We start from the raw sequence: 44,073 nt of genomic DNA on the forward strand, positions 1-44,073 counted from the left end.
TTGGCATTGGCATTAGAACCGGTGGCAACAGCACCTTGTCCACCTGCTGACGCTGCATTACCTGTGGCTAAGGAATCATTCCCCGATGCGTTCGCACCTCTACCAATGGCGGTAGAATTGTCACCACCAGCGTTCGCACCATCACCGTAAGCCGAAGCAGAAATACCAGTGGCTTGGGCGGTGTTACCTGTGGCGGTGGCAGAATTTTGGCTAGCATTTGCACCTGTACCGACAGCGATCGCATTTGTGGCATTATCACTTATTGTTGCACCTTCACCTATGGCAGTTGAACCTGTCGCCCCTGTTCCAACTGTTGAGTTTGTACCGACAGCGATCGCATTGTCTGCACTAGCAGTAGCAGTATTACCAGCAGCAATGGAATTAGTGCCTGATGCTGTGGCTACTTGTTCAAATTGACCAGTACCAGCATTAAAAGTACCACCCCCCAAAGCTAGAGAGCCATTACCTGTTGCACTTGCTCCTGCACCCACGGCTGTGGCACTGTCAGCAGTAGCTCTAGATGTATCACCCACTGCTGTCGCTGAAGTTCCTGAAGCGTTAGCAAATGTTCCATAGGCTGATGCACCAATCGCAGAGGCTTGAGAGAAGCTACCTGATGCTATCGCCTGATCTCCCGTAGCTTGGGCTTGAGTACCTGTAGCCACTGCGCTAGTCCCACTAGCTTGGGCTTGAGTACCTGTAGCCACTGCGCTAGTCCCACTAGCTTGGGCTTGAGTACCTGTAGCGGTAGCAAAACTACTGGTAGCATTTGCACCTGTACCCACAGCGATCGCATTTGTGGCATTATCACCAATCGTTGCACCTTGACCTATGGCAGTTGAACCGGTTGCCCCTGTACCAACGTTCGCTCCATTACCTGTAGCGATTGAGTTACTACTTCCCACATTAGCACTCGTACCTGTAGCGATCGCATTTTCGGCATTATCACCAATCGTTGCACCTTGACCTATGGCAGTTGAACCGGTTGCCCCTGTACCAACGTTAGCTCCATTACCTGTAGCGATTGAGTTACTACTTCCCACAGTAGCATTCGTACCTGTAGCGATCGCATCTGTCGCCCCTGTACCAACTGTAGCTCCATTACCTGTAGCAATGCCGCTATTAGCACCAACACTAGCACTCGTACCAGAAGCGATCGCATTTGTGACATTATTATCTACAGTCGCACCTTCACCTATGGCGGTAGAACCTATTGCCCCTGTTCCAACTGTAGCTTGATTACCTATAGCTGTAGCATTATTCGCTAAAGCTCCCGCCGTATTACTCCCAGTGCCTATAGAAATTGCATTACTCGCACCTGCTCCAGTGGTAGCATTAGCACCAACTGCCACGGAATTATCACCTTGTGCTGTTGCGCTATCTCCGAAGGCTGCTGAGGAACTACCTGACGCATTACTATTAGTTCCTACAGCTGTACCTGAAGCACCGGCTGTGGATTCGTTACCAACTGCTGTGGCATTCACGCCGTCATTGACAGTGGCAGATCGTCCAATAGCGATCGCACCAGCAGATGATGAATTATCGGAATTTACGGTAGCAGATTGTCCAATAGCTATTGCCCCCTGTGCGGAAGTTGCAGTCCCTGATGTTTCTGCGTCAGTACCTATAGCTATGCTGTTGTTACTTGCTGCACTTGCTCCTGCACCAATAGCCGTAGCGTTTAATCCCTGTGTTCTATTTACGAAGGTACCACCCAAATCGGTTGGTTCAATTTGGACTTTTTGTGCCTGAGCAACAGGAATCCCTGTAGATATCAATCCCGTAGGCAACAGCAAACTTGTAAATAGTAGAAATATTAATTTCCGATAACCTCTATTGATAGGTTTTAGATTTATAGCACACCAGTAAATAGCATGAAGACGCATGAAATTACCTTCTTTTTTTGTGTAGTAAACTTTTGGGGATGCAAATACCAATTTGCGTTGTTGTTAAGCACTAGATTTATTTAGTCAAAATCATCCTAAACAAAATCTGCGCCTCTGGTATAGCTCAATCTAAATTCGCAATCATTTAGATTGATTTACTTGGGAGTCCCTTTGAAATTATTTCAATTTGCAAACCCTCATTTTTTCTTGGCTGATTTCTGAAAAATTGTCAATATTATCTATTAAACCTCATGATTATTCAACATACAATTTCAGATTTTTAGTATTAGATGCACACTTAAGTATTAAATATATACAATTGTTTATGTCTGCATTAAAATTGCTCGATAGGCTCACCCGTTAGATTTTGATTACCCCCCGGAAACGATAAATTATTTTCATTCATAAACCGCTCATTAATCAAGCTGGTAAACATTTCTATGTGTGCTTGCCATTGCACTAAAACACTTTGTAACCTACCTAATCTTTCTGTTATTGGAACTTGTTGTAAACCATAGTCAAAGTTGCCAAAATACCTGATAGCGGGCATCTTAGCCTCTTGATTCTCTTGTGGTAGCTCTATCTGACTAATTTGCATATTGAGATTTCCTTGTTCTAAAGTATAGGAAATATTCACATCTACTTTTGGCGGTTGAATACCAAACTCCAGCCAATTCCCACCAGCAAACAAATTTTTAGCTAGATAAGTTTGAGCCAGTTGGGGTTGTTCCCGAAAACTGACAACTCCCGTTAAATTTATCCCCAGCCCTTCATATTCTACATAGGGTAATACCTGGGTATAAAGCTGGGCAATCTGAGCAGCTACTATGTTGTCAATTGATTTACCAATGATATTTTCTAAAAAAATAGTTCTGCTGTTATCAGATGCGATTTGCAGCCCATTCTCAAAAATCAGTTGAGAGCCTTGTTGAGTATATACCGGATTGCTATCTAGTCGCCAATCCTGGGGAACAATGCCACTATATTTCAGAAAATCCCAATTCAATAAAGTTGGATTTTGGTTTTTCACCAAAAACACAACCGATAACTCATACAAAGATAACTCGTGTCCAGAAAAATTTTGATACATCTTATTTCACAACCCCTGAGCAACAAACTGAGTATACTACACCATCAGAGGATGCTTGACAAGTATTATTATTAACATCACAGTCTTTCAAGTATCACCCCCCAAGCACCCCTTCCCTACCTCTCCCTCACTCTCTCCTACGTCGTTATGTAACATAGTTCACTTTTTCTACCCATCCGCAGAATATTCAGGAATTTTTTATATTTTCATAACTTAAATTAAATTTTGAGCAATTTATACATTATTCCTACTTATGTACGTGTATTTTTTAAGACGATAATTAAAGTAAGTGCGTAAGTAGTTTAACTGTTAAATTGACTGAGTAATCTTCTAAAAGCCTAAAAATGTATTTTTGCCTCTGTAAATATACATAATTCTCTAATTTTATTGGTCAGAAACCAAGTATTTTTTCTGAAAAAAATATGTTGATTTAGTATTGTTAAAATATTTGAGAAACTTAGTTTTTTTAACCAAATTCTTTGAAATTATATTGACAAAAACCTGAACAGGAATACATCATGGTACGTAACAAGTAAAAATAAAAACTCGTGACAAAAAAACTTGCCGCCAGAATTGCAGCAAGAAAGAATCAGCTAGTTTTCTGTAGGTAACTAGCGTGTTTCTCATTTGCCTATACATAGTCAACAAAAATAAATAGTGGTACTCAGGTAAAGACAATAATTATGGATATTCAGCAACCTATTTCCAATACTATTGATGGAACTCCATCCGCTTCCCAAAACCCATTATTGAGCAGCGAAACAAATATATTTAATCCTCAAAACGAACAGCAGCTATATAATCCAGCATCAGCGAGTGATTTGACCACACCAACACTCAATTATCCTGTTGGTACTTGGTCGTATTTGACTGGTGAAGGGAATGGGATTTTTTGGGGGACAGATCAAGCAGATAGCCTGTATTTACAGGTTGGTATAGGTAATAGTTTAGAATTTAGTAGCAACGGCACAGACTTTTATCAAAGTGGGTTAGTAGTTGGTCAAGATAGTCATATTTCAATTAATTTAGGGTTTGGTAATGACAGCCTATATATTGATAATTCTTTAACAAATGCCCTCAATAGTACAGGTGCAAAACTTACCTTTGATGGTGGAGAAGGTAACGATAGCGTATTTGGCCCCAATCTAGACACAACATGGAATATAACCAGCAAAAATGCTGGTAACGTTGGTAGTATTGAGTTTGAAAACGTTGAAAATCTCAAAGCTGCCGCTAATAATTATGCCACCTTTGTCTTTACCCCAGAAGGTAGTTTAGATGGAATTGCCGATGGCGGAGATGGAAATTTAGGTACTTTAGTTATTGACGGTGGAACTTATAACAACGCTCAATTTATCGCCTATAGTCCCCATTCCGGGATTATTCATCTAGACGACAAGACAATTGAATATGCTGGTTTAGCACCAATTTTTGATACCAGTGTAACAGCAGATAGAGTATTCACTGCTACTGAGGGAGATGATCAAATCCTTGTCAGCAAAGTAGCTACAGGACAAACGAGGATTTTTAGTAGCAATAACACCTTTGAAAATATTACCTTCTGGAATCCCAGTAATTCCTTAACAATTAAGGGGTTAGCAGGTAATGACATCATTACTATAGACTCACTCGATGCCAATTTTACTAAATCCTTAGTAATTGAAGGTAATGACGGCAATGACCAGGTGAATTTTGAGAAAGATTTAACCCTGAATGGGGGTAATTTAACAGTAGATGCAGAAAGTATTTTTGTCAAAACTGGAGTCACAATTGACACTACACAGCCAGGCGGTATTGACGGGACTATAAATTTCACTGCGTCCGATACAGAAAGCGGTTCTGATGCTCAGGGACAAGTTCAGATTAACCTGACAGGAGCAACTATTAAAGCTGGTGACATTAATATGTCAGCCTCCTCTGAAGTAACAGAAAATGTAGAGGAATTTACTGAAATGGAGGTTAATTTAACTTCTAACGCAACTATTTCTGTGATTGACTCCAGGATTGAAAGTAGCGGTAATGTCACCTTATCTAGTAGTTCCGTAGTCACAGGAGAAATAATAGCCAAAGCAATACCACTGATTACTTTACTTGATGCTGCAACTGCCACTTCCAATATTAACAGTTCAGCGATCGCACACATTTCTGGGAAAAGCTCCCTAGATGTTAAGGGAGATTTAGCTATCACCGCTACTAACGAAATTGACGTAACTACCAGAGCCAGAGCCACTTTTGCAACACTAGGGGGAGGTATTGCCTTAGCTAGAATTACAAATACTACCCAAGCTTATATTGACTTATCCGACAATCAATCAATTTCGGCAGCCAACATTACATTATTAGCAGACTCTAAAAATACCCTGGAGACTACAGGCAAATCTGCTGCGAGTGGAGTGGTTCAGAACGAGAAACCCATCTCCGAATTAACAGAAGGACAGACTGCCCCCTTCTTGGGACTAGGATGGTTTGATAGAGCAGGAGCATTAGCATTTACTAAACTCAATAGCCAAACCCAAGCTTATATATCTGCTACATCTGCTGATAATGTTAACAACCCCAGTAGCATTAATACTACAGGGAAATTAACTATTAATGCTAATACCAATAATAATATTAAAAGTGAAGCAGACAGTACCTTCACAAAAACCTTTATACCCGTTATTCAGGCTTCTGATTCTATATCTGTCAACTTAATTAATATCAAAAATGATGCTCACATCGCTGGCCAGACATCTATTGATGCTGGTGGCATAGATATTACAGCAATTACAGATGGCACTATCAAGAGTATCGCATTTGGCAGTTCTTCAGCCGACTCCAATTTTGCAATTAACACTATTCAGACTTCGACCATTGCTGCCATCACTAACGCTGCTACCATTCAAGTTGGTGATGATAATACTCTCGCCATGAGAGCCGAAGACAAAACTACAATCGAGTCTTTTGCTCTAGGGGTTGCTGCCTTGGAATTCAAGACAGAAAAGGGTACCACTTTCGCCGTAGGACTAGCTAACGCCAAGAATCAAATTGATAACACAACAGAGGCTTACATTGGGGGTTCTACAGTTAGTTCATCCAGTGATCAAGATGTCAATATTACTATAGAAGCTTTATCTGCCAATACTATCACCGCCCAGTCAGTTGCTGTAGCATTTACATTCACTCCAGATGGATTCGCTCTCAGTGCTGGTGGCGCACTCTCCAATAACTTTATTCGCACCAAGACTAACGCATATATCAAAGACTCCACCCTCACTGACAACATTGGGGATGTGACGATTACAGCCAATAATAATGCTAATATCAATGCAACAGTTGTAGCAACGGCAGCTTCAGGAGGAAATGGTCAGGCAGTAGCGATTGGTGCTGCTGTTGCTAATAACTACATTGGCTATAACACTGATGAAGATAACACTCGTAACCCAGCCGAAGTTCAAGCTTACATTCAAAACTCCAGGATCACTAGCGATGCTAACTTGACCTTAAATGCCGAATCTAGTGGCAGCATCACAGCCGGGGTGGGTGCAGGTTCGGCCGCAGTTGCCCTCCCTTCTGTACCTGATCTAAGAAAATCACCGCCTAACCCTGGGTCTGCATTGGCTATTAGTGGTTCAGGAGTCTTCACAGAGAACAAGATAGCAACTTTAGTTAAAGCTTTTGTTGATAGTGATGGCACAACAAGTATTCAGACTAAATCTGCCACTATCTCGGCTCAAGACTCTTCCATAATCAAAGCTGATGCAGGTGCAGCATCTCTAGCCGCATCATTTGGAGCAACAACAGGCGTTTCCTTGGCTATCGGTGTTGCCCTAGCTAGTAACTTGATTTCTAATGAAGTCGAAGCTTATATTAGCAATATAAACAGCAATACAGATAGTAATCCAGATAAGTCCTTCAAGACAACCACAGGCAACATTTCACTGTCTGCTACTAGCAATGGCACAATTGAAGCCATATCAGTCGCCGCTTCTTTGGCAGCTGGTTTTGGTACAACAGGTATAGCCTTGAGTGGTGCAGGTGGGGAGTCTAAAAATACAATTCTCACCAAGACTAACGCCTATATCAGTAATAGTGTAGTTGACAGTGCCAATGGAGTTAGTTTAACGGCAACAAACTCCGCTAACATTGATGCCACAATTGCCGCAGTCTCAGCATCTGCTGGTGGTGGTGGAACTGCTGGTGTAGGAGTTGCCATTGGTGCAGCTGTGGCTAATAACTTCATTGGCTATGACGGGGATACTCGTAACCCTGCCCAAGTGCAAGCTTATTTGCAAAATTCCAGCGTCACGGCTACAGGTGACTTAACATTGAGCGCAGTTGCCAATAACAATATTAACGCTGGTGTGGGTGCAGGTGCGATGGCGGTGGCAGCAGGGGGTGCTGGGGGAGGTTCTGGTAGTGGTTCAGGAGTGAACACTGTTAATAAGATAGCGACTTTAGTGAAAGCTTTTGTTGATGGCTATGGTACAACAGGTATTCAGACTAAATCTGCCATTATCTCGGCTCAAGACTCCTCCACAATCAAAGCTGATGCAGGTGCAGCATCTCTAGCAGCATCATTCGCAGGTGCAACAGGCGGCTCTTTAGCTATCGGTGTTGCCTTAGCTAGTAACTTGATTTCTAACGAAGTCGAAGCCTATATTAGCAATGCAAACAGCAATACAGATGGCAATACAGATAGCAATACAGATAAGTCCTTCAAGACAACCACAGGGGACATCTCTCTATCTGCTACTACTGATGCAACTATTGAAGCCGTATCAGTCGCCGCTTCTCTAGCAGCAGGTTTTGGTGGCGCAGCAGGTATAGCCTTGAGTGGTGCAGGTGCGGAGTCTAAAAATACAATTCTGGGCAAGACTAACGCCTATATCAGCAATAGTGTAGTTGATAGTGCCAGTGGAGTTAGTTTAACGGCAGAAAACTCCGCTAACATTGATGCCACAATTGCCGCAGTCTCAGCATCTGCTGGTGGTGGTGGGGCTGCTGGTGTAGGAGTTGCCATTGGTGCAGCTGTGGCTAATAACTTCATTGGCTATGACGGGTATACTCGTAACCCTGCCCAAGTGCAAGCTTATTTGCAAAATTCCAGCGTCACGGCTACAGGTGACTTAACATTGAGCGCAGTTGCCAATAACAATATTAACGCTGGTGTGGGTGCAGGTGCGATGGCGGTGGCAGCAGGGGGTGCTGGGGGAGGTTCTGGTAGTGGTTCAGGAGTGAACACAGTCAATAAAGTAGGGACTTTAGTTAAAGCCTTTATTGATGGCGATCGCACAACAGGTATTCAGACTAAATCTGCCATTATCTCGGCTCAAGACTCCTCCACAATCAAAGCTGATGCAGGTGCAGCATCTCTAGCAGCATCATTCGCAGGTGCGGTTGGTGTTTCCTTGTCTATCGGTGTTGCCCTAGCTGATAACTTGATTTCTAACGAAGTCGAAGCCTATATCAACAATGCAGATAACTCCTTCAAGACAACCACAGGCAATATTTCACTATCTGCTACTACTGATGCAACTATTGAAGCCGTATCAGTCGCCGCTTCTTTAGCAGCAGGATTTGGTGTCGCAGCAGGTATAGCCTTGAGTGGTGCAGGTGCGGAGTCTAAAAATACAATTCTGGGCAAGACTAACGCCTATATCAGTAATAGTGTAGTTGATAGTGCCAGTGGAGTTAGTTTAACGGCAGCAAACTCCGCTAACATTGATGCCAAGATTGCCGCCACCTCAGCATCTGCTGGTGGTGGGGCTGCTGGTGTAGGAGTTGCCATCGGTGCAGCGATCGCTAATAACTTCATTGGCTATGATGGGGATACTCGTAACCCTGCCCAAGTGCAAGCTTATTTGCAAAATTCCAGCGTTACGGCTAAAGATGACTTAACCTTGAGCGCAGTTGCCAATAGCAATATTAACGCTGGCGTGGGTGCAGGTGCGATGGCTATCGCTGCTGGTGTTGGGGGAGGTTCTGGTAGTGGTTCAGGAGTGAACACAGTCAATAAAGTAGGGACTTTAGTCAAAGCCTTTATTGATGGCGATCGCACCACGGGTATTAGTGCTGCTAACATCAGTTTAACGGCTCATGATACCTCAACAATTACGGCTGATGCTGCCTCTGTTGCCGTAGCCGCTACATTTGCCCTTGGTGGTGCTGCAACAGTGGGAGTATCTCTGGCTAAAAACGAGATTGCCAATGATGTTCAAGCCTTTATTCGGAATATTACCCATAGCTTCACAACTACCACTGGTAATATTCAGTTAACCGCCACAGAAACAGCGTCAATTACAACTTCCTCAGTAGCCGCATCAGTAGCAGGAGGAATTGTCGGACTAAGCGGGGCTGGTGCTGAAGCATTGAACAATATTAATAATTCTACTCGGAGTTATATATCTGCTTCTAAACCAATTACCGCCCAAGGTAACGTCACCTTAACATCATGGGATAGCTCAAATATTCAAGCATTAGCCGGTCAAGTATCAGGCGGTACAACAGCAGCAGTTGGTGAATCTATTGCCATCAATAACATCGCCAACCAAATCATAGCAGAAATTAACAGTTCCACTGTCACCGCCACCACTGGTGATGTCACCCTCAATGCTAGTTCCAAAAATGCTAATTCCCAAGAAGCAAACATCAAGAGTTTCAGCGTCAGTGGCTCACTTGCTCCTGGTTTTAGTGGCGCAGGTGCGGTAACAGTTAACAATATTGCCAATGTGATTCAGGCGAATATTGTCAATGACTCAAATGTGCAAGCTAGTGGCAATATCAATTTAACTGCTCAAGAAGATGCCAAGATAGAATCTTTCGCTGGTGCTGTATCTGCGAGTATAGTAGCCTCTGATGGTGCTTCATCCGCTACAAACAACATCAGCAGTCAAATCATTGCTGAGGTGAATAAATCGACACTCACAACATCAACAGGTGCAGTCAATCTCAATGCAATTGCCACAGGCATAATTGATTCTACAGCCGCCGGTGGTAGTGGTGCTGGGCTGTTTGCTTACGGTGGGGCTATAACTGAAAATAACCTCAGTAATACGGTGAGAGCTAATGTAGCTAATGATGCGAAAATTAACGCTCAGGGTGATGTCAACTTATCAGCCAAGAATACTGCAACCATTCAAGCCTCGGCGGGACAAGTTGCCACTGCGGGTGGTGCTGCCTTTGGTGCATCTGTAGCTGTGAACAACTCTGCTAACACGACACAGGCATATATCAGTGATAGTAATGTGACTTCTATTGCAGGATACGTGAGTGTTATAGCGGAGAATACAGGCACAATCAAGAGTGAGTCAGCAGGGGCGGCTGTTGCTGACGGTGCGGCACTTACAGGGTCAGTATCAGTTAACAATATCACTAATACCACAGAGAGCTATGTTAAAAATACAACCATTTCCGGTTTCAATGGTGTAGAAATTGCAGCCAAAGACGAGTCAACAATTAAGTCTTTAGCCGGACAAATTAGTGTTGGTATTAGTGGGGCTGGGGTTGGTGCGGCGGCAGCTTACAACAATATCGGCAATGTTGTGAAAGCCTATGTTACAGCCGATGATGGCAAAGTCACAAATATTCATACATCAGGTAATGCGATCGTCAGTGCATTAGACAAAGGCACAATTGAAACCATCGCTGTTGGTGGTTCTGGTGGTGCAGTGGTAGGGGCTGCTGGTTCTGTAGCAGTCAATCAGATGAGTAACAACGTCTATGCGTTTGTCCATAAAAGCAACATCAAAGCTCAAGGCAGTGTCGGTATATTAGCAGATGCCACCCACTCAATCATCACTGAAGGCGGAACGTTGAGTGGCGGTTTACTGGGCATGGGTGGCACAATGGCAGTCAATGATTTTAAAAATACCACCTCTGCCTATGTGAATAATTCCGCTATTGATGGCGTTGGTAAACAAAGTATCACAATTCCTCAAACGGATGGCACTGGTACAACACAATCCTTATTTGGTGTTGCGGTACTCGCCACAAGTCAAGATAATCTCGACGTAACTATTGGTACTACTAGCATTGGTGGTTTTGCCTTTGTGGGTAGTATAGCCGTCAATTCCTTCGAGAATCAGACTCAAGCCTATGTTAAAGATGTTGCTATCAATGCCACAATTGGCTCTACGATTCCTGAACAAAGCGTTTACATCAAGGCTTTCAATGACAGTACGGTAAATGTTAATGCTGGTACTGCCGGGGTTGGTGGGAATGCAGTAGGTGTTGGTATTGATATCACTACCATGAAAAATGCTACCACTGCATACATCGACTCTAGTGATCTGATCTTTTCTCAAGGATCGATTGTCAATGCCAACAAAGACTTAATTGTAGAAGCTAAAACACAACAATCCTTAACCTCTGATGTTGTTGCTTGGGGTGGAGGGTTAGGTTTTAGCGTTCAGGGAGCAGTTTCCATCATTAACGTCAGCAGTGATATGTCTGGTGATGCTATCACAGCTATTAGCGATACTCTCAGCATAGTAGCCGAGCAACTAAAAGAGTTGGACAACATGGGTAAAGATAGTAATGGCGAATCAAACATTACTACCAATAAAAATATCTCTAATAGCAGGGCGTTTAGCTCCACCGATGGCAGTACGATTGATCTGAAGAATCATGGCTTCACAGATGGAGAAGCAGTTGTTTATGAGTTAGTAGGCGATGGTACAGATACATCTGGCTTAAACAACCAGCAAACATACTATGTCAAAGTGATTGATGAAAATAGTTTCCAACTGTCTGCAACCAAAGACGGTGCAGCAATTACTTTGAGTCAAGCTGGAGATGAACAACAGCAATTTCTCAAACCTGAATCTACTCTCCCCAGCCTGACGGGAACTACAGCGTTTATTGCGGGAACTGCAAGTGCTAGAAGTAACTTAATTGTGAATGCTCATGAAACCACCAAACTGAATGCTTCAGTCACAGGCGCATCTGTTGGTGCTATAGGTGCGGGTGCAGCGATCGCAATTGCAGATATTACCCATAATGCTAAGGCTTATGTAGACGCAATTTCGAGAGTCAATGCTGCCAACACAACTATTCAATCCACTGGGTTTGTAGACTCGACAAAATTAACCGCTCAAGCTGGTGCTGCTGGCGGTGCGGCTTTAGGTGCGGCGGTTGCTTATCTCACTTCTGACAATAACTCGACGGCTTACATTGGTGAAAACACTACAGTAAATAGGAATGGACAAGCTCAGGTAGTTAATGTCATTGCTGATTCCATTTCGCGGTTAGAAACAGATGCTCAGGGAGCTAGTGTCGGTGCTGCTGCGGTTGGGGTTGTATTGACAAAAGCTGAAGAAACTGGAGCAACTTCAGCATATCTCGATCAGGGTGTGCAAGTTCAGCAGACAAACAACCTCAATATCACTGCAAACGTCGATCAATTAGTGAAAGCAACTGGTTTAGCAGCTGGTGGAGGTATTATTTCCGGTAATGGTGTTGACGTTCAGGTGAATGTTAATCCTCAAATCAATGTATACATTGGTGAGAATAATCTGATTAACGTTGCTCAAGATGTCAATGTGATCTCGAATGTGATTTTAGATGGTGATGCGGCTGCGGAAGGAGATAATTATGGCGGCTTAGCAGTTGGTTTAGCCTTCTCTGAAGTTAATTCTCAACCCACAATTAATACTTATGTGGGAGCAAATACTATCATTGAGGCTGGGAATGTTACCGTTGAAAGCCGTGCCGGTGTTCCCATTACGATCGCTGACACAAACATTGATCCTAGTCTGGCAGTCGATAACACCGCCGATACCATTACCTTCAGCAACGAGCATAATTTGCAAACCGGTAATCAGGTGATTTACTCGAATGGTGGTGGTGATGACATTGGTGGTATTAGCAATGACAGAACTTACAATGTCATTGCGGTTGACAGTACAACTGTAAAACTCGGTAGTGAGTTTCAGGGAACAGCCGTAGATGAGCAAGCAAACACCATTAGATTTAATCAAAATCACAATCTAAGAAATGGCGACAAGGTAATCTATGAAGCTGCAAATGGTACAGCTATCGGTGGTTTAGTCTCAGGCAATCCTTACTACGTCAAAGTTCTGGATAATAAAACAGTTCAACTAGCCGAAACTCAGTTCGTAGTTAGTTTTACTTATAGTTCAGATAATGCCAATAATCAAATTACACAGGAAGGACACGGATTTAATACAGGCGATCGCGTTGTTTACCAAACATCAAGACAAGCTTTAATTGGTCTAGAATCGAATAAAGCTTACTATGTCATCAAAGTTGACGCTAATAATTTCCGCCTAGCCAGCACTTTAACCAATGCTCAAGCGGGTACAGCCCTTGACATCGGTAGCAATGATCATCAACACCAGCTTTTCCTAGCACCATCCCAAGCTGTGAATTTAGCAGGTATCAATACTGCGATTACAATTAATAATCATGGCTTCCAAAACGGCGATCTGGTGATTTATCAGCGTCGTACTGCTGAATTTAGAATTGTCGAGGAACTCCCAGCAAATATTCCTCCTGCCAGCAATAACTTTAATAAAAATACTGATTTAATCAGCAACGATACCTTTACCTCTGCCAATCACGGATTCCAGACTGGCGATCAAGTCATTTACACTACATCTGGAACAGCATTAGGCAATCTGACCAACAATACCACCTATTACGTCATCAGAGTAGACAGCGATCGCTTCCAACTCAGCACAACTGAAAATGGTGCTGCCGTTGATATCACCACAGCACCCAAAAATAGTATCCACCAAATCACTGCTGTAGGACTTCAAGGTTTACAAGAAGGCATTAGCTACTATGTTGTTAACTCCTCTCAAAATAGCTTCCAATTAGCAGCGACAAAAGACGGGGCAGCATTAACCCTAGACAAGTCAGGCTTAACCGGAACTGGTAGCGTTCATTTGTTTAACAAACAAAGCCTAGTAGACTTAACAGCAAGTAACACTGATCAGCATAACCTGCATCTAGATTTAAATAATTCAACTGCAACAGGTACGAACCATCAACTCATAACCACCGCTTCGATAACCATACCCAGCCAAGGAGATGGCAAATTTTCCGCCTATGCTGAAGGTGCTGTTGGAGCATTGGTTGGAGGGAATGGTACTCAAGCCACTTTGAACATTTCCCCAACGGTGACAACATATATTGCTAGTGGTGCATCAATCACAACCACCGGAAATGTCACCATCAAATCCCTATCCGTTGCAGAAGTTACCAGTTCAACTGATTCAGATGTACTTGGGGCAGTAGCCGTTGGTGATTCCAGAATTGATGCAAATGTCACCAACACTAACAAGACTGACATTCATGCTTCTGCTCAGATTAATGCCCAAGGCAACGTCAGCATTACCTCTCAATCAGACCATACTTTTAATGTTTCTGGTTATGGTGCAGCCGGTTCACTAATTACCTTTGCTGATGCCGAAGCCCATGCCACACTCACCCATAACACTCAAACCAGTATTAATGATAGTGCCAGCATCATTGCGGGGAATGAGCTTTTAGTTGCATCCTCCAGTAACACCAATGGCAATGTCAAAGCAAAAGCCGATGGAGTTGGTTTGTACGGTGATGCGGATGCAGAGACAACATTCCGAGTCAATGGCACAAATCAAACCAATATCAACAGCAATGCTGCCTTAGAAGCCAGAAAACTCACGGTTGCCGCCACAGTTGACAACCTGAAAGTCCACGCCCGTGGGGAAGCAACAGGAGGCGGATTTATTGGTAATATTGATGCCCATGCCACAGTTGATTTAGCCGACACCAAAGCCGTTGTCAATCTTAATGCTAATAGCAGTCTCATCGGTGATTTTGTTAACCTCTCAGCCACCTATCAGAACGTCAACAGCAATTCCACAACCTCAGCAACCTGTTTTGCCTTCGGTGGAGATACAGATAGTGCAGTTACCAATAACATCCCCTTAGCCGCCACAGTTTGGACAGATAGCGCATCCCAGATACAAGCTTACAAACTGGATGTAGAATCAGATTTTGCTAACTTAAATTACAAGAGTCATGCCTATAGTGAAAGGTATTTCTTAGATATTGGTTCTGATTCCACAGACAACAACTTTGAGCCAACCCCAACGATTGATTTCAATTCCCAAGTTACCTTGGTGGCAAGGGAAGCTAACCCAATTTTGATTGTTGATCAAGCAGGACAAATTCACCAACAGAGTGATAATGTTACTGCCACAATTACTGATACAGATGTCATTGTTGATGATATTAATAATAGTAATATTGGCGCAGTTAACTTTATTATTCCTGACCGTAGTTCGGAAATGGCAAGCAATGGAAAATTTGTTGACAGAGGTGTATATACAATTTCCGATCCTGCTTACAGTACGGTGCAAATTGATAATTATTCTGCCAAGAATTTGATTATCAATCATATTAATGTTGTCAAATCTGGGGTAGTTCCGCAGATTAATTACAATGTCAATGTCGATGATACAAACATCGCCCCGACTATTCCCACTTTGCAACTACCTTTAGATATTAATCCGACGGTAGTAACTATTAATAACTGGGGTACTTCTAACCTAATTCTTCAAGGTGTGATTGATAATCCCCATGATCGCACTATTCTTTACAGTGGCGGCAATATTTTCAGTCAAGGAGCGACACAAGAAATTATTAGCCGTGACCTGAAAATGAAAGCTGTAAATGGTAGCATTGGCACGAGTGAGCAACGTGTAGCGGCTCAATTGATTCAAGGTTATAATCCAGTTACCGCAGATGTTCCAGCTAGCAATATTTATCTCCATGTCCAAGCTAGTCACTCCAATTATTTAGACTTAACTGCTAAGAGTTACGATAGTAACCCGGTGACAGTAGATGTCAAACAAATGACTGCTAGCAAAGGTGAAGTAAATATCAAGATTGGTCAAACCACAAATCAAAACGACACAGCAATTTCTGCTCTTTATAAGTTTACTGATACCTTGGACAATAACCAAAGCATTAAGACTGGTAGCAATATTGTCATTGACGCAGACACAACCACCACCAATATTGATACGAAGAATATTTTCTTCGGTACATCCAACCTGCTGAATATAACCACAGGTGGCTGGATTAAAGCCAATAATACAGCAAGTGCAAAAGTTAATATACAACAGGCTGTGAGTCATCAAGATACAGTAACCATCTCTGGGGTAGATATGTTTATTGTCAATGATGCACTTGTCAAAGCTACTGATGTGAATTTAACTGCAATCAGTTTGAGCATATTAGATAATGCTCAGGTGCAAGCCTCGAATAATGTCAATTTCTTGGTAGGAAATAACTTCCAAATTAATGAGTTTGCAACTATCACAGCTACTAACAATGTGATAATTAGAGGCGATTACAACAACCCAAGTTTAATAGGAACTACATTTACAGTTGATGGTTTGATTTCTGCTCAATCACTAGGGATTTATGGTGGTAGAAATAAAAATACTTTCAACATCAAACAATTAGCTGCAACGACTACTATCAACACAGGTGGGGGAGATGATACTGTGAATATTGGTAGTAGTCACACTGGTTACACAGGTTTGAACAAAATTCAAGGCAGCTTGAGTATTTATGGAGATACAACGGCGAATAACTCTATTCTCAATATAGATAATTCCCAAGATACATCTAGTCGTTCAGGAGTGTTAACAGATACAAATCTCACTGGCTTAGGTATGGCTCACGGCATTTACTATAATGGCTTTAAGTTCCTCAATATTAAGCTAGGTAAAGGAACGAATAACTTCACCATCTTGAATACAAATGCAACCACTAATATAGATGGTAGTGCGAGTGCCAATAATAACTTCCGCATCGGCCCTAATTTAGATACGAATGGGAATGTTCTCAACGAAACGGTAAATGGTAATATAATTTCTGGAAGCAATATTTTAGGGACTAAAAATCCCACCACAATCACCACAGGAAACGGAAACAATAGTTTCCAAATCAACCGTAACCAAGGAACCCTAAAAGTTCAAGGAAGAGGTAATAATAATTTTGTAGTCAGCACACCAATTAATTCTTCAAGATTATTACCTAATGGTGTAGTTGACCTGACTCAGACATCTGGTAACGTTACTATTAAGAAATCTGCTTTACAAGAAACTGTTGTCAACAATGGTTCATCAATTAACGTCGTGAATAGCCGCTTAATACTGCTACCTCCCAATAGTAACCCGATTATTAACCCAGGCTCTACAGGCACAACTAATGTTAACCCATTCGATTTATCCATTTTGGGTAGGAGAAGCACAGCTTATTCTCCTGTTAATATCAGTCCAATTATCTCACTTTCTTCTTTAGCTACTCGCAGTTCCTCTAGTTCTGGTACTAATACTTCGGCTAGTAGTGGTTCTTTACTACTAGGATTATCTGTCCGTTAGTAATTGAGTGAAAAGGCTTGATTTTCCCAAGCAAGCGAGTAGCTCAGTCGGTCAACATAATTAAAGATAAAATGATGATGCGATAGATACCCGACTTCTTTGAGAAGTCGGGTATCTGGGTATGACGTTTTTTTAAGTTGAGAGTTAATTGTCTTTAATTTGGAATTTTGAATTTTGAATTTTGAATTGTAGCTTACCCCTTTGGGGAAGCGAGCTACGCGTAGCGTCTCCTAAAGAAGCGACTGGACAATGGTAAAATTTGTATTCATAGCCGTCTACTGCTGGTAAAGATTGAGTTTCGGCTGTACATTCTTTAACGGCTTTGTCTACAGGCGCATGAAAATTTACCAGCCACAAATCAAACGGTTTTGGTAAGGCTTGTATAGTATTTGCTAGGGTAGTAGTTGCAGTCTGAACATCTTTGTCTTGATGTGCCAGCAAAAATAAAGAAGCGGGAGAGTCAATATTTTGTGTTCTCAATTCCCTAGCTATTCCCATCATCTCACCTATCTGTACGTGGGTGATTTGTGTCGTGGCAATGAGAACAGGAACTTGAGAGGTTTGTTGAATTAATTTCACGAACAGGTCAGGACGGTAGTATTTTTGATAACCTAAATTGCAGATGACTGTAATTGCACTCACAAATCCCATCAACCAAATTAGCATCACGGCTTTTTTACCTTGATGACTGTGCCAAGTTACAGCTAGACTAGCTCCCAGTAAAACAATTACAGCCGGAAAGTAAACGAAGTTATAACGCGCACCTCTGGTTAAGTCTATACCCAAAAAATAGGTAAAGACAAAAAATAAAGCGATCGCACCCACAACTAACCCAGCCAACACCCGCGTCACAAACTGAGTATCTGGTTGTTGTAGTTGCACCTTCAACCCACGCACTAAAATCGGTGCAGCCCATATCATAAATATCAGCATCACCAAGCCAGAAGCAATCACAATCACTAACTGATGTGCTTCCACGGGTAGCAAATACAGCATTGTCACCCAAGCTGCAAACGCCTGAAAAATCGGACTTAACCAAGCCAAACCCTCACGGGGTTGCTGTATCCAGTCTGTTAAGTCTTCACCATAGCTATTTTGTAAGAAAATTGGTATCCAAACTATAGCAGCGACAAATGTACCGAACACTACAGCATAAATCCGTCGCCACGGAGGAGATAAAAAAACTTTAGGGTTAGTTTGGATTTGTTGCCAAGCTAGCACTATCAACACTAAGGCTTCTGTGGCTAGGGTAAGAACAAAAAAGTAATGGGTAGCAATGCCCAAGGCGTTAATAATTACCCAGGTTAATGCTATGAAAATAGGTAGTTGGGTGTGCTGTTGGATGTGGCGAGTGGCAATGATGAAGCAAACGAAATTAGCAATTACCCACAAAATTGCTAAGGTGTAGTGACGGGCTTCCTGTGCCAAAAATATGGCGTAGGGTGACACAGCCATCATCGCCGCCGCTAAATGTCCGACTAAGCGCGAGCGAAATGTCATCCATCCTAAGACATAAATAGCGGGGATAGATGCAGCCCCGAAAATTGCCGCCAGCGATCGCGCCCCCCACAGAGAAACTAAACCCTGTTGTGCAGGAAATAACCGCATCCACCAGTGAGCCAAAGCAAAGTAAATTGGAGGATGGTTGGTTTCATGACTGAGATTTTGCCAGACAGCCGGAATATTTGCCGTGGCTTGGGGTTGTAGTGGTTGTAATAAAATATCAGGTGCGATCGCTTGATCTAAAGGTACTCCTAAAAAACTATTCCCCAAGCTAAACACCAAGGTAGAAAATTCATCAGTCCAAGGAGGCTTGGCAGTTAAATTAGTTAAACGCAAGCCTAAACCGATGAGTAACCACATCAGCAACAATAAAGGATGAAACCAGCGAGATGAGATGGTAGAGTGCCAATTATACAAACGCATTTATTCCTTGCAACAAGCCACGCACCAGAACAAGTTAATTTGTATATCTTAGACTGCCATTGACTATTTAAGTTCGGTGGTTATTTTACGTCTGTGACGCGCCAGCTAAGTTTTAAGTTTACCCAGAAATTCCAAACAGTAGCGACTGCGATCGCAATCAGGTTAGCAATATAACGGTTAGGCAGCAGGAAATTAAACACCAAATTCAACACCAACACATTCAACATTAACCCAGCCAAGCAAATCACATTGAACTTCAAAAATCGCTTCAGGCGTTGATGCCATTGTCGCTGTCTCATAGAGACATCCGCAAATGTCCACGCATCATTCCACAAGAAATTATTAAAAATAGCAATTTCCCCAGCCAAGATTTTACTGCGAGTCAGAGGCCAAGCCAAGGTAGACGGGTCACTAAGTAAATACAGCACTGCCATATCCACAAATACCCCACTCAGCCCCACCAAGCCAAACCGCAAAAATCGACCAATAGGAAAACCTGCACCTTGATTAAATCGCCCCATACCACCAGTAGACAACCGCAATCTGATTAAATGGTGAATATATTCTACATATTGCTTCCAAGTAACTTTACTTTCTCCCTCTTGACGTTCACAGAATACATAACCCACTTCGCTAATACTATCAACATTGCCCCGTCCAATCACCTCTAGGAGAATTTTGTAACCTACAGGATTAAGTGTTGCACCCACAATACTATTGCGTCGCACCATAAAATAACCACTCATAGGATCAGAAACTCTTCCCAACACTCCCGGTAAAATAATCAATCCTAATACCTGCGCGCCACGAGATAAGAACCGCCTCACCGCACTCCAACTACTCACACCACCGCCATCTACATGACGACTGGCTACTGCTAAATCTGCCCCCTGTGCAATTTGAGCCAGCAATTGCGTCAATACTTCTGGTGGATGTTGCAAATCTCCATCAATTACCCCTAAGACACTCCCCCTCGCCACCTGCCAACCCCGAATGACTGCGGAAGACAGTCCCCGTTCTTGTTGTCGTCGCATCACCCGCAATTGTGGATATTCCTGAGTCAGCAAGTGCGCTACTTGCCAAGTCAAATCAGGACTATCATCATCCACAACAATTAACTCATAGTCTTCTGGGATAACTTCATCCAGGGTTTGACTTAATATCCTGACAACATGTTCAATATTGTCCCGTTCTTTATAAGTGGGAATTACCAAAGAAAAATAGACATTATTGGTGGACGGTAAATCCGCAATCTGTAGCGGCCCAGTGGGAACTGTTAACAGTGTATCAGATGAGTTGACGTTCATAAAAGAAATTGTGATTGGCGAAATGAAGTATACGAGTATGCAGAAGCTAGTGATAACTTGGTAAAGAATTCTACTAATAGGCAGATATTAGTTGGTTTCCATCTCATATATAGTCATCGCAATTATTCAAATTTTACCCTCAATTTTAACTGCTATATATCTAGTTATTTTGTGCATCTAGTTGAACCAATCTCGCGAATTAACCTGATTTATATATTAAGTCTGGAATTAAGTTTATTAGGAGATATTTAGTGAATTTTTTGTCAATCATTATCATGGTTTAAAAAAAATCTTTATTCATCGTTTTTTCAAATTGAGGTAATTATTACATGAAAAAAATAATGTTTTTTTCCGGACAAGATACTTTGAGCAACGTCAAGATTTTAATTATCATCATTCTAGTATTAAGCTTTACCTTTAGGTTTATTAATCTTGATCAAAAATCATATTGGGATGATGAAGCTTTTACAGCATTACGTATTTCTGGTTATACAGAATATGAAGTGGTTGAAAAAGTATCCAGTGTTGAGAGAGTTAGTGTCACAGATTTATCTCAATATCAAAGTCTTAATGCAGAAAAAAATTTAATTGATACCATTAGCTCTTTAGCGTTAGAAGAAGCTCAACATCCACCACTATATTATGTAATGGCTAGATTTTGGATGCAGTGGTTTGGTAACTCAATGGTATCAATTCGTGCTTTAGCTGCTGTAATTAGCTTACTAGCTTTACCTAGTATCTATTGGTTGTGTGTAGAGTTATTTGGTAGTTCTGGGATAGCATGGCTAGCTGTACAATTGTTAGCAATCTCACCCTTCCAGGTGCTATATGCTCAAGAAGCGAGAGAGTATAGTTTATGGATAGTGACAATTTTGCTATCTAGTGCCTCACTGCTCAAAGCAATTCGCACTAATACAAAAATATCATGGGGAATCTATGCAGCTACTTTAGCCCTGAGTCTTTACACCTTTCCTTCCTCTGTCATTGTTGCCGTAGCACATGGGGTTTATATCATCGCCATAGAAGGTTTTCGATTAACTCAGAAACTAATTACCTATATTTTGGCATCACTCGCTGGGTTACTAGCTTTTTCTCCTTGGTTATTGGTGATTATTACAAATTTATATCATCTTAAAAAGATAGTTGCGGGGCAAGGTGGTATGCCTATTTTGTCTTTGATGAAAACCTGGGCATTTAACCTCAGCCGGATGTTTATCGATACCAATCACGAAAGGGCTGTCATCAATTTTGGTTTTGAAAATAACTTGACTTATTTAATTCAGGTAAGTTTGGTAGGACTAATAGTAGTATTGGTAGGATATTCTATCTATTATCTGTGTCGTCACTCATCTAAAAAAGCATGGTTATTTATTTTATCATTAATTTTAGTGACTTCACTACCCATCATGTTAAAAGATTTAATCTATGGGTCAACAAAATCAATTATTCCCCGCTATTTAATTCCTGGCTATTTGGGAATTCAAATATCTGTAGCTTACCTGCTAGCAAATAAAATTAGCTCAACTGCTTCTCAACAAAAATTTGGAAAAATTATGATGTGTGCGCTATTTTCCGGCGCAATCTTTTCCTGTGTGATGATAACGCAAGCCAATGACTGGTGGACTAAGAGTCATAGTGATACAAATCTCCAAGCTGCTAAATTAATTAATCAGGTTGAACGACCGCTTTTGATCAGTGATGGTAGCATGGGGAGAATATTAGGTTTGAGCCATCAGCTAAACTCACAAGTTCAGTTACAACTAAAACCTTACTGTCACACCTGTCGTGTGCTTCCCCCGTCTGTTGTCAAGCAAGATATTTTCAAAATTCCTGATGAATTCGATGTATTTTTATTTGCTCCTTCTGTTGAGTTAAAAAAGGCTATGGAGCAAAATAGCAATTATCAACTTCAGCCTTTAAGTATAGACCTGTGGCGCATAAATAAAGCAAGTAATCAATACTAAAGGTTTCTAGATGCAGGATTAAGTCATATTTTGCACCATTATCAAGCAGCTTAACATGGGAATTGTCAACAACATACAACTCAGAATTTTGGCAAATCTCAAGTAATACCGACCCAACAAAAATTATTAAGCTGTGTTAGTTAAATCTGTTGTTATAATTGAATAAATGATTATGGGATAGATACCCGACTTCTTTGAGAAGTCGGGTGTCTGAGCATGACCTTTTTTAACCTGAGCTAATTAACACAAATTTTGTTGTTAAATGTTTTAAGGTACTGTGAACCATAAAACTATTGATGCTATTCTTGATCGCGCTGTCTTAGGGTGCGATTTATCCCCCAGTGAGGGAGTGCAGCTACTAACCCAAACTGAACCAGAAGCGATCGCCTCCATCCTCGCCACAGCTGACAAACTGCGTCAGCAGCAAGCCGGGGAGACAGTGACTTATATAATTAACCGCAATATTAATTTTACTAACATTTGTGAGCAGCATTGTAGTTTTTGTGCATTCCGGCGAGATGATGGTGACGCTGGTGCTTACTGGTTAGACTGGGCGCAAATTCTGGAAAAAACCCAAGATGCTGTACAGCGTGGGGCGACAGAAATCTGTATGCAGGGAGGATTAAACCCGCAAGCGCAAATTAACGGCAAATCTTTGTCTTACTACCTGAAGTTAGTAGAAACCATCAAGCAGGAGTTTCCGCAAATTCATCTCCACGCCTTTTCTCCCCAAGAGGTGCAATTTATTGCTAGGGTGGACGGCTTGAGCTATGCTGATGTGATTCAGGCTTTAGGTGATGCTGGTGTGGGTTCTATGCCAGGAACAGCAGCAGAAGTATTAGATGATCAAGTGCGGCGTGTGTTGTGTCCAGAAAAGATTAACACGGCTACCTGGTTAGAAATTGTCAGTACAGCCCATAAACTGGGTTTACCTACCACCAGCACCATGCTATCGGGACATATTGAAACCCCAGTGCAACAAATTGAGCATTTAGAAAAATTGCGATCGCTGCAACAAACTGCGATTAATCAAGGATACCCAGCCCGGATTACAGAATTTATTCTCTTACCTTTTGTCGGGCAGGAAGCACCAAAATCTTTACGCCGTCGTGTCGGACGAGATCAACCAGTATTGGCAGATGCTTTACTATTAGGAGCAGTAGCCCGGATTTATTTGGGTAATTGGATTTCTAACCATCAACCGAGTTGGGTAAAACTGGGACTAGCTGGGGCAACAGCAGCCTTGCAATCCGGTTGCAACGATATTGGCGGCACATTAATGGAAGAACATATTACCACAATGGCCGGTGCTATTGGTGGTACTTGTATGGATGTTAACACCTTGGAAAATGCGATCGCTGCCATAGGCAGACCATTTCAACAACGAGACACTCTCTATGGGAAGGTGTAGGAGGCAGGAGGTGAGCCACTGCGGTGGACGGCTAATATTGACTTGTAGAGACGTTGCATGCAACGTCTCTAAAAATATCCAGTCCCTTCCAGTCCCCAATCCCCAATCCCCACTCAACACTCTCTTGCTCCTTAAGCTACCAATCCAAGATAGGATGGACGTTGATTTACATAGATTTTACATATTGCTTATGAATCGCTATTGGTCGCGTCTGCTTGCCCTAATTTTGGTTGTGGTGATTGGCTTAGTGGGCTGTGGTAGTCGAGATAGTTTGACAGGGGATTACCGTCAAGATACTTTGGCTGTAGTCAGTATCTTGAGAAAAGCCATAGAATTACCCCAAGATTCACCAGACAGAGCCGTAATTCAAGCAGAAGCCCGGCAAAAAATTAATGACTTTTCTGCTCGTTACCAACGGGCTAACTCTGTATCTGGACTTAGCTCCTTTACCACCATGCGAACCGCGCTTAACTCCCTAGCCGGACACTATAGTTCTTACCCCAATCGCCCCGTACCCGAAAAACTCAAGAATCGCTTAGAACTAGAGTTTGATCAGGTAGAAGCCGCACTCAGACGAGGTGGTTAAACAGTTAATTCACCCTCCCCTGACTGTAAAAATATCAAGTCGGGGGTGTGCTTTTGAGCATCAGGTGGCAAAGCTAACAAATATCCCCTTAGTGGGATGTTATGTCTGAAGCAAGTCTAATAAAACTTTAATAACTTTACTGACATAAGTCGGTTGAAGGAGTTCTGTACAAGCAGACTTCAAAACCTCTGTTTTTGGAATACAAACAATTGATACACATTCCACAATTAAGGGGAATGGGTGTAAATTGTTGCGTTATTCTATTTTTTATTGATATGTCTAACCTGCCTTTGAACCGTTGCAGAGTGAAATTATTTTATCAAAGCCTATTCGCCGCTATCTTCAGCAGCAGTATATTGCTTCCTTACCTGAGCAGTCAACCAGCCCAGGCACAGGTAACGCAGTATTGCCAATTATCACCATCAGCCGTCAAAACAAAAGAAAATTTACGTTTATCTGCGCTAAAGGGCAATAAAAATGCTCAAACACGTTATCAAAAATTAATCAAACAACACGCTCAAGAAGTACAGCAGTGTCGTAAACGCACCTGGCCAAATATCCAAGCTGTTTGGATACGTCTATATCCCTGTGATATGAAACCAGGGGCGTTAGAGCAGATTATGGATCGGATTGTCAACGATGGTTATAACCAAGTTTATGTAGAAGCATTCTATGATGGGCGTGTATTATTACCCGCAGCAGCTAACCCCACAGTCTGGCCTTCAGTAATTCGCAATCCCGGCGCGGAAAAGGTTGATTTATTGGCTAAAGCAATTCAAACAGGCAGGGAAAGAGGGTTAAAAGTTTATGCTTGGCTATATACCGCTAATTTTGGCTATAGCTATGCCCTGCGACCAGACAGAGAAGGTGCGATCGCCCGTAACGGTCAGGGTCAAACTAGCTTATATGTTGTCAATGAAGGCAGACAAGTATTTATCGATCCCTACAACGAACAAGCTAAACGCGACTACCACCGCATGGTACAGGAAATCTTACGCCGTCGCCCCGATGGGGTATTATTTGACTATGTTCGTTATCCCCGTCAAGCTGGTAGTGATTCCATCGCTACCAAAGTCACAGATTTATGGTTATTTACTCAAGCTACTCAACAAGCTTTATTTCGCCGCGCTCAAAATAACCAAGGACTAGAATTAATTCGCCGTTTTTTAACGAAAGGATACGTCACCGCCGGAGATATCACAGAAGTTGATCAACTCTATCCTCAAGACAATGAACCTTTATGGCAAGGTAAAATACCCACAAAAGATAAATCCCTACTCTCACCCAATGAAAGACAACCACTACTACAAACACAACTGTGGTTGTTAGCTGTTGCCCATGCCATGCAAGGGATTGTAGATTTTGTCAACTTAGCCACACACCCAGCTAAACAACTAGGTATTCCCTCTGGTGTGGTATTTTTCCCCGAAGGTAATCAAACCGTGGGACAAGGCTATGATTCGCGTTTGCAACCTTGGGATCAGTTTCCTAGTTCCTCACAGTGGCATCCCATGTCTTATGCTGCTTGTGGTCATGTTACCTGTATTGTGGAGCAAGTGCAACGAGTTTTAAGTTTAGCCCAGCCAGGTACACAAATAATTCCGGCTTTAGCTGGTAAGTGGGGGGGTGCGGTAAGTAATCGTCCCTCATTAGAAGCACAAATGCAAGCATTACGGAAATTTGCGCCTCAACTCAAAGGTGTGAGCCATTTTGCTTATTCTTGGCAGTATCCTCAGCATGATAGCGATCGCAAAGCTTGCCGTCACTACAATTAACTATTTTTAATATTACTGGACGCTCCCACCAAGCAGCCAAATTCTTCATTCATTTCTCATCCGTCCTGCTAAGGAAGCAACTACGGATACCAATTGATCAGCTTCGATAGGTTTAGTAATATGTATTTGGAATCCGGCGGACAGAGCCGCCGCTTCTTCTGTATCTCCAGCATAGGCCGTCAAAGCAGCAGCCGGAATTTGCCCTCCTGCTTCAGAACCCAGCAATCGCACTTCCCGAATCAATGCGTAACCATCCTCCAAAGGCAAACCAATGTCAGATAATAGTACATCAAACCTACCAGGATTAGCTGTGAGTATTGATAGTGCCTCTCTTGCCGAACCTGCCTCTGTTACTTCCACCTCATAATCTTCCAACACGATGCGGAATAACTGCCGGATATCCGGTTCATCATCGACAATCAGCACCCGCACACCTGCCAAGGATGGGTAAGAGTCTGGGGAAACTGGGGAGGTGGGAGAGACAACAGACTCTTGCGGACTGGCTACAGGATGTTCTTCTAGTGGAGTTTGCAGAGGTAGGCTAACAGTAAAAGTTGAACCCTGTCCCACACCTGGACTTTCTACTGCTACCGTCCCACCGTGCAGTTCTACCAAATGACGCACAATTGAAAGTCCTAGTCCCATGCCCGGATTTGATTTGCTTCTGCTGCCATCAGCTTGGCGGAAGCGTTCAAAAACAAAGGGGAGAAAATCTGCACTGATGCCTAGCCCTGTGTCCTTCACTTGAATCTGGGCTTGGAAATCCGTGTAGTCTAAAGTAACATCAATTCTGCCCCCTGGAGGCGTAAATTTAATGGAGTTAGAAAGTAAATTCCACATTACCTGTTGGATGCGAATCGGATCTGCAACTAAAGTTTTGGGTGAAGAATCTAGTCTTGATTCGATATGAATATTTTTCGCTGCTGCGGCCAGATGCACAATCTCTATCGCCGCCTCAATCACAGGCACAAGTTCAATGGTTTGGGCATCCAACCGCAGTCTGCCGGTACTAATGCGCGAAATATCCAACAAATCCCCAATCAGTAGATTTTGAGCCTTAGCACTACGCTCTATCGCTTCCAATGCCTGATCAGTTTTTGCTGCATCTAGCTGTTTATCACGTAGTAACTGTGTCCACCCTAGGAGTGAATTAAGTGGATTCCGCAACTCGTGAGAGAGAATAGATAAAAATTCATCCTTAGCGCGGTTAGCTGTTTCCGCCGCCGCACGGGCTGATTGCTCTTGAGCGAGCAGTTGAGTGCGTTCTGCTTCTAAATGCTTCTCTTGAGTGATATCTTCAATTGCCAGAAGAATCAGTGGTCTATCGCCTATTTGTGGCATTTTCCGGGCATTGAGGCGCATGATTTTGTGGCCGATTTGCTCAAATGTATGCTCCACCTCCAAATCTTGAAACTGGGATTGATGGGGGAGGATATCTTCTAAAAGCGATCGCAACTGGGGAATATCCCACTGTCCATTACCAATTTCATAAATCAGGCAATTCTCCGTTTCTTCTCGCACCACCATAAAGGTGTCGTAGAAAAATTGATTAGCAGTCACCACTCGCAAATTCACATCCAGCACCACCAGAGATTGGCGCACAGTACCCACAATCGCTTCTGCATAATCACGGGATACTCTGAGTTCCTCAGCACTTTGCTTGAGGGCATTAATATCAACTAAAACTACCACAGCACCGTCAATTTTATGGTCTATTGTCCGATAGGGACGGATTCGCAGGTCATACCAGTGACCCTCTTGGTCTTGAACTTCCTGATTTTTTAAATTCAGGGTGCTAATCACATCTAATATCTGTGCTTCTAAATCAGATATATTTAATTTGTGTTTAATATCACTTAATGACCGCCCCACATCCGAAGGAATGAGATTGAAGATATTCGCAGCAGCAGGAGTAAAGCGACGAATCTGTAACTCACCACCTAGCATCAAAATCGGAATATTGATACTACTGAGGAGATTTTGCAAATCATTGCTAACTTGGGTTGATTCCAGATTCCGTCGTTGTAATTCGTCGTTAATTGTATTTAATTCTTCATTCGTAGCCTGAATTTCTTCCTTAGCAGTTTCCAGTTCCTCATTTGTACTTTGCAATTCTTCATTGCTAGAGAGAATTTCTTCGTTAGCTGCTCTCAAGTCTTGATTAGTCGCTTGTTGCTCCTCAATAATAGATTGCAAATAGTCCTTAGTGCTGGCTAATTCTTGTTGGAGTAGGGCTATTTCTTGCTGATCACTCGCTTGTTGCCCCTGCTCAATCTGAACCAAGTTATCACCTGCATTTCCTGGTTGACTATCTTTAAGTTCTGGCACAGAAGTTACTGATTCCAACTTGTCTGCAAACAGAACCAAAAAATAGTATTCTCCCGTCGATTGAGATTTGAAGGGAATCACATCAAAACTAACCAGCCTAACTAAATTCTCTTGTCTGACTTGTATGTTTTCCTTTCTCACGGCGGAGTTTTGTTTTTTAGCTTGGTGAATGGCTGTGCGTAACTCCAGACGCAATTCCTTTTTAGCCATTTTCAGCAAATTAAAACTGGGTCTGCCCGGTGCAGGTTCTAGATAAGAACTGGTCTGTCCGCGAAACTGCAAAATCTCCAAATCGCTGTTCACAATCACACCCACTGGGGCATATTGGTTGAGTACAATCTGGTCAGCCTGTTTCTGTATTTCCAAACCATCCCTAACAGCCTCACTCACTGGCAGTTGAGGTTTAATCGTTTCCTGGGGATAATTGCTGGCTACTAGCTCAATTCCCAACCGCCCAGGTGCCATTTTCCGCGAATAAATCTTGTATTTTTTATCTAGCAGTGTAAACAAGTTGGAAAACTCGCCCACCGTCTCCGAAGTGCCTAACATCAAAAAGCCACTGGGTTTGAGTCCATAGTGGAAGATGGGCATTACTTTCTTCTGCACCGCAGAACTTAAATAAATCAGCACATTGCGACAAGTAATTAGATCCAGTCGAGAAAAAGGTGGATCGCTAATCAGGTTTTGTCTAGCAAAAACACACAGTTCCCGCACCGGCTTGCTAATTTGGTAGCCTCCCTCTATTTGGACAAAGAAACGCCCTAAACGTTCAGGAGAGATATCTCCGACTTGACTGGGTTTATAGATAGCGGTTCTAGCTTTCTCAATCGCCGCCTCATTGATATCTGTGGCAAAAATCTGGATCGGGATATTGATTCCCTTATTGCTCAAAAATTCCAGTAAGCATATTGCAACAGAGTAAGCTTCTTCACCAGTGGAACATCCTGCTACCCAAATGCGGAAGGGTGAATCTGGCTTGCGTCCCTCAGCCAGAACGGGAAATACTTTGGTTTTCAAAGCTTCAAATGCTTCCCAGTCTCGAAAAAAACTGGTGACAGTAATCAGTACATCTTGATATAGTGCTGTCACTTCTGCTGGGTTATTTTGGAGATACCGAACGTAATCCTCCAGTTGATCCAACTGATACAAAACCATTCGTCGCAGAATCCGCCGCTTCAGGGTAGTCTGCTTGTAATGGCTAAAGTCAACACCTGTAGCTGCCCGCAGCAGATGGAAAATTGTTGATAAAGCATCTGTGCCTTCTGGCATCACTTCAGTTGGTTTGACTGGTGTGGGCTTTTTAACGTAGGGATGACGGCTGATGTTTGCCAGTTCTTGGGCAATTTGTTGGGGGGTGAGGATAAAGTCTACATAACCAGAAGCCACAGCAGTGTTTGGCATACTACTGACTTTTGCTGATTCCTCACATTGGGCAAAGGTAATACCCCCTGCGGCCTTGATGCTTTCCAAACCTCTAGTACCATCTCCATCACCACCCGATAGCACAACACCAATAGCTTTACTGCCCATCGACTCCGCGAGGGAAAAAAAGAAACTATCCACTGTCATTGATATGCCGTAAGTCTTCTGACGCGGCTTGAGTTTTAGTTTCCCTTCTGCTATGGTCATTGTAGCATTGGGCGGAATCACATAAACATGATTTGGTTCTACTTGCATCCCATATTCGGCTTCAGTTACCGGCATTTGGGTCGTCCGAGAAAGAATCTGTGTCAACATACTTTTTTGCTGGGGATTCATGTGCTGAACCACCACAAATCCCATGCCAGTATCAGTTGGCAAATGGCTCAATAGTTGTGTGAAAGCCTCCAAGCCACCAGCAGAAGCTCCCATCCCAACAATTGGAAATAATTTTTTATCGTTCTCCTGCTGTTGTGCGGCGGTTACTTTCGGCACAGAGTGATTGTCTGGAGATTCTCCAGAAGACGGCCTAGAGTTCATGGGATGCACCTGATTTATATGTCAATGTCTTACGTCTGACATTGACCAATACTTGACCCGATGTTTCTAGTCTAATCAAATAAATCTTTTTATCGGGTAATGCGGAGAATTTTGTCCTGCTGTGGTGGGCAATTCCCTCGACCATCGCAGTTACTGGTTGTCACATATAATTCACCATCTGGCCCCATAATCGCCTCTCGCAGTCGTCCATATTGACCTTGTAAATACACCTCGTGACTCTCGACTTGTTGGGGAGACTGGGGATTGAACACCACACGTTGCAAATGTTGGGAACGGAGAGTGGCGATAATTAAGCTACCTTTCCACTCAGGAATAGAATTACCAGTATAAATTGTTGCTCCACCTGGTGGTAGAGCCTCACGCCAAACAATCGACGGAGTCACCAGTCCTGACCGTGATTCGCAACGGTAGATAGTAGGCCAGCCGAGGTTGTCGCCGGCTCTTGCTACACTGACTTCATCGTGACCCCTTCTGCCTAAATCACCACTAGGGCCGTGATCTGTTACCCATAGCGTCGATTCATCGCGCCAATCAAACCCCTGAGTGTTGCGAATACCAGTAATATATACAGGATTTTTCCCAAACGGATTATCTTGTGGTATTTGTCCGTCAGGAGTCACACGCAAAATTTTACCAGCCAAGCTATTAACATCCTGGGAAATTTGCGGTACTCTGGCATCACCAGTTCCAATGTAAAGCATTCCATCAGGGCCAAAGCGGATACGACCACCGTTATGAAATTGTGCTACAGGAATATCATCCAGAATTACCCTATCAGGTGAAGCAGTAAGTCCATTCTGGGATAGTCGCCATCGTTCAACACGATTGACTTGCGACCCATTTCTATCAGTAGTATAGTAAACGTAGAAGAATCGATTGGCGGTAAAGTTGGGATGAGTTGCAATGCCCAGTAAGCCACCTTCACCACTAGCTGTCACATCGATAGTAGCTACTGGCTGTGGAATAAGTTTACCATCCCGCACTAGGCGAACTCGTCCCGGTCTTTCTGTAACTAACATATCTTGATTGGGCAGAAAAGCAATTCCCCAAGGCACTACCAAACCTGTGACTACTTCTTCCACCCGCAGGTTTACCTGTCCTTGTGAACCAAAGCCATTTTCTACGAGAATACAGGCTTGATTGTTAGTAGAAGTTTGTTGGCTGACTTGTTCAGCAGTTTGTGTTTCTTGGTTGCTAGTTTTCGCGGACTCAGTGTTTGCTAAGGTGCAAGCCGAAAGTCCAAGTAAAACCATGCCAAAGATTAATCTTACTGCAAGAGTTATTCTCAGTTTCATGATTTGTTATCTCCAAAAAATCTCTGCCTGCATGGTTTTGGAAATGGCTAAAGAAATTAATTTGCCTAGTTCTATGATTTATTGCCAATTTAGCAGTAATGTAATGAGTGGCTGGGCTTTTTAGTCTCTATTTAGAGATATATATTTGATCTTTATTCTCAAAATTCCCTTGCACTTTCAGCAGCCTGTCTCAGTGCTAAAAAAGCTTCTTTTAAAGGTTGGCTAACAGCACTGTCTGGTTCTGCTAACACTAACTGTTGATAAGCTTCCAAGAACTGCGATCGCAATCGATGGAACAAATGCAGAAAGTGATGCACAAAGCTGATACAGTCCAAAACAACAATCTCTATGCCACCTGTACGCTCATACATACTTGCAGCATATTCTCGAATACCTTCATCAATCACATCTGTGGTGTTGACACTCTCCGCCCTAAAAGTGCGGAGATTCTTGGGCTGAATCCTGCCTCCACCAACGATGTTGATTTTGGTCTTACAGTTTCATGTCTAGTCCGAAACATATCTCTCGATATACCCCACTTAAGGACTACTCCCCAAGCGTAAATTTGGGTATGCCCTACCCTATTTAATTGCTTTTCGACCTTACAGTTTGGACTTATTTTTACACCATTGACTGTTAGGCATTTTGAGATCACGGAGTAGGACGTTTTACCTGTTTCCTCATCGTTCTCACGGTCTACAACCTACTGCTAGTATACCAGAAAGCCGTCGTAGAACGACGGGGTTTTCAACCCAAATTTTCGATAAAAATATAGTTGTCAACCCGCTTGCCTGTGTTGTTGATTTTTTGCAAGGCACGGTTAATATCCTCTAAGGTAACACGTCGAGTTTTCATTTCATAGCTAGTGATGACCTTCTCATCATCAACTAGGGTAATTTCTACATCTCCCAAAGCACCTGTCTGCTCATCGGCTGCGTTGTGGGATTCTAGAGGTAAAAAACGCTCCCCAATATATTGTTCTGCTACTTGATAGGCAGCAGCAACAATCACTACAGGAAGACGGCTTGAACCTCGGCAAGTTAAATGCTGTTTCAAGAGTGTGACAATTTCCTCTGCTGACAAAGGTATTGCATCTTCCGATTTCTTCAAATCTGACAGTAGTGTTTCCATGCGTTGCCGCTTCTCGTTGCGAGCAATAATTAGACAACGAATGGTTTCCGCTAGCAGTTCCTCAGCAGTTATCCTACCTTGATGAACATTATCAAGTAATTGTAGGGCAGTTTCGTAGAGTTTAGGCGGTCGTCCCACCAGATTAACTGCTGGGGTTAAGGTGATGTTGCGGTTTCGTAGGGCAGGAGTCAGGAATGCAGTGGTAGGATTACAAGGCAACTCGTGCTGGTTAATAAAGGCTGTAATGTAACTTTCATCATAGTAACGCCCAGAGTAAGCGTCTGGTGTACCTATTTCGGTGTAAGGCTTGCGGATATCAATATCTGCACGGTGAATTGCCGCCAAAGCACAAGCTAGCAACAAACGAACTACAGCACGATTGCCCACATAACGTGATACATAGTCAATTTTTTCGGCAATGCTGGGGTCGGCAATAATAGGTTGCGCTATCGATACTTCAGCTTTTTGGTAGGCTACATCAAGGATAGCTGTTGGGGTTGTGGACATGGAGCGATTTCTTCAACAGTAAGTGTGGAGGCTGTCAGGTCATAATTGAGCCACAGCACTTCTTGCCGTAACTCCTTGATGGAATGGCATTGCTTCAGGGGTGCTTTAATGCAGTTCCAGTCACCATACAGTTCTTGCATCAACTGACAATCATAACCTGAAAGAGCTACTTTACCTTTGACTGCACGCAAAACATTCGCCAGTTGCCGATGTTCGTCGTCGGTCATTTCGTAAGCATAAGCTTTACTATCCCCACGGGAATCGTGCGGGTATGGGGGATCACAATAAAATAAGGTTTCTGGACTATCGTACCGTTGAATAATCTCAATTGCTCGGTCGTTCTCAATTTGTACACGTAGCAACCTTTGCACGATTTCGGGCAGATCCTCAACACTACCCAACCACCGGGAAACTGCGCCAGCCATTCCAGCACGGCTAGTCAGTTTACAATGCGCCCATCGTCCAATACTAGCGGTTTGTGCCAAGCCGGTTCTCACTTGTCGCGCCCGGACAAAAAATCGTCTAGCTTTTTCTAAGTCTGACAAACCCTTTTCCTCTTTGGCAATAGCAATCCGAAATTCTTCACGGGAAAACGGTGTTAAGCCAATGGCTTCAATGAGTTGGTCTTTTTGGTCACGTAGCACACGAAAGAAGTTAACTACTTGCCCATCAATATCATTGTAAGTTTCTACAGGCGAAGGCTCTCGGTTTAACAACACGGCTGCTGAACCACCAAATGGTTCGCAGTAGTGGATTGTTTTTGGCAATAAGGGTAATAACCAGTCTAAATGACTATACTTACCGCCATACCAACCAAATGCAATTTTCTTTGCCATGAATGTCAACCTCAGAGGGGGTGCTGTGACTACAATTTAGGATGAGGGTAAAATGCTCCCGGTACGCGGAGAAATACTGTACTCAGTTGAGTTTACTTTGTTTCCATCCAGTTATCACCTGCTTTGACTTCCACTAGCAATGGTACAGTTAATTTAACTGCGCCTTCCATGACTGTTTTGATTTGTGGTTGTAATTCTTCCCACTCATTCGGCGGCACTTCAAATACTAATTCATCGTGAACTTGTAATAATAACCGTGCTTGATAGTTTTTTAAAACTTCATGCAGTTGTACCATTGCAATTTTGATGATATCTGCACTTGAGCCTTGAATTGGTGCATTGGCGGCAGAACGCAGTAAGCCAGCATCGTAAACACCTAAGTTTTTCAATTTGCTTAAGTCAATGTCTGCTGGGTTGCTACCTTTGAGTTGGCGTAGGCTGTTGTTGGTAAACTCAAAATAACGGCGACGACCAAGGATAGTTTCGACATATCCTTGAGATATGGCTTGTTTTTTGACTCCTTCTAAATAAGCAAACACTTGCGGGTAGCGATCGCTAAATCTTTTAATGAATTCATTGGCTGTGTTTTTATCTATGCCTGTGGAACGGGCAAATTTTAGCGAACCCATCCCATAAATTACACCAAAATTAATGGTTTTGGCGAGTCTCCGCTCATCGGATGTAATATCCTCTTTCTCAAAGATTAATTTGGCTGTGACTGTATGAATGTCTTCATTCTGCTGGTATGCTTGCACTAAAGCTGGTTCTTGGCTTAAATGTGCTAAAATTCTTAACTCTATTTGCGAGTAGTCAGCAGCTACCATTAACCACCCGGTTTCGGGTAAGAATGCTTTGCGAATTTGCCGACTAAAGGCTGTCCGAATCGGGATATTTTGTAAGTTGGGATTAGAAGACGATAGTCTACCCGTTGAGGTGGCTGTTTGGTTAAAATCAGTATGTATTCTTTGGGTATCTGGACGCACTAAGGCTGGTAAGGCATCTACATAAGTTGATTTTAATTTTGATAGGGTGCGATACTCAATAATCGCATTCACAAAACCAGTGTCATCAACTTCTTGTAGTTTTTCTAAAGTCGCTGCATCGGTAGAATAACCTGTCTGAATTTTCCGGGAGTATTTGGTACTTAAACCTAATTTTTCAAATAATATATGACTCAATTGTTTAGGAGAACCTAAATTAAACTTCTCCCCGGCGATGTCTGTAGCTTGTTCTTGTAATTTGGCTAAATCTGTTTCTAGTTGCTGCGAAAGTTCTAGCAAATAAGCTGAATTAATCCGCACTCCTGTATATTCCATTGCCGCTAAAACTGCTTCTAGCGGTTGTTCTACCTCTGTTAATAGATGCGCTAATTTAGGAATTTTCTCTAATTCCTGGCGCATTTTCTCTACCAGTTGCCATGTTGCATATACTTGCAAACAGCAATAGTTAGCTACAGCAGAAATATTGATATCCGCAATGGTTTTACCTTTAGGAACTAAATCAACATAGTTGGTTAATGTTAATCCTAAATAACGTAAGGCTAAATCTGTGAGGTTATGGCTAGTATCTGGATTTAAAATATAACTAGCCAACATGGTGTCAAATACAATTCCGGCTAAGTTAACTCCTTGAGTGCGAAAAACTAAGCGGTCAAATTTACCATTTTGGAAGGTTTTAGGATATGCTGCACTTTCCAGAATTGGTCTGAGTGCTTTGAGTGCGATATCTTTATCTAGATTATCTCCGGTTTTATGCGCCAAGGGAATATAAGCTAATTCATCCGGTGCAGTTCCCCAACAGCAACCAATACCCACTAATTCCGCGTCTCTGGGTTCTAAGTCACTGGTTTCTGTATCCCAAGCTACAGGATTTTTGGGGTTAGTAAATGTCTGTAAGATGTTAACTAATTCTGTTAGTTGCGCCTCAGTCTGAATGATGCGTGGTTGAATGGGTGCATCGGGTTGTTGAGAAACTGCTGCTGTATCTTCCGCACTGAAAAAGCTGATGTCTTCATCTTGTTCTTCTGTGCTGGGTGGTGCGCTTGGGGTTTGTGCAACTTCGCCGCCAAATTTTTGTTGTAAGTCGTTGACTTTCTGTAAAAAGGTTTTGAATTCTAACTTTTCTAAGATGGGAACGAGAATACTATGATCAAAACCTTTGAGTTGACAGTTTTCTAGATTAACTTCTAGGGGAACATCTACAACTATTTTGGCTAAATAGTAAGATTTTTCTGCGTCTGCTTTCCCGGCTAGGAGTTTTTTCTGAGTCGCGCCTTTAATTTCATCTATGGCGGCGTAAATGTCATCTAGGGATTCGTAAGTATTTAGTAATTGTACGGCGGTTTTTTCGCCAATTCCCTTGACTCCGGGGATATTATCGGATTTATCCCCACACAAAGCTTTAAAATCAACGATTTGTGTCGGTAAAATACCGAGTTTCTGTTTAACTTGTTCTGTGCTGAATTCGGTGATGCTACTTGTGGAACGTTTGAGTGCATCAGGACTAAAATTTAAAACGGTGATTTCTTTGGCGGGGTCGATCAGTTGAAATAAATCGCGATCGCCTGTTAAAATCTTGACTCTATACCCTGCTGCCGTGGCTCTTTGTGCTAATGTTCCTAACACATCATCGGCTTCATAACCAGGTGCGGTGTAAATTGGTAGATTGAAGCCTTGTAATAATTCGTGGAGATTTTTTAAGTCGGGGACGAAATCTTCTGGTGTTCCCGGACGATCAGCTTTATAGGTATCATCAGCTTCGTGGCGAAAAGTTGGTAAACCTAAATCAAATGCGATCGCCATTGCTTGCGGCTGTTGTGTATCCATGACTTCCAACAGTGACTTCAGAAAGCCAAAACACACACTCGTAGGAATTCCCGTTTTTGTACGCAGTCCGCCATCTCGTCCTTTGGCGAAAGCAAAGTAAGAACGAAAGGCTAGGGAGTGTCCATCTACAAGGATGAATGTAGGACGGGTAACAGTGAAAGCAGCAGAAGTTTCAGACATAACCCTATTGTAGCGATAAACCCACCTTAATTACGCACAATTAAGGATGGAAAATCTCTTTTCTCTATTCCCTCACCCCACAGGATGTTTTCCAACTATTGTTACTAACATCAAACGAGACAAAAGTCATCAGCAATTTTTCTCTGCTTCACTCTTTGTGAGGGTTTAGTCATCCTCAAACCCTATTCCCTGCTCAAGCTTTAGTAAAATTCAATACTGAAAATTCTACAGAATACTGGAGTTATTTATCATAACTATTGAGAGGATTTCAGTGATTACCCAGTTGTCATTTCACAGCACAAACCGAACTGATAATCTGGGTATTTCCTACTAGATATCTAATTACTTTTGCCTTAGCTGAAATTTACATACATACCTAAAAAAGTAGATTAATTCGACTGTTATCCTAGATAAAAATTTACAAAAACTTACGTATATTTATCAAGACTATTCTTTCAGATTTAGAGGTAGAAATGTATAAGTAATCTTTCTGGCAATCGTTCTTTTTGGAAGATGCTTTCCCATGACAACAACACTTTTTAAGTCTCTAGGTGCTGCTACAACTTTGGTAGGAATTCTTGCTACTGCTAGTTCTGCTAATGCAGCTTCTCTCACCTCCTCCGCTTCCAGTGGTTTATTGTCCACCGATTTCGCCAATGTTACTCTCAGCGTCCAAAAGTTTGACTCATCTCTGGGTACGCTCAAAGGTGTAACTTTAAAATTTGATGGACAGCTTCAGGGCGTTGGAAGATATGAAAATACAGGCCCTAATGCGAGTTCTGTAACGGTGAATTTAACTGGTCAACTCGGCTTAGACCTGGGTGGTCAATCTCTGTTCAGTTTAAACCCACAAAAAGCTGATACATACAATTTTGCCGCTTTTGATGGCACCCTGGATTTCGGCGGTACTTCTGGAAGCACAATTAACGGGCCAACTGCTCAAATGTCACAGACAAGAAGCTTTACTGATGCTTCCTTCCTACAAGCTTTTATTGGCAGTGGCAACTTAGACTTCTTATTATCGGCTCAAGCCACATCAACAGTTTCTGGTTCTGGAAATATATTTGCCTCTGTGACAACACTTGCTAGAGGTGGTGTTGAAGTTACCTATGACTATGACCCAGTTCAGTCTGTACCTGAACCTTCTGCGGCATTAGGATTTGGTCTAGTGGCAGGTATTGGTTTATTGTCACAACGTAAAAAAAGCTGGATCAAGTCTTCTAATTAAGATATTTTGTGGAGTAGGTGTTTTTCTCTACTCTCTTGATTAACTGCATCAAAAGTGAAACAATTACTGGCAACAATTGTTGTTTTCAACAACCCATCTGAAACACTCAGTTCATAAAAAAAACCCGGTTGATTTTTTGTCACCTGGGTTTTTATTGTTGACTGGATTTACAATTCAAAATTGATTAAAAATCAAGGTAGTAGGGGTTTAGCTTGAACAGCAAGAAGCCTCACGCTTACCGCGATAGCGGAAGTGTTGAGACGGACACTTTGCTCAAGTCGGGAAACCCGCCCACGCAAGTGTCCTCATGAATTGCGCGTGAGTTGACAGTCATATCTTACACCATTCTCAATAAGCTCCAGGCGATGCACACCCAACAACCTAAAACTAAGGGTTTGAACAACTTGCAAGCAATGCCCACCCTACAAAAATTATCATTAAGGAACAGGTGTAAGATGTGTGTAGGTGGGTGAAAATTAAAAAGGTGGCAATTCTTTGAGAATCGTAAACCTAATATGATTAATTGCCAACTCACCTATAGAGATATCTTCTTTGGTTAATCTGACACCTTGACTACTCAGGGTTTCAAAAGAAATACCTTTGCCAATTTCTATGTGATACCAGCATAAGCCCATGAAAAAGCGAGTTGGATAGGGGCCATCATTACCCAAATCATCGGGATTAGATTCCATTGGCAACCAACCAATCCCCGGTATGTAGAATTCTAACCAGACATGATTAAAATCTGGATGCAGTGGCACTCCTTGATGTTCGCCATAAGGAGGGCATTTATACCTGCCGACGGTGCGGCATGGTATCCCATTTAAACGACAAAGTGCCAATAATACACCCACATACTCACCACAAGAGCCTACACCTCTTTCTAAGACAATATCTGGTGTATCGATGTAGGGTTTAATGCCATAGGATAACTCATCATAAACGTAGTTGCGGATATTGTACATTTTCCGCAAAAGATTTGTTTCTGAGCCTACAGCATCACGGGCAGCACGGCGGACAATGGGGGTGTCCATTGCTAAATCGTCATTATCCACTAAGTAGCGGGTTTCAAATTCCTCTGGTATTTCAGGAATATCTTCGACATCTCTGGGTGTGATACGATACTTAATTCCTCGTACTTCTACTAATGCTTTCCAGCCAAATACATGACGTTCTCCGGGGGTGAGTGCATCGAATTTAAACACTGCTACCCGTTGTCCATCAATGATTTCTTCTGTAAAAGGTATACCGATGGGTTCAACGTGTTGGAGTTTTTGACGTTCGGTGTCTGAGGGGAGAGCAATTCGCCATTCGACATCAGGCAAATATACTTCTTCTAAGGGGGCGATTTCCTCAGCATAGGACATTTCGATGAGATAGCCGTTAGAAAGGGCGTATTTTTGGTCTGGCTGGTGATGATAATACAGGGGATGAATAAAAGTGCGATCGCGATATGTTAATTCATGATTCGGATCAGCATTAGGGTTATCCCGAATATATGGCTCTTCACCAGCATAGGCAACAAACAGACTTTGTTTACCCGTTTCGCTATCTAGATGTACTGCTATGCCTGTAGGCGAATCAAAAGGTGTTAAGACACTAAATTTAACTTCGCCAGTTGCCCTGTCCATCGCGTAAACTGTTTGTTCTGTGCGATCGCAAATCCACAAAGTTTCCCCACAGACTGCTAAATTCTGTATCCCTACGCCGGGAGTATAAAATCTAGTAATCTCTTTGCGGCTATCACGGTCATAAATCAGGATGTAGCCTATTCTTTGACAACTGATATAAACAGTTGAATCCCAAACAGCAACACCATCGGCAGCATAAGGCAAGGTGGCAAAATGCTCTAAACCCCAAGCGGAAAGCTTGGATAAATAAACACTGTTACCACGAGTTACCCAAAGTGTATCTTCCCAAACAGCTAAACCTCTCACCTCACTAAATTCTTTAGTTTGGTGAGGGTTGAGAATTTTACTATTATCGGTATGAGGGTCAATTTCTAATAAATGTCCCTTAATAGTATCAATCGCAATCAGTTTATCTTGAATAAACGCAATGCCGCATAGATTAGCAGCAGTCAACGGTCTAATTGTCCTTTGCCCAAACATTTGGCTTGCTGTCAAACTAATGGGTGCAAAACTCATATTAACGGTTTAGCACTCCCTTAATATATTGTGGCATATTGTTTTTCACCGAATTTGCAACTGTCAGATTCATACTGATTATGGGAACAATGTTTTTTAAATCACTCTAGCTTAGGAAATAATACATACAGTTTCAGCCAAACAGTCAGCACTTGAGGAGCATGACATTTCATCCTTATACAGCTTGGCAACAGTTGTAATGTAACTTTAGTGGATGGTTTTCCAGCCTCCACTAAGATTATGATCGAATTCTGTAACTATTTCCTGTGACTTACACAATGTCTGCTAATTCTTTGCCTGAAGGTGTCGCAATTTGGCATAGTTTGGAAGTTGATAAAGCACTAGAACTGCTCGATAGTAATGCAGACAGTGGCTTAACAACCCCAGAAGTTGAAAAGCGGCTGCAAAAATATGGCCCTAATGAACTAGAAGAACATGGCGGCCGCAGCGCGTGGGAGATTCTCATTGATCAGTTCAAAAACATTATGTTGTTGATGCTGATTGCTGTGGCTTTCATTTCTGGGTTGTTAGATTTCCTGGCTTGGCAAGCTGGGCAACTCAAGCCTGGGGAAGTACCATTTAAAGATACGATCGCTATCTTAGCCATTGTCATTCTCAATGGTATCCTGGGCTATGTGCAGGAAAGTCGCGCCGAACAAGCCCTAGCCGCACTCAAAAAAATGGCTTCTCCCTTAGTGCGAGTCATCCGCAACGGCAAACTGGAGGATGTAGCCGCTAAGGATATAGTCCCAGGGGATGTGATGCTGGTAGAAGCTGGGGTACAAATATCCGCCGATGGGCGTTTAATTGAACAAGCTAATTTGCAGGTGCGCGAGTCAGCACTCACAGGTGAAGCAGAAGCAGTTAATAAACAAGCTACTATACAACTACCAGAAGATACATCTTTAGGCGATCGCATTAATTTAGTTTTCCAAGGTACAGAAGTTGTCCAAGGGCGCGGTAAAGTGCTGGTGACTAACACTGGTATGCAAACCGAAATCGGTAAAATTGCCGCCATGTTGCAGTCGGTGGAAAGCGAACCTACCCCCCTACAGCAACGGATGACACAACTAGGTAATGTCCTAGTCTCAGGTTCTTTAATATTGGTGGCGATTGTCGTTATCGGTGGTACTATCCAAGCGCGAGGCTTTAGCAATTTACAAGAACTGTTAGAAGTGTCCTTGAGTATGGCGGTAGCGGTAGTACCAGAAGGTTTACCCGCCGTGATTACCGTGACTTTAGCACTGGGAACTCAGCGCATGGTAAAACGCAACGCCTTAATTCGCAAATTACCGGCGGTGGAAACTTTGGGTTCTGTCACTACTATCTGTTCTGATAAAACCGGGACGCTGACTCAAAATAAAATGGTCGTGCAGTCGGTTTACACTAATGACAAAAGATTTCGGGTGACAGGAGAAGGTTACGCGCCTGTAGGTGAGTTTCAGTTAGACGGTAACACCATCGACGCAGAAGATTATCCCGAAATTGCCGCTTTATCAGTTGCCTGTGCTATTTGTAACGACTCGGTACTGCAAAAAGAACAAGGAGAATGGGCGATTTTAGGCGACCCCACCGAGGGGGCTTTAATGACACTGGCAGGAAAAGTTGGTATTGAAAAAGACCAATGGAATAGTAAATTACCCCGTGTCAATGAATTTCCCTTTTCCTCAGAACGCAAGCGGATGAGCGTGATTTCCCAGGTGGAACAAGTCGCCACCGGGGAACAGTCCTTGACCGCAGTTGATCCAGCGATCGCCAACTTGGTAAACTCTGAACCTTATGTCATGTTTACCAAAGGTTCACCAGAGTTAATTCTGGCACGTTGCACTGAGATTTATACAGGCACAAACTCAACACCACTCAATGAAGCCCAACGTAGCCAAATTTTGGCAGAAAATGACCAAATGGCGAGTAAAGGTTTACGGGTGTTAGGTTTCGCCTACAAACCTCTGTTAGAAAATCCGCCAGAAGGTTCAGATGAAACCTCAGAACAAAATTTAGTTTGGCTGGGTTTGGTAGGAATGCTCGATGCACCCCGTCCAGAAGTTAGGGCGGCGGTACAGGAATGTCGAGAAGCGGGTATACGTCCGGTAATGATTACAGGCGACCATCAATTAACCGCACGAGCGATCGCCACTGATTTAGGTATTGCCCAAGAAGGTGACAGAGTTCTCACCGGGCAAGAATTACAACGCATGAGCGACCAGGAACTAGAACAGCAAGTAGACCTAGTAAGCATTTATGCACGGGTAGCCCCAGAACACAAACTGAGAATTGTGCAAGCCCTACAGCGTCGGGGTAGATTTGTTTCCATGACTGGGGATGGTGTCAACGATGCCCCAGCCCTCAAACAAGCTGACATTGGGATTGCAATGGGCATCACGGGTACAGATGTCAGTAAAGAAGCCAGCGACATGGTACTTCTAGATGACAACTTCGCCACCATTGTCGCCGCCACGAAAGAAGGTAGAGTAGTTTACACTAATATTCGCCGCTTTATTAAATACATCCTGGGCAGTAACATCGGTGAAGTTCTCACCATTGCTTCCGCCCCGCTTTTAGGCTTAGGTGGTGTTCCCTTGACACCATTACAAATTTTGTGGATGAACTTAGTCACCGACGGTTTACCAGCCTTAGCCTTAGCCGTAGAACCCCCAGAACCAGACGTAATGAAGCGTCCCCCCTTCAGTCCTCGTGAGAGTATTTTCGCTAGGGGTTTGGGTTCTTACATGATACGCATCGGGATTATTTTCGCCATCATTACAATTATTTTGATGCAGTGGGCTTACTCTCATGTTCAAACATTCTCAGGGGCAGGACTCGATCCTGAGCGATGGAAGACAATGGTATTCACTTCTCTGTGTCTTGCTCAGATGGGTCATGCTATAGCCATTCGCTCGAATAATCAACTCACCATAGAGATGAATCCCCTTTCTAATCCCTTTGTCTTATGGGCTGTAGTTGTGACGACAATTTTGCAGTTGATGTTGATTTACGTTCCACCCCTGCGCGCATTCTTTGGTACTCACTGGCTACCTCCCACAGAGTTAGCGATTTGTTTCGGTTTCAGTGCTTTAATGTTTGTCTGGATTGAAGCAGAGAAGATATTCTTCCGCTTTACAGGCAAGAGAAGCGTTTAGAGGAGGATGAGGGGGATGAGGGAGATGAGGGAGATGAGGGGGATGAGGGAGATGGGGGAGATGAGGGGGATGAGGGAGATGGGGGAGATGGGGGAGACAAGGTAGACAAGGAAGAATTTTTCCCCATGCCCCATGCCCCATGCCCCA

The 44,073-nt window shown here is 42.8% G+C and carries 18 protein-coding genes; 7 read left to right on the forward strand and 11 right to left on the reverse strand.

Translation table 11 applies throughout. The features are described from left to right. On the reverse strand, positions 1 to 1,886 hold a 1,886-nt coding region (locus AACS98_RS19910; RefSeq protein ID WP_369816000.1), incomplete at its 3' end, for a YadA family autotransporter adhesin. A 334-nt stretch (positions 1,887 to 2,220) separates the two neighbouring features. Beyond that, on the reverse strand, positions 2,221 to 2,976 hold the full coding sequence (locus AACS98_RS19915; protein ID WP_066383064.1) for a hypothetical protein: 756 nt from the start codon (positions 2,974 to 2,976) through the stop codon (positions 2,221 to 2,223). Between the two features lie 683 nt (positions 2,977 to 3,659). Here AACS98_RS19915 and AACS98_RS19920 point away from each other — a divergent pair. Beyond that, a complete protein-coding gene (locus AACS98_RS19920) occupies positions 3,660 to 17,360 on the forward strand; it encodes a beta strand repeat-containing protein (protein WP_066383065.1) in 13,701 nt (4,566 codons plus the stop codon). 144 nt (positions 17,361 to 17,504) lie between these two features. On the opposite strand, the gene AACS98_RS19925 is transcribed toward AACS98_RS19920, so the two are convergent. Next, positions 17,505 to 19,286, reverse strand: coding sequence for a glycosyltransferase family 39 protein (locus AACS98_RS19925; protein ID WP_232317184.1), 1,782 nt, complete (start codon positions 19,284 to 19,286; stop codon positions 17,505 to 17,507). A gap of 80 nt (positions 19,287 to 19,366) precedes the next feature. Continuing rightward, entirely contained in the window at positions 19,367 to 20,593 is a 1,227-nt protein-coding gene (locus AACS98_RS19930; RefSeq protein WP_066383066.1) for a glycosyltransferase, read from the reverse strand. A gap of 329 nt (positions 20,594 to 20,922) precedes the next feature. Between AACS98_RS19930 and AACS98_RS19935 the strand changes: the two genes are divergently transcribed. From AACS98_RS19935 to AACS98_RS19950, 4 genes are all read left to right on the forward strand, one after another. Next, positions 20,923 to 22,557: a glycosyltransferase family 39 protein gene (locus AACS98_RS19935; RefSeq protein ID WP_066383067.1), complete on the forward strand. Its 1,635-nt coding sequence runs from the start codon at positions 20,923 to 20,925 to the stop codon at positions 22,555 to 22,557. A gap of 277 nt (positions 22,558 to 22,834) precedes the next feature. After that, positions 22,835 to 23,968, forward strand: coding sequence for a 7,8-didemethyl-8-hydroxy-5-deazariboflavin synthase subunit CofH (cofH, locus tag AACS98_RS19940; protein ID WP_066383068.1), 1,134 nt, complete (start codon positions 22,835 to 22,837; stop codon positions 23,966 to 23,968). Between the two features lie 190 nt (positions 23,969 to 24,158). Continuing rightward, on the forward strand, positions 24,159 to 24,554 hold the full coding sequence (gene psb27 / locus AACS98_RS19945) for a photosystem II protein Psb27 (protein WP_066383071.1): 396 nt from the start codon (positions 24,159 to 24,161) through the stop codon (positions 24,552 to 24,554). 275 nt (positions 24,555 to 24,829) lie between these two features. After that, positions 24,830 to 26,329, forward strand: a complete 1,500-nt coding sequence (locus tag AACS98_RS19950; RefSeq protein WP_066383074.1) for a family 10 glycosylhydrolase — start codon at positions 24,830 to 24,832, stop codon at positions 26,327 to 26,329. Between the two features lie 45 nt (positions 26,330 to 26,374). On the opposite strand, the gene AACS98_RS19955 is transcribed toward AACS98_RS19950, so the two are convergent. The 6 genes from AACS98_RS19955 to polA all read right to left on the reverse strand — a co-directional run bounded on the left by AACS98_RS19955 (position 26,375) and on the right by polA (position 37,411). Next, positions 26,375 to 30,616: a chemotaxis protein CheB gene (locus tag AACS98_RS19955; RefSeq protein ID WP_084386946.1), complete on the reverse strand. Its 4,242-nt coding sequence runs from the start codon at positions 30,614 to 30,616 to the stop codon at positions 26,375 to 26,377. Positions 30,617 to 30,705: 89 nt separating this feature from the next. Then, positions 30,706 to 31,932, reverse strand: a complete 1,227-nt coding sequence (locus AACS98_RS19960) for a PQQ-dependent sugar dehydrogenase (protein WP_066383080.1) — start codon at positions 31,930 to 31,932, stop codon at positions 30,706 to 30,708. 158 nt (positions 31,933 to 32,090) lie between these two features. Continuing rightward, positions 32,091 to 32,339: a hypothetical protein gene (locus tag AACS98_RS19965; RefSeq protein ID WP_066383082.1), complete on the reverse strand. Its 249-nt coding sequence runs from the start codon at positions 32,337 to 32,339 to the stop codon at positions 32,091 to 32,093. Between the two features lie 340 nt (positions 32,340 to 32,679). After that, positions 32,680 to 33,570, reverse strand: a complete 891-nt coding sequence (locus tag AACS98_RS19970; RefSeq protein WP_066383085.1) for a restriction endonuclease, SacI family — start codon at positions 33,568 to 33,570, stop codon at positions 32,680 to 32,682. Continuing rightward, positions 33,537 to 34,406: a DNA adenine methylase gene (locus tag AACS98_RS19975; RefSeq protein ID WP_066383088.1), complete on the reverse strand. Its 870-nt coding sequence runs from the start codon at positions 34,404 to 34,406 to the stop codon at positions 33,537 to 33,539. The genes AACS98_RS19970 and AACS98_RS19975 overlap by 34 nt, the downstream gene beginning before the upstream one ends. A gap of 92 nt (positions 34,407 to 34,498) precedes the next feature. Continuing rightward, entirely contained in the window at positions 34,499 to 37,411 is a 2,913-nt protein-coding gene (polA, locus tag AACS98_RS19980) for a DNA polymerase I (RefSeq protein ID WP_066383089.1), read from the reverse strand. Positions 37,412 to 37,934: 523 nt separating this feature from the next. On the opposite strand from polA, the gene AACS98_RS19985 reads away from it, so the two are divergent. Next, positions 37,935 to 38,639 carry a choice-of-anchor E domain-containing protein gene (locus AACS98_RS19985; RefSeq protein WP_066383092.1) on the forward strand — a complete coding sequence of 235 codons (705 nt, stop codon included), beginning with the start codon at positions 37,935 to 37,937 and terminating at the stop codon, positions 38,637 to 38,639. Between the two features lie 476 nt (positions 38,640 to 39,115). Here the strand turns inward: AACS98_RS19985 and AACS98_RS19990 are convergent, their stop codons facing one another. Beyond that, positions 39,116 to 40,786 (reverse strand): transglutaminase-like domain-containing protein, encoded by a 1,671-nt coding sequence (locus AACS98_RS19990; RefSeq protein WP_066383095.1) that lies wholly within the window; start codon positions 40,784 to 40,786, stop codon positions 39,116 to 39,118. Between the two features lie 278 nt (positions 40,787 to 41,064). Between AACS98_RS19990 and AACS98_RS19995 the strand changes: the two genes are divergently transcribed. Next, the gene (locus AACS98_RS19995) at positions 41,065 to 43,926 is read left to right on the forward strand and encodes a cation-translocating P-type ATPase (RefSeq protein WP_066383099.1); all 2,862 of its coding nucleotides are present in this window, start codon (positions 41,065 to 41,067) and stop codon (positions 43,924 to 43,926) included. The last annotated feature ends 147 nt before the right edge of the window (positions 43,927 to 44,073 follow it).

It is taken from the genome of Anabaena sp. CA = ATCC 33047 (assembly GCF_963870205.1).
Lineage (GTDB): Bacteria > Cyanobacteriota > Cyanobacteriia > Cyanobacteriales > Nostocaceae > Trichormus.

Bases quoted from the DNA above. Each gene is read 5' to 3' on its own strand.
- AACS98_RS19955 (WP_084386946.1), bottom strand. From the start codon at position 30,616: ATGAACTCTAGGCCGTCTTCTGGAGAATCTCCAGACAATCACTCTGTG.
- AACS98_RS19995 (WP_066383099.1), top strand. From the start codon at position 41,065: ATGTCTGCTAATTCTTTGCCTGAAGGTGTCGCAATTTGGCATAGTTTG.
- AACS98_RS19930 (WP_066383066.1), bottom strand. From the start codon at position 20,593: ATGAACGTCAACTCATCTGATACACTGTTAACAGTTCCCACTGGGCCG.
- AACS98_RS19975 (WP_066383088.1), bottom strand. From the start codon at position 34,406: ATGGCAAAGAAAATTGCATTTGGTTGGTATGGCGGTAAGTATAGTCAT.
- AACS98_RS19920 (WP_066383065.1), top strand. From the start codon at position 3,660: ATGGATATTCAGCAACCTATTTCCAATACTATTGATGGAACTCCATCC.
- AACS98_RS19935 (WP_066383067.1), top strand. From the start codon at position 20,923: ATGAAAAAAATAATGTTTTTTTCCGGACAAGATACTTTGAGCAACGTC.
- AACS98_RS19970 (WP_066383085.1), bottom strand. From the start codon at position 33,570: ATGTCCACAACCCCAACAGCTATCCTTGATGTAGCCTACCAAAAAGCT.
- psb27 (WP_066383071.1), top strand. From the start codon at position 24,159: ATGAATCGCTATTGGTCGCGTCTGCTTGCCCTAATTTTGGTTGTGGTG.
- AACS98_RS19915 (WP_066383064.1), bottom strand. From the start codon at position 2,976: ATGTATCAAAATTTTTCTGGACACGAGTTATCTTTGTATGAGTTATCG.
- AACS98_RS19950 (WP_066383074.1), top strand. From the start codon at position 24,830: ATGTCTAACCTGCCTTTGAACCGTTGCAGAGTGAAATTATTTTATCAA.
- polA (WP_066383089.1), bottom strand. From the start codon at position 37,411: ATGTCTGAAACTTCTGCTGCTTTCACTGTTACCCGTCCTACATTCATC.
- AACS98_RS19925 (WP_232317184.1), bottom strand. From the start codon at position 19,286: ATGCGTTTGTATAATTGGCACTCTACCATCTCATCTCGCTGGTTTCAT.
- AACS98_RS19985 (WP_066383092.1), top strand. From the start codon at position 37,935: ATGACAACAACACTTTTTAAGTCTCTAGGTGCTGCTACAACTTTGGTA.
- AACS98_RS19960 (WP_066383080.1), bottom strand. From the start codon at position 31,932: ATGAAACTGAGAATAACTCTTGCAGTAAGATTAATCTTTGGCATGGTT.
- AACS98_RS19990 (WP_066383095.1), bottom strand. From the start codon at position 40,786: ATGAGTTTTGCACCCATTAGTTTGACAGCAAGCCAAATGTTTGGGCAA.